Origin of the sequence: Empedobacter sp. 225-1 (genome assembly GCF_030328185.1) — a bacterium.
Lineage (GTDB): Bacteria > Bacteroidota > Bacteroidia > Flavobacteriales > Weeksellaceae > Empedobacter > Empedobacter stercoris.
In genome coordinates this window covers 1-41,766 of sequence record NZ_JACALO010000029.1, presented here as the reverse complement: position 1 = coordinate 41,766, position 41,766 = coordinate 1, and the positions used below count along the sequence as shown (strand labels likewise).

The 41,766-nt window shown below is 31.7% G+C and carries 43 protein-coding genes, 7 tRNA genes and 1 pseudogene; 30 read left to right on the top strand and 21 right to left on the bottom strand.

Features of this window, described 5'->3' with window-relative positions; genetic code table 11:
* Positions 1–344: 344 nt before the first annotated feature.
* The 3 genes from HX088_RS09690 to HX088_RS09680 all read right to left on the bottom strand — a co-directional run bounded on the left by HX088_RS09690 (position 345) and on the right by HX088_RS09680 (position 2,027).
* On the bottom strand, positions 345–770 hold the full coding sequence (locus HX088_RS09690) for a hypothetical protein (protein WP_286484030.1): 426 nt from the start codon (positions 768–770) through the stop codon (positions 345–347).
* An 82-nt stretch (positions 771–852) separates the two neighbouring features.
* The gene (locus tag HX088_RS09685; RefSeq protein WP_284583374.1) at positions 853–1,419 is read right to left on the bottom strand and encodes a DUF4920 domain-containing protein; all 567 of its coding nucleotides are present in this window, start codon (positions 1,417–1,419) and stop codon (positions 853–855) included.
* Positions 1,420–1,430: 11 nt separating this feature from the next.
* Positions 1,431–2,027, bottom strand: coding sequence for an NUDIX hydrolase (locus HX088_RS09680; RefSeq protein WP_171623704.1), 597 nt, complete (start codon positions 2,025–2,027; stop codon positions 1,431–1,433).
* 41 nt (positions 2,028–2,068) lie between these two features.
* On the opposite strand from HX088_RS09680, the gene HX088_RS09675 reads away from it, so the two are divergent.
* Together HX088_RS09675 and HX088_RS09670 are read left to right on the top strand one after the other, a co-directional pair.
* Positions 2,069–2,467 (top strand): hypothetical protein, encoded by a 399-nt coding sequence (locus tag HX088_RS09675; RefSeq protein WP_171623703.1) that lies wholly within the window; start codon positions 2,069–2,071, stop codon positions 2,465–2,467.
* A gap of 20 nt (positions 2,468–2,487) precedes the next feature.
* Complete coding sequence (locus HX088_RS09670; RefSeq protein ID WP_260542416.1) at positions 2,488–2,808, top strand: hypothetical protein; 321 nt, start codon at positions 2,488–2,490, stop codon at positions 2,806–2,808.
* 53 nt (positions 2,809–2,861) lie between these two features.
* Here HX088_RS09670 and typA read toward each other — a convergent pair whose 3' ends face one another.
* From typA to HX088_RS09650, 4 genes are all read right to left on the bottom strand, one after another.
* Complete coding sequence (gene typA / locus HX088_RS09665) at positions 2,862–4,664, bottom strand: translational GTPase TypA (protein WP_171623701.1); 1,803 nt, start codon at positions 4,662–4,664, stop codon at positions 2,862–2,864.
* Positions 4,665–4,944: 280 nt separating this feature from the next.
* Positions 4,945–5,017, bottom strand: a tRNA-Lys gene (locus HX088_RS09660).
* 220 nt (positions 5,018–5,237) lie between these two features.
* Positions 5,238–5,471 (bottom strand): hypothetical protein, encoded by a 234-nt coding sequence (locus HX088_RS09655; protein WP_286484027.1) that lies wholly within the window; start codon positions 5,469–5,471, stop codon positions 5,238–5,240.
* A gap of 8 nt (positions 5,472–5,479) precedes the next feature.
* On the bottom strand, positions 5,480–8,389 hold the full coding sequence (locus HX088_RS09650; RefSeq protein WP_286484026.1) for an AsmA family protein: 2,910 nt from the start codon (positions 8,387–8,389) through the stop codon (positions 5,480–5,482).
* 238 nt (positions 8,390–8,627) lie between these two features.
* Here HX088_RS09650 and HX088_RS09645 point away from each other — a divergent pair, with 238 nt between their 5' ends.
* On the top strand, positions 8,628–9,059 hold the full coding sequence (locus HX088_RS09645; protein ID WP_286484025.1) for a lipocalin family protein: 432 nt from the start codon (positions 8,628–8,630) through the stop codon (positions 9,057–9,059).
* Between the two features lie 450 nt (positions 9,060–9,509).
* Here HX088_RS09645 and HX088_RS09640 read toward each other — a convergent pair.
* From HX088_RS09640 to HX088_RS09620, 5 genes are all read right to left on the bottom strand, one after another.
* Positions 9,510–9,582: transfer RNA gene (locus tag HX088_RS09640), tRNA-Lys, on the bottom strand.
* 50 nt (positions 9,583–9,632) lie between these two features.
* Positions 9,633–9,705 (bottom strand) — tRNA-Lys (locus HX088_RS09635).
* 50 nt (positions 9,706–9,755) lie between these two features.
* Positions 9,756–9,828: transfer RNA gene (locus HX088_RS09630), tRNA-Lys, on the bottom strand.
* Between the two features lie 50 nt (positions 9,829–9,878).
* Positions 9,879–9,951: transfer RNA gene (locus HX088_RS09625), tRNA-Lys, on the bottom strand.
* Positions 9,952–10,051: 100 nt separating this feature from the next.
* Positions 10,052–10,124: transfer RNA gene (locus HX088_RS09620), tRNA-Lys, on the bottom strand.
* A 295-nt stretch (positions 10,125–10,419) separates the two neighbouring features.
* On the opposite strand from HX088_RS09620, the gene HX088_RS09615 reads away from it, so the two are divergent.
* Both HX088_RS09615 and HX088_RS09610 read left to right on the top strand, forming a co-directional pair.
* Positions 10,420–11,025: a hypothetical protein gene (locus HX088_RS09615; protein WP_171622458.1), complete on the top strand. Its 606-nt coding sequence runs from the start codon at positions 10,420–10,422 to the stop codon at positions 11,023–11,025.
* Between the two features lie 12 nt (positions 11,026–11,037).
* Entirely contained in the window at positions 11,038–11,571 is a 534-nt protein-coding gene (locus HX088_RS09610) for a shikimate kinase (protein WP_284583368.1), read from the top strand.
* Here HX088_RS09610 and HX088_RS09605 read toward each other — a convergent pair.
* A complete protein-coding gene (locus HX088_RS09605) occupies positions 11,563–11,967 on the bottom strand; it encodes an RNA-binding S4 domain-containing protein (protein WP_171622456.1) in 405 nt (134 codons plus the stop codon). The genes HX088_RS09610 and HX088_RS09605 overlap by 9 nt on opposite strands.
* Before the next feature lie 67 nt (positions 11,968–12,034).
* Here HX088_RS09605 and HX088_RS09600 point away from each other — a divergent pair, with 67 nt between their 5' ends.
* A complete protein-coding gene (locus HX088_RS09600; protein ID WP_286484023.1) occupies positions 12,035–12,787 on the top strand; it encodes a hypothetical protein in 753 nt (250 codons plus the stop codon).
* Positions 12,788–12,884: 97 nt separating this feature from the next.
* Entirely contained in the window at positions 12,885–14,087 is a 1,203-nt protein-coding gene (gene pncB / locus HX088_RS09595; protein ID WP_286484022.1) for a nicotinate phosphoribosyltransferase, read from the top strand.
* Positions 14,088–14,153: 66 nt separating this feature from the next.
* Here pncB and HX088_RS09590 read toward each other — a convergent pair whose 3' ends face one another.
* On the bottom strand, positions 14,154–15,458 hold the full coding sequence (locus tag HX088_RS09590) for an aminopeptidase P family protein (RefSeq protein ID WP_286484021.1): 1,305 nt from the start codon (positions 15,456–15,458) through the stop codon (positions 14,154–14,156).
* 337 nt (positions 15,459–15,795) lie between these two features.
* On the opposite strand from HX088_RS09590, the gene rpsF reads away from it, so the two are divergent.
* From rpsF to rplI, 3 genes and pseudogenes are all read left to right on the top strand, one after another.
* Positions 15,796–16,143, top strand: a complete 348-nt coding sequence (gene rpsF / locus HX088_RS09585) for a 30S ribosomal protein S6 (RefSeq protein ID WP_171622452.1) — start codon at positions 15,796–15,798, stop codon at positions 16,141–16,143.
* 7 nt (positions 16,144–16,150) lie between these two features.
* On the top strand, positions 16,151–16,453 hold the full coding sequence (gene rpsR / locus HX088_RS09580; protein ID WP_171622451.1) for a 30S ribosomal protein S18: 303 nt from the start codon (positions 16,151–16,153) through the stop codon (positions 16,451–16,453).
* Positions 16,454–16,474: 21 nt separating this feature from the next.
* Positions 16,475–16,972: pseudogene (rplI, locus tag HX088_RS09575) on the top strand (50S ribosomal protein L9); the annotation flags it as partial.
* Between the two features lie 287 nt (positions 16,973–17,259).
* Here rplI and aroC read toward each other — a convergent pair.
* Together aroC and HX088_RS09565 are read right to left on the bottom strand one after the other, a co-directional pair.
* Positions 17,260–18,318: a chorismate synthase gene (aroC, locus tag HX088_RS09570; protein WP_260542402.1), complete on the bottom strand. Its 1,059-nt coding sequence runs from the start codon at positions 18,316–18,318 to the stop codon at positions 17,260–17,262.
* Positions 18,319–18,339: 21 nt separating this feature from the next.
* Complete coding sequence (locus HX088_RS09565; protein ID WP_260542400.1) at positions 18,340–19,413, bottom strand: 3-oxoacyl-ACP synthase III family protein; 1,074 nt, start codon at positions 19,411–19,413, stop codon at positions 18,340–18,342.
* A gap of 123 nt (positions 19,414–19,536) precedes the next feature.
* Here HX088_RS09565 and HX088_RS09560 point away from each other — a divergent pair, with 123 nt between their 5' ends.
* From HX088_RS09560 to HX088_RS09540, 5 genes are all read left to right on the top strand, one after another.
* Positions 19,537–20,100, top strand: a complete 564-nt coding sequence (locus HX088_RS09560) for a hypothetical protein (RefSeq protein WP_171622447.1) — start codon at positions 19,537–19,539, stop codon at positions 20,098–20,100.
* A gap of 25 nt (positions 20,101–20,125) precedes the next feature.
* A complete protein-coding gene (gene ubiE, locus HX088_RS09555; protein ID WP_225540333.1) occupies positions 20,126–20,866 on the top strand; it encodes a bifunctional demethylmenaquinone methyltransferase/2-methoxy-6-polyprenyl-1,4-benzoquinol methylase UbiE in 741 nt (246 codons plus the stop codon).
* 26 nt (positions 20,867–20,892) lie between these two features.
* Positions 20,893–21,687, top strand: a complete 795-nt coding sequence (gene porT / locus HX088_RS09550) for a type IX secretion/gliding motility protein PorT/SprT (RefSeq protein WP_286484020.1) — start codon at positions 20,893–20,895, stop codon at positions 21,685–21,687.
* 38 nt (positions 21,688–21,725) lie between these two features.
* Positions 21,726–22,865, top strand: a complete 1,140-nt coding sequence (locus tag HX088_RS09545) for an acyl-CoA dehydrogenase family protein (RefSeq protein WP_225542750.1) — start codon at positions 21,726–21,728, stop codon at positions 22,863–22,865.
* Positions 22,866–22,987: 122 nt separating this feature from the next.
* Positions 22,988–23,848: a fumarylacetoacetate hydrolase family protein gene (locus tag HX088_RS09540; protein ID WP_171622443.1), complete on the top strand. Its 861-nt coding sequence runs from the start codon at positions 22,988–22,990 to the stop codon at positions 23,846–23,848.
* Positions 23,849–23,906: 58 nt separating this feature from the next.
* Here HX088_RS09540 and HX088_RS09535 read toward each other — a convergent pair whose 3' ends face one another.
* Positions 23,907–24,617, bottom strand: coding sequence for a T9SS type A sorting domain-containing protein (locus HX088_RS09535; RefSeq protein ID WP_225540339.1), 711 nt, complete (start codon positions 24,615–24,617; stop codon positions 23,907–23,909).
* 291 nt (positions 24,618–24,908) lie between these two features.
* Between HX088_RS09535 and rplM the strand changes: the two genes are divergently transcribed.
* The 13 genes from rplM (at position 24,909) to HX088_RS09470 (ending at position 33,097) form a co-directional block, all read left to right on the top strand.
* Positions 24,909–25,364 (top strand): 50S ribosomal protein L13, encoded by a 456-nt coding sequence (gene rplM, locus HX088_RS09530; RefSeq protein WP_171622441.1) that lies wholly within the window; start codon positions 24,909–24,911, stop codon positions 25,362–25,364.
* A 9-nt stretch (positions 25,365–25,373) separates the two neighbouring features.
* Positions 25,374–25,760 carry a 30S ribosomal protein S9 gene (gene rpsI / locus HX088_RS09525; RefSeq protein WP_171622440.1) on the top strand — a complete coding sequence of 129 codons (387 nt, stop codon included), beginning with the start codon at positions 25,374–25,376 and terminating at the stop codon, positions 25,758–25,760.
* Positions 25,761–25,884: 124 nt separating this feature from the next.
* Entirely contained in the window at positions 25,885–26,631 is a 747-nt protein-coding gene (gene rpsB, locus HX088_RS09520; protein WP_171622439.1) for a 30S ribosomal protein S2, read from the top strand.
* 115 nt (positions 26,632–26,746) lie between these two features.
* Entirely contained in the window at positions 26,747–27,571 is an 825-nt protein-coding gene (gene tsf, locus HX088_RS09515; RefSeq protein ID WP_171622438.1) for a translation elongation factor Ts, read from the top strand.
* A gap of 130 nt (positions 27,572–27,701) precedes the next feature.
* Positions 27,702–28,025, top strand: coding sequence for a T9SS type A sorting domain-containing protein (locus HX088_RS09510; protein WP_188319051.1), 324 nt, complete (start codon positions 27,702–27,704; stop codon positions 28,023–28,025).
* A 175-nt stretch (positions 28,026–28,200) separates the two neighbouring features.
* Positions 28,201–28,716: a hypothetical protein gene (locus HX088_RS09505; protein ID WP_260542389.1), complete on the top strand. Its 516-nt coding sequence runs from the start codon at positions 28,201–28,203 to the stop codon at positions 28,714–28,716.
* Positions 28,703–28,927, top strand: a complete 225-nt coding sequence (locus HX088_RS09500) for a helix-turn-helix domain-containing protein (RefSeq protein WP_396127068.1) — start codon at positions 28,703–28,705, stop codon at positions 28,925–28,927. Before HX088_RS09505 ends, HX088_RS09500 begins: the two co-directional genes overlap by 14 nt.
* Positions 28,928–28,975: 48 nt before the next feature.
* The gene (locus HX088_RS09495) at positions 28,976–29,173 is read left to right on the top strand and encodes a hypothetical protein (protein WP_225542754.1); all 198 of its coding nucleotides are present in this window, start codon (positions 28,976–28,978) and stop codon (positions 29,171–29,173) included.
* A 289-nt stretch (positions 29,174–29,462) separates the two neighbouring features.
* Positions 29,463–29,852 (top strand): hypothetical protein, encoded by a 390-nt coding sequence (locus tag HX088_RS09490; protein ID WP_286484018.1) that lies wholly within the window; start codon positions 29,463–29,465, stop codon positions 29,850–29,852.
* A 291-nt stretch (positions 29,853–30,143) separates the two neighbouring features.
* On the top strand, positions 30,144–30,938 hold the full coding sequence (locus HX088_RS09485) for a hypothetical protein (protein WP_286484017.1): 795 nt from the start codon (positions 30,144–30,146) through the stop codon (positions 30,936–30,938).
* Between the two features lie 117 nt (positions 30,939–31,055).
* Positions 31,056–31,238, top strand: coding sequence for a hypothetical protein (locus tag HX088_RS09480; RefSeq protein ID WP_286484016.1), 183 nt, complete (start codon positions 31,056–31,058; stop codon positions 31,236–31,238).
* Complete coding sequence (locus tag HX088_RS09475) at positions 31,207–31,653, top strand: REP-associated tyrosine transposase (protein WP_286484015.1); 447 nt, start codon at positions 31,207–31,209, stop codon at positions 31,651–31,653. The genes HX088_RS09480 and HX088_RS09475 overlap by 32 nt, the downstream gene beginning before the upstream one ends.
* Before the next feature lie 148 nt (positions 31,654–31,801).
* Positions 31,802–33,097, top strand: coding sequence for a DUF3748 domain-containing protein (locus HX088_RS09470; protein WP_286484014.1), 1,296 nt, complete (start codon positions 31,802–31,804; stop codon positions 33,095–33,097).
* Positions 33,098–33,274: 177 nt separating this feature from the next.
* Here HX088_RS09470 and HX088_RS09465 read toward each other — a convergent pair whose 3' ends face one another.
* The gene (locus HX088_RS09465) at positions 33,275–34,783 is read right to left on the bottom strand and encodes a carbon-nitrogen hydrolase family protein (protein WP_171623741.1); all 1,509 of its coding nucleotides are present in this window, start codon (positions 34,781–34,783) and stop codon (positions 33,275–33,277) included.
* A gap of 105 nt (positions 34,784–34,888) precedes the next feature.
* On the opposite strand from HX088_RS09465, the gene HX088_RS09460 reads away from it, so the two are divergent.
* Positions 34,889–35,917, top strand: a complete 1,029-nt coding sequence (locus HX088_RS09460) for a hypothetical protein (RefSeq protein ID WP_286484013.1) — start codon at positions 34,889–34,891, stop codon at positions 35,915–35,917.
* A gap of 48 nt (positions 35,918–35,965) precedes the next feature.
* On the opposite strand, the gene HX088_RS09455 is transcribed toward HX088_RS09460, so the two are convergent.
* The 3 genes from HX088_RS09455 to HX088_RS09445 all read right to left on the bottom strand — a co-directional run bounded on the left by HX088_RS09455 (position 35,966) and on the right by HX088_RS09445 (position 40,855).
* The gene (locus tag HX088_RS09455) at positions 35,966–36,217 is read right to left on the bottom strand and encodes a hypothetical protein (protein ID WP_286484012.1); all 252 of its coding nucleotides are present in this window, start codon (positions 36,215–36,217) and stop codon (positions 35,966–35,968) included.
* A 7-nt stretch (positions 36,218–36,224) separates the two neighbouring features.
* Positions 36,225–39,233, bottom strand: coding sequence for a RemA C-terminal-like gliding motility protein (locus HX088_RS09450; RefSeq protein ID WP_286484011.1), 3,009 nt, complete (start codon positions 39,231–39,233; stop codon positions 36,225–36,227).
* A 182-nt stretch (positions 39,234–39,415) separates the two neighbouring features.
* Positions 39,416–40,855, bottom strand: coding sequence for a glyceraldehyde-3-phosphate dehydrogenase (locus tag HX088_RS09445; protein ID WP_171623745.1), 1,440 nt, complete (start codon positions 40,853–40,855; stop codon positions 39,416–39,418).
* Positions 40,856–41,177: 322 nt separating this feature from the next.
* Between HX088_RS09445 and HX088_RS09440 the strand changes: the two genes are divergently transcribed.
* Positions 41,178–41,262: transfer RNA gene (locus HX088_RS09440), tRNA-Ser, on the top strand.
* Positions 41,263–41,766: the final 504 nt, after the last annotated feature.

Here is a 41,766-nt window from a genome sequence, read left to right as displayed (position 1 = left end):
TACAAATACGAATATATGTACTGTTTAAAATAAAATTTTATTGGTCTAATCCTGTATCATTTTTTCAGGACGTTACAGACTTTATTTATATTTTTTATAGCCATAATTTTTTCTCCTAAATTTTTGATTTTCATGACAATTTCTTGGTTATCATTACTCTTTTGAATCTCTATTTTAAGAAAATTTTTATTCAAAATAATTTCAAAACTACCTCTTCCAGACCAAACAAAATCATTATTTTCAATTGTTGGAGTTAAAATATATTCACTAATATAATCAAAAATAAACTTATAGTCGTTTATTAATTACTTGTTTTTTTTTATAAATCAATTAAAGTGGGTTTGTTAAAATTCATTTAAAACCTCAATTGATAAAAATTCTCCCGTCATCGAGTCAAAGGAAAAGATACAATTTTCTCGTTTATAATCATTTGTCAAACGATTGGGATCATTATTATTAATTCTCTCGTAAAGTTCATTTTTCCGAATTTGTATTTCATCCGTAATACGTTTCAATTCAAAAATATTTTCACCCTCATATACTTTACAAATTGGGTTTGGAGAAAGATAAAATTTAATCGCACTTATTCTACCGTTAACAATTTTAATCGATATTCCTTTCTCTTTATAAAGTAACGTTTTCTCATTCGTCACATGTTGTTCAATAATTTCAGAATCAAGTTCTGCTTGAAATGATCGAAATAAATCGTCATTCTCAGTTTTTCCAATTAAAGAAAAGTAATTATTTGGATTGCCTTGAAATGTATTCATATCTCTATTTTTTTCAAAATTAAAGTTTACAAAAAAACCTTTCCAAAAAAGAAAGGTTTTTATTCATATTTTTAGAAAAATCTTAGTTTTCCTTCAAATAAACACCATCAGCTTCAAAATTATATTGCAACTGAGGTTTTGTTATTTTAGCAATCTCTTCTTTTGTTTTTCCAGCATCTTCTGCATAATGACGTAATTTCTCTACAGAAATCTCGCTAACAAAAGCTTTTCCATGAACTACAACATTGGCTTTCTCACCATCTAAAGGCATAAAAAATCCGTAATCTTTGAAACGAACAAATGATTGTTCTTCTCCTTTTCCAAGATCAACTTTCATCCAACAACCTTTCTTTTTACAAACAGATTCTATTGTTGATACGAACTGAACATTTTCTAAAGCATCTCCGTTTTTCATGTTATCGAATAACTTTGCAAGTTCGTTTTTAGTCAATGTGTTCTTAATTTCGAATGATTCTCCATATACTTGATACGCATATAAATCATCTATTTTAGCTGTTCCATTTTCTAAAATTTTCGCTTGTGACTTTGAAGCTTTTTCTGTTTTAGCTTTACTTTCTTTTTTCGTTTGAGCATTTGTTGCTAATGCAAAACATGTTAAAGCACAAAAAGTTAAAATATATTTTCTCATTCTATCCTAATTTAATTCAAATTTAAATAATTATCCATTAACAACTTTATATTAGGATAAGAATTTTCTAATAACTGAGGAATTTCACTTTCTTTTCTCCATTCTACCGACTCTATTCCTTCTTCAGTTTGTGGCAAAGGTAATTCTACTCCATCGTAAAAAACTTCGAACCAAAATGTTTCTTTTATAATGTATTCTCTCAAAAAATAAATATGAAAAGTTGGCATCAAAAATCGTTTCAATTCCAGATTTGTAAGACTACATTCTTCCTCAATTTCACGAATTGCAGATTCTTCTCTCGACTCTCCTTCTTCCATTTTCCCTTTTGGTAGATCCCATTTTCCGAGTCTGAAAATAAACAAATAATCATCTTTTGGATTGCGAACAATTCCGCCTGCAGCCTGTATATGTTTGTAATATTTTAAGAATTTCGTCCAAACAGTTTCAATATCATCACTAAAAATATTCACTAAATTAGAAGCTTTTGAAGATAATAAATGAACCGATTCATCGAATTGAGCTTCATTTTGAAACAATATATTTTTTGCTTCTGGATTGGATTGGTTGCTGAAAGTTAACAAACTTTCATTAAAAAAAACTTTGTACATTTGAACGATTTGTTACAAATTTATAAAAAACTCACAAGGATATGAAGGTAAATACGAATAAAGTCCGTTTAGCAAAAAATCAGCAAGATGCGTACATTTTTTTGTTGGACATGAAAAATTATGAGCAATTGATGCCAAATGATACAAAATCTTTCGAAATTCACGAATCTGGAAAAGGTTTTACAGTTGGTGTTGGTGCTTTACCAAAGGTTGGTATGCGTTTGAAAGAAACAGTTGAGCCGTCAAAAATTATTTTTGAATCTCCTGCACCTGCTTTTGAATATACATTGACAATTTCGATTGAAGCGGTTGATGATCATTCATCTGATGTTACATTAGACTTTGACGGAAACTTCAATATGATGATCGAAATGATGGCAAAAAAACCATTGACTTCTTTTATTGAAACGATTGCAGAAAATTTAGGTAAAATAGGTTAATCTATTCCTATCAAAATTCTGTGGATAATTGGATAAATTTTCCGAAAAAGGAATTGATGCTCGAAATTTATTTAAGCGAGCAAAATATGGATGATGAAATTCTATTATTTTGGAATCAAATTAAAACATCTCCTGAGATTTGGTTATGCAAAGATGTTATAGAAGATAATTTTTGGGCAGTTGCGCATCATCAAAATTATGTGATTTGGTACAATGATATCGAAGAAGGTTTTAATCTTTCGAGGTTTAAAACGAAAGGTCAAATCTTAGAATATCGTGCTTTTAAAAACGAATTAAATGCTGCAATAATTGCACTCAAAAACAAAATCGAAATTATTTAAACAAAAAAACCAGAAGTAAACTTCTGGTTTTTTTTGTTTTATATTTCAAATGATTAAATCATTGATTTTTCGTAACGTTTACGATCATTTTCTTTTAAGTGAATTTTACGTAAACGGATAAAGTTTGGAGTAACCTCAATACATTCATCAGCTTGGATATATTCCATACATTCTTCTAAAGTCATTTCGATTTTAGGAGCGATAGAAGATGAATCATCTTTACCAGCTGCACGAATATTATTCAATTTTTTAGCTTCAACAACGTTTACAACTAAGTCATTGTTACGAGAATGCTCACCGATAATCATCCCTTCGTAAACCTCTTCACTTGGCTCGATAAAGAATTTTCCACGGTCTTGTAATTTATCGATAGAATAAGGAGTAGAAACACCTTGATCTTTAGAAATGATTACACCTGCAGAACGTCCGGCAATAGCTCCTTTGAAAGGTTTGTATGCTAAGAAATTGTGCGCCATTACAGCTTCACCAGCAGTAGAAGTTAACATCAACGAACGTAAACCGATTAATCCACGAGATGGAATTTCGAATTCTAAATGTTGCATTCCTTCTTTCGCTTCCATTACTAATAAATCTCCTTTACGTTGTGTAACTAAATCGATAGCTTTAGATGAAAAATCGTCTGGAACATCAATTACTAATGTTTCGTAAGGCTCACATTTAACTCCATCAATTTCCTTGAAGATAACTTGTGGTTGACCAACTGTTAACTCATACCCTTCGCGGCGCATAGTTTCGATTAATACAGATAAGTGCATGATACCACGTCCATATACTAATTGTGTATTCGAATCGTCTGTTGGCTCTACACGTAAAGCTAAGTTACGCTCTAATTCGTCTGTTAAACGGTCTACTAAGTGACGAGAAGTAACAAATTTACCATCTTTACCAAAGAATGGAGAGTTGTTAATACCGAATGACATATTCATTGTAGGTTCGTCGATATGCATTACTGGTAATGGCTCTGGATTCTCTGGGTCTGCAATAGTATCTCCAATTTGGAAACCATCGATACCAACCACAGCACAAATATCTCCCGCTTTTACTTCAGTCGCTTTTACTTTACCTAAACCAGAGAATGTGTACAATTCTTTGATTTTATGTTTTTTGAATGATCCGTCAGGTTTTGTTAATGCAATCCAATCACCTTCTTTTATCTCACCACGAGTTACTTTACCTACTGCAATACGTCCTAAGAATTTAGAATAATCTAACGATGTAATTTGCATTTGTAAATCTCCTTCGTGAGCTTCTGGAGCTGGAACGTGCTCTAAAATACCATCCATTAAAGGTGTAATATCTTCTACACGTACATTCTCAGTGTTGAACCATCCTTGTTTAGAAGAACCATAAAATGCAGGGAAGTCTAATTGCTCTTCTGTTGCATCAAGGTTAAAGAATAATTCGAATACTTTATCATAAACTTCGTCAGGACGACAGTTTTCTTTATCTACTTTGTTTATAACAACCAATGGTTTTAAACCTAACTCTAAAGCCTTACTCAAAACGAAACGTGTCTGAGGCATAGGGCCTTCAAAAGCATCGACTAATAAAATTACACCATCAGCCATTTTCAATACACGCTCTACTTCTCCACCGAAATCCGCGTGACCAGGAGTATCAATTACATTAATCTTAACACCTTTATAATCTACCGAAGCATTTTTTGAAAAGATCGTAATCCCTCTCTCGCGCTCGATATCATTGTTATCCATGATTAACTCACCTGACTCTTGGTTTTCTCTGAAAACGTGTCCACTGTGAAGAATTTTGTCAACCAATGTAGTTTTACCGTGGTCAACGTGTGCGATAATCGCAATATTTCTAATGTTTTGCATCCTTGAAAATTATGGGTGCAAATTTACGACAAATTTATTTTTTATTACTATACTTTTTATTTTATTTAATTTTAACTATAATATATTTAGAAAAATTTAATTTTAATAAATACTTTTTACTAAAACATTGATTTATTTGCAAATTGATTAATAAAAAATGGATTTAAAAAAGTTAATAATAAATCATTTTATTGGATATTTCTACTAAAATAGCTTTTTCTCCTAAAAATATAGCTTCTTATGAAAACAAAAAGTCAAGTTATATATAACTTGGCTTTTGTGACTCGTCTGAGGTTCGAACTCAGGACCCCGAAATTAAGAGTTTCGTGCTCTACCAGCTAAGCTAACGAGTCCTTAAAAAACACAACAAAATCGTCTTGATTTGCTTTACAAATTTCATTCAGAAAGATGTTTTAGTAAATATAAAACTATCTTTTTCATCAATTTAACCTATAAAAGAAAATAATAATCGCTGTATCCTATTTTTAGATTGCACTTTATCTAATTCCAGTATAACAAATCATTTCAATTTTAACATAAAAAAAACCTTCAGTAATGCTGAAGGTCTTAAAATTATTTTATTTGTGTTATTGCTTGAGCAGCTTCTTGTTTTGCTTTTTCTTCTTCTAATGCTTTTTGATAATCATCAAATTCATCATCCGACTCATCCAAATTTTCTTTGTGGTATTTTCCAACCTCAACCTCAAATGTATCTGCAGGACCAGTAATCTTGATTGGAATTCCGATAATTCCAAAAGGTGGCAAGCCAAGACGCATCCCAAGGTTCATATAACCATCTAAAGTCACTTGACCTTCTATTCGAGGACGGAAACCTGCAATTTTAAATTTTGTACGATTAATCGTATGACATTATTTTCGATCTTTGTTTTTAAATTAACTTTTTTCAAATTCGCATCATGCAAAGCATCTGTGGAAGTCTTTTCGGCAACCGTATTAAATACTTTAAAACCTAAGAATTTAATATCCTCAAGCATAAAACTACCTTCGCCTTTAATCGTTTTCATTTTCGGAAACATATCTGCTCCCAAATCTCCTTGTAGCTGATAATCCATCGACACTTTTCCATGTGCATTTTCTGCCGCACTTGCCAATTCTCTAAATAACGTAATCTCATGATAAGCACGTTGAATATCAAAATTATTGGCTTTTATATTGAAATCAAATTTGGCTTTTCTTGCATTTGTTGGCACGTAATTACCGTTCATCGTAAATTCTGAACCAATCAAATTAAATTTCGTATTTTGAAGTGATAAATTCCCTTGTTTCAATCTTAAATCTCCACTAAAATCTTGTAGTATTATATCCTTAAACAATACTTCTTTCGCTTTTCCTTTTATCGATAATTCAACATTTTTTGGTAACAACACCACTCCTTCTTCTGCTGTTGCTGAATTAGAAGAAGTTTCACCAGAATTAAACGCCATAAAATCATCAATATTAACTCGATTAGTTTTAAAATTTATCGTTCCTTTTAACGTTTCATTCTCTTTTAATGCGTAATTAATATAGTTAGAAACCTCTCCATCAAACACAAAAGAATTGCGTTTGTAGCGCGCTTTTACATCTTTAAAAGTTAACTGACTACCTTCGAATCGGAAATCTCCTTGCTTAACAATAAATTTACTTGGAAAGAACTTTGTTTTGATTTTGATGTTCTCTATTTTCACATATCCTTTGTTCTGAAAACTTTCTAAAGGCGCTCCATTGTTTCCTTTTATTCCAAAATTTGTTTCAATCAAACCATCTACATCTATGCCATCTACAGGAAATAATTTATATATATTCGCTAAGTTCAATTCACCTTTCGAGTGAATACTATAATCCAAATTATTTAAGTTTTTCAGATTTGCATTGACCTTAAAAGGTTTCCCTGCCAATGTAAAAGAAATCGGTAAAACATCTATTGATAAATCGTTAAACGAACCTCTACCCGATTTTATATGCGTTTCTACTGTAAAATTTTCTAATGGTAAATTTGGATATTCGTTCAGTTTAATAAAACCATTTTTCAATTTTACTACTGTATTGGTAACGGGTACTTTTTTTCGTTTTGGTTCGTATGTTCCATTCGCTTTCATTTTCATATACAAATCACCACGCATCTCAATATTTTTCAACGGATAGATTTTATAGATATCTTCTAAATGAACTTTAGCCGCAAAATCAGCATTAATCGGAAAATTGGTTAGATTCTTTAATTCTAATCGTCCAATCATAAAATTATCCATTGCTTTAGCATCTATTTGATGAATTAAAACAGCCGTATTTTTATAATTTCCGTCCTTATTTTGCATGGACATTTTCATATTAATATGATCCAAAGCAGCAGGCATTTCATTCATTTTGAAATACCCATTTTCTAAGTTTGCTTTTAGATTAAATGTTGGTATTTTCTGTTTTGATTTTTTTACATTCTGAATAATTGAACCTTTCCAGTTTCCTTCTAAATTCAGCACACCTTTTGCATCAAATTGATTAAAACCTGTCGCATTTTTCAACGCTTCTAAATCTACATTTGCCTGAATAACACCTTCTGAAAACATTGTTTTTCCAGACGAATACGTAAAATTTGTTTTCGTTATACCATCCAATAATTTGAAATCAAGATTCTCTACTTTTACACGCATTTTTTCTGGATCTAACGCATATAAATCAATCGTAGAAATAAGATTAATATGTTGAATTGGCGAAGATGATTGTTTATAGTTTAATGAACCCTCATCAATTTTGACTTCAATATGTATATCTGGATTTTCTTTAGTTTCGTTATTCATCGTTCCTTTCATGGTAAAAAGAATCGATGATTCTCCATCCATTTGGATATCTTTCGCCCATTCTTGGTACATCTCCGGAACAATTGCTGGAATATGTTTCATTTCATTTTTATCCGAAGAAATCGTCAAATCAAAAATAATTTTTTCAGCTGGCATCAACAAAGAACCTTTTAACGAAAACGGAAATTGACCTAATTGAAGTTTATTATCAATAAAATAAAAAGATAAATTATTCAGATCTATTTTCGAATTAATTGTTCCTTTCAAAGGCAAGTTTTTTACATACTTTTGCTCATCAAAACTAAAATTGACCTTATCAATTGCTGCATCAGCATTTAATGTTAATTCGTTTTGAGTTAGGTCAATTAAACCATCGTAATTCAATTGATCTAATTTTAGGTATGTTTTCGATGATTGATCATCAAACAAAAAGTTTGAATCAGAAATTTTGAAATTATTTAATGCTAAGCCAACACTTGTTTCATCTACTTTTTCAACCTCATCTGAAGAAACAGTTATAGCATAATTATGACGCCCTAAACTATCTATTTTCAAATTAATTGTTGCTTGATGAATAAACAATTCATTGAAAATAATTTTATCCTCGAACAATGTTTTGATATCAACACCAAGCGCAATTTCTTTTGCTGAAATTAAATTTTCTGTCTGATATGGCGCCGAACCTTTGATTGAAGAATCGGTAAGTGTTACGGTAAGTTTTGGAAAATGACGAAAAAAAGACACATCTAAATCCTTAAAATCAACCGCTGTGTTGATGTAATTTTTAGCAACCTCTTTTATTCCATTATTAATTTGTTCCTTAAAAAAATAAGGCGACACATATAAAACCAATGCAATTCCTCCCAAAGAAATTCCTGTAATTTTCATTACTTTCATGACTTTTGAAAGAATCGTTTTTTTCTTCTTCATACTTCTAAAAATCGGTGGAACAAAGTAACTGAGAATCGAGTTGATTAGAAAATAATAAGAAACTTAATTACAGCGACTTTTATCATATAAATCTTAGAGTATTTTACTCTTCAATTCTTATTTTAAAACGAACAAAAGTAAATAGAATCTATTCAAATTATGTCTTTTATTATATAAAGAAATTAATAAAGTGTCTTTGGTTTTGTTTTTGCATATTGTTAAAACTAAATTTTATACAATGAATATTAAATATTCTTTAATGCCATTAATTGGAAGTGCTCTATTACTTCTTTCTTGTCAAAATGCGAAAACTGATTCTAATCAAGAAACAACAGATCTTGAAACTGTAAATAAAGATAGTGTCCAACATTATGATTTACTTATTGGTTCTTGGGAGGATTTATCAAGTAGTGCTTTACATTTTTCTATGTTTGAAGATGGTAGTGCACAATCTGATAAAATGGCAACTTTGCTTTATAAATCTTGGCATGTAGAGAATAATGTACTCTCTTTAGTTGCTGAAAGTATTGGAAACAAACAGTCGTCTATAGATACAATATCCTATTCAATAGTTGAATTGAATAAAGATGCCATGAAATTAAAACAAGGAAATACGGTTTTAACTTTTAAGAAAGTTGCTGATAAAACACGTATTGACACTTCTAAATGAACTACACAAACTATAGAAGGTGCTTTAACTTTTGGACATGAAACAAGAACTTTTAAACCTTGTGGTAGCAGTAACGTATATTGGGTTTCTGACGCTACAGGAAAATTAAAAGATATATACGCTCAACTTACAAAAGGAAAAGAGCCATATACGGCTGTATCAGCTCAACTTATTATCAAAGACAAAGGAAAGAGTACCGAAGGTTTTGCGGCTTCTTATCAAAGCGTATATGAAGTCATCGATATTGTAAGTATAACAGAAACCTCTTCTAAAGATTGTCGTAATTAATCTCACAATTAAGAAAATAAAAAAAACTGCATTGGGTAATATAAAAATATCACTAAATGCAGTTTTTATCTATTAGACTTCCATTAATTGTAGAAACTTCTAACAGTTAAATTATAGAATAAAAAAAGGGACAATTCTTAAAAGAAAGATTGTCCCTGTTTGTGACCTGGCTGGGGCTCGAACCCAGGACCCCAACATTAAAAGTGTTGTGCTCTACCAACTGAGCTACCAGGTCTCCATTTTGGAGTGTTATTGTTTTTAGACTTCTCAATAACGCGAAGTTTGTGACCTGGCTGGGGCTCGAACCCAGGACCCCAACATTAAAAGTGTTGTGCTCTACCAACTGAGCTACCAGGTCTCCGTTTTGGAGTGTTATTGTTTTTAGACTTCTCAATAACGCGAAGTTTGTGACCTGGCTGGGGCTCGAACCCAGGACCCCAACATTAAAAGTGTTGTGCTCTACCAACTGAGCTACCAGGTCTCCATTTTGGAGTGTTATTGTTTTTAGACTTCTCAATAACGCGAAGTTTGTGACCTGGCTGGGGCTCGAACCCAGGACCCCAACATTAAAAGTGTTGTGCTCTACCAACTGAGCTACCAGGTCTCCGTTTTTTCGGACTGCAAATATACGACTATATCTGAGTTTACAAAACGAAATGTATTTTTTATTTATTTCAGTAAAAAAAAAGAACATTTTGACTAAGTGACCTGGCTGGGGCTCGAACCCAGGACCCCAACATTAAAAGTGTTGTGCTCTACCAACTGAGCTACCAGGTCGGTCTCTTAAATCGAGTGCAAATATAGGACGATTAATACTAATTTAACAAACGTTTTATAAAGTTTTTTACAATTTATTAATTAAACATTTCGATTTTAAGAACTTAAAATTTAATATTATTTTAGATTTTTTAAAAAAATGAAATTTCCATCATAGAAAAAGTAAAAAATATGAGATAGAAACATCATTTTTCATCTTGATAAATGATTTAATATTATATTTGTCCACCAACAAATCAAGATCTATGTTAACTGAATTGTATTCGGAAAAGCAATTAAAGATTGAAATTTTAGAATGAAAAAAAATATTATCTACATTATTTTTGCTTTGTTTTCAGTAATCTCGTGCAAAAAATCTGATAATCCAGAAGCAGATGTACCCGATTCTGAATATGCAAACAATTGTAATCAAGAAACAAAAGATGCACATTTAAGTAATTTTTCTTTAAAAGACTTAAAAAATTTAATAAAAGAACAACCACAAATCATCCATCAAAAATTAAACGATCGTTGTTTTAAGGTTTCTAAACTTGGAAAAAATTTATACATCCAAAATGTAGAACGATTGGATTCTTTGAAAATTAAAAATAATCCACAAGGAACAATGTTTTTGAATAAAATCACGGCTATTCAAATTTCGCAAGAAATAGTTTATAAATTAACCTATTCTTTTCCGATCAAATTTTTGAATCAATATCGTGCAGAAATCAAAAAGGATGCTCCAAAATCAAAATATCATCATTCTAATTCGATTGTTACAAATGAAGATTACGAGGTTACGTATAACGTAGAGCGCTATGATGCAAGAAAATTAAAGAACACCTATTCTTATCAAATTGATACTTTTGATGGTTTTGCAAGATTAACCATCTATTATTCGGAAGATTTACCTGTAGATTAAAAAATATAACAAATGATTATTTCATTAATTGGCTATATGGGGAGCGGAAAATCGACTACCGGAAAAGATTTAGCCAAAGCACTTGGTTTCGAATTCATCGATTTGGATGATTTTATCGAACAAAAATATCAAACAAAAATAAGTGATATTTTTAAAAAAGAAGGCGAATTAGGTTTTCGTAAAAAAGAACGAGAAGCTTTGAAGGAAATTTTAACAACCACTAACATTGTACTTTCTTTAGGCGGTGGAACTCCTGTTTATTATGATAATATGGAGGAGATTGTTAAAAATTCGATTTCGATATTTATGCGCGTTCAGTTGCCTCAATTGGTGAAACGACTTGAAAACAGAAAAGAAACTCGTCCATTAATTGCTCATCTTTCAAATGAAGAAATGACAGAATTTATTGCCAAACATTTATTTGAACGCAATCAATATTACGAAAAAGCAAAATATACGATTAGCATTACGACCCAAAGTACATTAGAAATTTTGGACGAAATTATGAGTCAACTTAAAAAAGGAGAAGATTTAGAATTAATCTAAATCTTCTCCTTTTATGATGAATTCCTCTGCTCCTTCTTCTAAATAATCGTCCAAATCGCGGCGATCTTTTTTCGTTGGTCTACCTTCTCCTTTTTCGCGATAATAATCTTGCGAAAGTTTACGAAGTTCTAACACTTCATACTCTTCTTTTGGTGTTGTATCAACAATATGTAACGTCAGCAATTTTGCTCCAATTCTATTTTTTGGGACTTGTAAAACTTTAAATGACAAATTTATTTGGTCTTTTCTAACCTCTATTGCATCTCCTGCGACAATCTCTCTTGACGCTTTTGCTACAACTCCATTTACTTTCACACGATTCTTTTTTACTGCATCAGCGGCTAAAGATCTTGTTTTATAATACCTAACACTCCAAAGAAATTTATCTAATCTCATTTAAAACTTAATATTTAATAGGATAAACTAATATTTTTTCTAAATTCGCAATATAAATCGAAATAACATGATAAAGAAATTCTTCGTTACTTTAATTGCTTGTTCTACTGTTTTAGTAGGATGTAATAATGATGATGATAGTGGTGTAGATAAAGAAACAAAAATTCCTGTTGAAGAACGTAATGCTTTAGATGATGAAGCTATTCAACAATATTTAGAAGATTTTTACTTCAGCCCTAAGACTGGTAAACTTACAAAATTTGATACAATAAAAGGTAATGATGACGATGCATATCCAGCTTTAAAAACACTTGCAAAACAAGATAACTTAGGTATTTGGTATGCCGAAAACCCAAATTATAAAGGAACTGGAGAAACTATAATTTCTAATGACAGTACTTCTATTTATATTTCCTACGAAATAGGTACTTTTTTAGCAACTAACAGCACTGATTATAAAAGAAAATATGGTTCTGTTTCTACCTCTGGAACGCCTAATTCAGGAGACGGTTCTGCAATACAAGACCCTACTTTTTATTATTTCACACCAACTGAAATAGAAACTGAAAACGGAGTGAAAAGAGAACATTTAGAATTGAAAAATTTTGTAGAAGGTTTAAAACATTTCAAAACAACAGAACGTTCTGTGAACGATTTATATAACTTTCAAGGTGTAATTATTTTACCTTCAAGATTAGCGTATGCTCGAAACAAGTATTACATTTCAGGAACAGGATTATCTGAGTATTCTGGGAACAGAGATCGCTCTTTTATCTTCAATTTTGAATTACCAAAAATCGAAAAAAGAACAAAAAAATAATCTTCTATTAATAAGATATTCTTTCAAAAACCATCCTCATTGATGGTTTTTTTTTATCTTTAATTTTAAAAAAATTGTTAGAATTTAAACCTAAGAAATGAGTATAATAAAATCCATTATAGACAATGACTTCTATAAATTCACCATGCAATTTGGGGTTACAAAATTGTATCCAGATGTAATGGCTCGTTATAAATTTATCAACCGAGGTGAACATGAATTTCCAAATGGTTTTGCAGAAGAATTACAAAATGAAATCAATGCAATGGCTTCGTTAGCACTTACAAAAGATGAAAAAGAATTCTTTTCTACAAATTGTCCCTATCTAAGCCCTGCTTATTTAGACTTTTTACAAGGATATCGTTATGATCCTGCAGAAGTTAAAATCTCTCAAAACGGATCAGATGTTGAAGTTCTTGTTGAAGGATATTGGTACCGAACAATTTTATGGGAAGTTCCTATTCTTTGTCTAATTAGTGAAATTTTTTACAAATTAACCAACGCTCAACGCATCTCAAACGGAGAAATAACAAAACGAACAAGCGATAAAGTCGATTTATACAATCGTCTTGGTGTGACAGTTGCAGAGTTCGGAACACGTCGTCGTCACAGTTACGAAGTACACGATATTGTCATGAAAGAGCTTACTAATCACAAAGGAAAAAGTTTTGTGGGAACATCTAACGTTCACTTTGCACACAAATATGGCGTAAAACCAATTGGAACACATGCGCACGAATGGTTTATGTTTCATGGTGCTCGATACGGGTTCAAAATTGCCAATTCGATTAGTTTAGACCGCTGGGTGAAAGTATATTATGGTGATTTAGGAATTGCTTTAACTGACACCTATACTTCAGATATTTTCTTTGGACAATTTGACAAAAAATTATCGAAATTATTTGATGGTGTTCGTCACGACTCTGGAGATCCAATAGAATTTGGCGAAAAAACAATTGCTCACTATGAAAAAATGGGAATTAATCCATTATTCAAAACTATAATTTTCTCAGATGGATTAAATTCTGAAAAAGTAGAAGTAATTACAAAAGCATTTAAAGATCGTATTGGGTTATCGTTTGGTATTGGTACAAATTTAACAAATGACACCAATCTTCGTCCAATGAATATCGTAATGAAATTAACAGAAATTTCTTCGATTGATATTAAATGGACTGGTGTTGTTAAACTTTCTGACGAAAAAAATAAACATACAGGAACACCTCGAATGATCGCTTTGGCCAAAGAAATGTTGGATTTAGATGACATCCCCTCACATGAGGCACCAGAAAATGATTAAAAATTAATATTACAATAAAAAAAGGAACTCAATTGAGTTCCTTTTTTTTATCTATTGAATCAAATATTATTTATTCATTAAATCTTCGATTTCTTCTGCTTCTAATGGAATATTCTGCATCAAATTGAACGGATTTCCTTCTTTTTGAATAACGTAATCATCTTCTAAACGAATTCCAAAACCTTCGGCAGGAATATAGAATCCTGGTTCGTTTGTAAATACCATTCCAGCAACAAAATCATCAGTCAACAAACCATAATCATGCGTATCCAATCCCATGTGATGAGATGTACCGTGCATCATATATTTTTTGTAAGCTGGCCAATTTGGATCTTCGTTCTGAACATCAGCTTTATCTAATAAACCTAATCCTAACAATTCAGATGTATAAACTTTACCTAACTCTTCGTGATATTTGTACCAATTATTTCCTGCAACCAATAAGTTTTCTGCTTCTTTTTTACAACGTAAAACGGCATCATATACTTCTCTTTGGCGTTTTGTATATTTTCCATTAACTGGGATTGTACGCGACATATCAGATGAGTAATTTGCATATTCTGCTGCAACGTCAAACAAAATCAAATCACCATCTTTACATTCTTGATTATTTTGAATATAATGCAAAACATTCGCATTATTACCAGACGCAATAATTGGTGTGTAAGCAAAACCTTTTGAACGATTACGAATAAATTCATGTACAAACTCTGCTTCTATTTCATATTCCCAAACACCTGGTTTTACAAAATTTAATACTCGACGAAATCCTTTTTCTGTAATATCACATGCATGTTGAATCAATTGAATTTCTTCTTGTTCTTTAACCGAACGCAAACGTTGCAAAATAGGATTAGAGCGCAAATAAGTGTGCCCAGGATAGTCTGCTTGTAATTGCTTCACAAAACGATCTTCACGAGTTTCTACTTGCGGAGCTTCTGTCACACGGTAATGTTCATTTTTATTAACATAAACATTCTCTGCTTCAACCATTAATTTGCGTAAAACATTTGGTAAATCTTGTAGCCAAAGTACTGTTTTCACACCAGATACTTCTGTAGCTTGAGCTTTTGATAATTTTTCTCCTTCCCAAACAGCAATATGGTCATTTGTTTCACGAACAAATAATATTTCTCTATATTTTGGATCATAAGCATCAGGAAAAATCAATAAAACAGATTCTTCTTGATCTACGCCCGACAAATAAAATATATCACGGTGCTGTGCAAATGGTAAAGTAGAATCGGATGAGATGGGATAAATATCATTTGAATTGAAAATAGCAAGAGAATGAGGTTTCATTGCTTTTACAAATTTCGCTCTATTCTTTATGAATAATTCATTTGGAATGGGATTGTATTTTGTTGTCATAAAATTTTACATTAAATATTATGACCAAATTTAAGAAGATGTTTTCAGAAAAAAAAGGAAAACCCTCGTAGAAACGAGGGTTTTAACCTTAACCAACCTAAACCTATGAAAAAGCCATTAGCCTTTTATGTTGACAAATGTAAGTCACTTTTTTTAATCTGCAAATTTTTTTTATTAAAAGTCAACATTTTTTTAACGCAAACATGATAATTGAATAATAATCAACAAATAAGAGGTTAATAAAAATTCGATAAATATTCATTAGTGATAATTAGAATATTATTTATATATTTGCACCTCGAATTTTAGTATAATAATAACTTAAAAGAAGTTAAAAATGACACATTACGAAACTGTTTTCATTTTGACTCCCGTTCTATCTGATTCTCAGGTAGAGGAAGCAGTTAATAAATTCAATGACTTTGTTACTGCTAACGGAGGAGAAATCGTAGCAAAAGAGAACTGGGGATTGAAAAAATTAGCATACCCAATTCAGAACAAAAGAAATGGATTCTACCACTTAGTAGAGTTTAAAACAGACAACAACGAATTAGTTTCTCAATTAGAAGTAGCTTACAAACGTGACGAACGTGTAATCCGTTTCTTAACTGTGAAATTAGACAAACACGGTGTTGAATGGGCTGAAAAACGTAGAACAAAATTAAAGTCTAACTCTAACAAGTAATTAAGCCATGGCAATTGACGATTTAGCAAAAAAAGCTGCAGGAGGTAACGAATCAGAAATCCGTTATTTATCTCCTTTAGATATCGAAACACAATCAAACAAGAAATATTGTCGTTTCAAAAAATTTGGAATCAAATACGTTGACTATAAAGACGCTGATTTCTTAATTCAATTCGTGAATGAGCAAGGTAAAATTTTACCTCGTCGTTACACAGGAACATCTTTAAAATACCAAAGAAAAGTTTCTAAAGCGATCAAAAGAGCTCGTCACTTAGCATTAATGCCATTCATTGGTGATCAATTAAAATAATAACCTAAATATTAAAATATCATGAACGTAATTTTAAGACAAGATGTAGAAGGTTTAGGTTTTGAATTTGAAGTTGTTTCAGTAAAACCTGGATACGCACGTAACTTCTTAATCCCTCGTGGATTAGCATCAGTTGCAACTCCAAAAAATGTACAAGCATTAAACGAAACTTTAGAAGCGCGTAAAGCAGAAGAAGCTTCATTAATTGCTTCAGCTAAAGAAAAAGCAGCTAAATTAGAAGGTTTAGTTGTTAAAATCGACGCTAAAGTTGGTTCTGGAGATAAATTATTTGGATCTATCAACAATGCTGACTTAGCAGAAGCTTTAGTAAAAGCTGGTGTTGAAATTGAAAAGAAAAATATCAAAATCCCAGGAAATACTATCAAACGTTTAGGAAAATACGAAGCAAAAGTTCGTTTCCATAGAGAGGTTGAAGTAGACTTTGGATTTGAAATTGTACCAGATGCTGCATCTATCAAAGCTGCTGAAGAAGCTGCTAAAACTAGAGCAGAATTAGCTAAATTAGATGCTCAAAAAGCAGCTAACGCTAATAAAGAAGAAGGTTCTTTCTTTAACTTCGATAACCCAATTTACGCTAACGATAAGAAAGCGAAAAAAGAGGAAGTGTCTGAAGAAGTTGCTACAGAAGAAGCTCCATCTACAGAAGAATAATTATTATTCAACTATACAAATAAGAAACCTCGCAAATTGCGAGGTTTTTTTATTTTTAAAATCATCAATTATAGACTTTCTTTTTGATTGGAATAAAAAAAATCCGTTCTTCTTAGAACGGATTTTATAGTATTCTATATATTTCTTGTTCGTTGAAGCAACGTCATATCAGCCAAAACCATTGCTGTTAAACTTTCTACAATTGGTACAGCTCTTGGTACTACACATGGATCGTGACGACCTTTCCCGTGCATTTCGACCATTTCTCCATCTACATTTAGCGTAGTTTGTTCTTGCATTAATGTGGCAACAGGTTTGAAAGCAACTTTAAAATAAATATCCATTCCATTCGAAACTCCACCTTGTATTCCTCCAGAATAGTTCGTTTTAGTTGTACCGTCTTGGTTAAATTGATCATTCATATCAGAACCTTTCATTGAAGTTGAAGAAAAACCTTCTCCGTATTCAAAACCTTTTACAGCATTAATTGACATCATTGCTTGTCCTAATCGAGCATGTAATTTATCAAAAATTGGTTCTCCTAAACCAACTGGTACATTTTGAATCACACAAGTTACTTCTCCTCCAATAGTATCTCCTTCTTTGCGAATTTCTTTAATACGATCAATCATTTTTTCAGCCATTTCTAAATCAGGACAACGAACAGCTGTTTTCTCAATATTCGAAAAATCTAAAACGGAATAATCATTATCTAATTTCAATTCACCAACTCCACTTACATACGCCGTAATATTAATTGCAGGAATAATGTGTTTTGCAACAGCACCACCTACAACCCAATTTGCCGTTTCACGTGCAGAGGTTCTTCCTCCTCCTCTATGATCACGAACACCATATTTGGTTTCGTAGGTATAATCGGCATGAGATGGTCTAAAAACTCCTTTGATATGATCGTAATCGTGAGATTTCTGGTTATCATTCGGAATAATAAAACCAATTGAAGCTCCGGTTGTTTTTCCTTCAAATATTCCTGAAAGAAATTGAACTGTATCAGGTTCTTTTCGTTGCGTTACAATAGCAGATTGTCCTGGTTTACGACGATCTAATTGCGCTTGAATCCAATCAAAATCTAATTCGATTCCACTCGGTACGCCATCAATAACACCTCCAATTGCTACACCATGACTTTCGCCAAAAGTTGATATTTTAAATAATCTTCCGAATGTATTCACGATAGTTACAGTATTTTTATATTAATTTTCGAATTGATAAATCAATGCATTAATATTCATCGTAGCACCAACTGAGGCTAAAATAATTTTATCATTTGCATGAAATTGATGTGGAGCTAAATCACCTTTTTTGATTAAATCAAACATTGTTGGAACTGTTGCTACAGATGTGTTTCCTAAAAACTGAACCGTCATAGGATCTATATTTTCAGGAGCTGTTTTTCCAAAACTTTTATATAAACGTTCAATCATCGCATGATCCATTTTTGCATTTGCTTGGTGCAATAATATTTTATTGATATCATCAATATCAAGATTGGTATCAGCTAATAATTCTTTGATTGCTGGTGGAACATTTTTCAACACAAACTCATAAACTTTACGACCTTTCATGTTTATATTTTTTACAGAACCTTTAAAGTTTGGATTTACCGAAACACTATTAGTAAGAAAAGCTAATTCGTCACCTGTATAACTTAATGTTTCGTGATTAAGAATTCCATATTTATGATCAGCTTCTTTTGCTTCTAAAACCACTGCTCCTGCACCATCTGCAAAAATCATTGCCGAACGATCATGTGGATCCACCGCACGAGATAAAGTATCAGAACCAATCACCAATACTTTTTTCGCAATATTTGCTTGTATAAATTGATGACCTAAAATCAATGATTCTATCCAACCTGGGCAACCAAATGTCATGTCATAAGGCTTACACTTTAAATTATTAATCCCTAAGTTATGTTTTACTTTTGCCGAAATAGATGGCATTATATCGATTTGATGTCCTACAGGATCTATATCTCCAAAATTATGTCCAACGATAATATAGTCTAATTCTTCTGGATTAATCCCAGCATCTTCTATTGCTTGTTTAGCAGCAAATGTTGCGATATCAGAATTTAACAAATCGTCTTCAACATATCTTCTTTCTCTAATTTCTGTAATTTCCTCAAATTTACGTGTAATTTCTTCTCCCGTTTTATCTAAACGATTACCATTATCATCAAAAAATTCGTAATTAATAAAATGTTCGTTTGTAACAATTCTGTTTGGTAGGTAATGTCCAGAACCTGTAATTACAGAGTTTATCATATTAATATTGTTCAATTAAAATAAAAAAATAATACCGGCAAAGTTACACATTTCATTAAAATAGTAGATAAAAATATGTAATAACTCATAGCTAATTTAATAAAGTATAATTAATTTAGCAGCATGAAAAAAAATCCATCATTAGTTGGTCTATTAATAGTCTGTGCATTAGCAGGTTTGATTGTGATTGTCTACAATCTCTTTTTGAATAAAAAAGATGGTTATGTAATTGATAATCCATCGAACAAAACATTGACAATTAAAATTAACGATAAAGATTTCACTATTGCTCCACAACAAAATGCGCGTGTAGAACTAAAAAAAGGAAAAGCCCATATCGTTTATACTTTTGACAATAAGAACGTAGACACAGTTGTTGATATTACACGTGCAAATGGATTTATAAATCCTGCGCGTCAAGATTATTATACATTTACACGCCCTTATGGTGTTCGAAAAAATAAAGATTCAATCTTTTTATCAAACAATATTGCGATAGACGATAAAGTTTATCACGGAATTATCGAAAAATCTTCTCAATTATACATCGAAAACTTTTATTACAACATTGATCAAGATTATCCTAAAATGTTCATTAAAAGTGCGAGTAGCGAAAAAGCAACCGATTTATCGAAAATATTTAACAAAGAAGATTTTAAACAATTTTATTTCGAGAATTACGAATAAAATTTAGATTTTATAACTTTACACAATGGCAAATCATCAACACGATAGCGTAACTCCTTACGATTCATCAGATTTAAATAAAAAGAAACAAGTCGAACAAATGTTCGATAACATTTCTCCTAAATATGACTTATTAAACCGCGTTTTATCAATGGGAATTGATATTCAGTGGAGAAAAGATGTCATCAAAATGGTAAAAGCTTCTCAACCACAAACGATTTTAGATATCGCAACAGGAACTGGAGATTTAGCGATAATGATGGGTAAAAATACCAACGCTAAAATTACGGGGTTAGACCTATCTAACGGAATGTTGGAAGTTGGTCGCAAAAAAGTAAAAGAAGCAGGTTTGGAAGAACGTATCGATATGGTACAAGGAGATTCTGAAAATTTACCTTTCTCTGACAATACTTTTGATTGTGTAACGGTTTCTTTTGGCGTACGTAACTTCGAGAATTTAGAAAAAGGTTTAGCCGAAATTAATCGTGTATTAAAACCAGGTGGAACATTTATTATTTTAGAATTTTCTTACCCTACAGCTTTCCCAATGAAACAATTGTATACATTTTATTCTAAAAATATTTTACCTGCTATTGGAAAAATGGTTTCTAAAGATCAAAGCGCATATACCTATTTACCAGATTCTGTTCGTGCTTTTCCTCATGGAGAAGAAATGAAAAATATTTTGAAAAGTGTAAAATTCACACAACCTATTGATAAAAAACTTACATTTGGTATTGCAAGCATTTATAAAAGTATAAAATAAAATTGCTTGTTATTCGTTGAAAGTCTATGAGAAAAAATCTAATCATCGCATTATCGTTAACTGCTGCAAGTATTGCAAATGCGCAGTTTCGCCCAAACAATGACAGAAGTGAAAACCGAACTGAAACTGATCAAAAAAAATTTAGTTTCGGATATTTTTTGGGTACAAATATGATGAATTACAAGATTGTTCCAAAAGCACAAAAGAATCCTTTACCAGGAACTCCTCAGATCCCAGAAGATGACGGAGTAAACGAACACGGCTTAGTGTATTTGGACCAAGAAAGTAAAGCAGGTTTTTCTGTTGGATTAATCGCAAAAATGCGTATAAATGATTACATAGACGTAAAATCTGAACCTGGGTTGCATTTTGCCCAAAGAACATTGTATTTTACAAATTATATTTTATCTGATCCTATTAATGGCTTCTACGACCCAGAAGATACAAACATAAAACGTGAAGTTAAATCTACTTATGTCGAAATACCTTTATTACTTAATTTTCATGGAGATCGTTGGTACAACACACGTCCTTATATACAAGGAGGTTTGGGATATTTAATGAATCTGCAATCCAACGAAAAGAAAGAAGATGATAATGCTACTGGAGTTTTCAGAACAACAACGAATAACTTTAATTGGCAAGCTGAAATTGGAGTTGAAATCTATTTCAAACGTTTTAAACTTACACCAGCTCTAAAAGGTATGTTCTTCTTTAACAATGAAATTGTTCCAGACAAACCTGATACGAAACCTTATTGGACAGGAAGTTTAAACTCAATCTCAACAAGAGCCTTCGTTTTTTCTCTAAAATTTGAATAAAAAATTATAAATAATAAAAACCATAAATAAATAATCACATGAATTTTCAATTATCGGAAGAACAATTAATGATTCAACAAGCTGCTCGCGATTTTGCAAAAGCTGAATTATTACCCGGAGTAATCGAACGCGACGAAACATCTACTTTTCCAACCGATGCTGTAAAAACAATGGGAGAACTTGGATTCTTAGGAATGATGGTTGACCCAAAATACGGAGGATCAGGTTTAGATAGCGTTTCTTACGTAATTGCAATGGAAGAAATCGCAAAAGTTGACGCTTCTGCAGCTGTTGTAATGTCAGTTAACAACTCGTTGGTTTGTGCTGGAATGGAGAAATATTGCTCTGAAGAACAAAAACAAAAATATTTAGTTCCATTAGCTTCTGGTCAAGTAATCGGAGCATTTTGTTTATCTGAGCCAGACGCTGGCTCTGATGCTACTTCTCAAAAAACTACTGCAGTAGATATGGGAGATTACTACTTGTTAAATGGAACAAAAAACTGGATTACAAATGGAGGAACTGCTTCTACATATTTAGTAATTGCTCAAACTGATCCAGAAAAAGGTCATAAAGGAATCAATGCTTTCATTGTAGAAAAAGGATGGGAAGGTTTCGAAATTGGACCAAAAGAACAAAAAATGGGTATCCGAGGATCTGATACACATTCATTATTCTTTAATGATGTAAAAGTTCCGAAAGAAAACAGAATTGGTGAAGATGGATTTGGTTTTGCATTCGCAATGAATGTATTGAATGGTGGTCGTATTGGTATCGCTTCTCAAGCATTAGGAATTGCACAAGGTGCTTACGAATTAGCATTAGATTATGCCAAAATCCGTAAAGCATTTAAAACAGAAATCATTAATCATCAAGCTGTAGCGTTCAAATTAGCTGATATGGCAACTAATATTACGGCTGCTCGTATGTTATGTTACAAAGCTGCTGCTGAAAAAGATGCCGGTCAAGATATATCAATTTCTGGTGCAATGGCAAAATTATTTGCTTCAAAAACGGCAAACGAAGTTGCTTCGGAAGCGGTACAAATTCACGGAGGAAATGGATATGTTCGCGAATACCATGTAGAACGCATGATGCGTGATGCGAAAATTACGCAGATTTACGAAGGAACATCAGAAATTCAAAAAATTGTAATTTCAAGAGGTATCGCTAAATAATTTAGACAAATAGACGTACTTTTATCCATACAAGACATCTGTTACTGACAGATGTCTTTTTTTAATTTAATCGAGCAAAATCTAATCGTTGTATCTTTGCAGCGGAAAAAATAGTAACAATAATGAAAATTTTTAGATTTGGACCAAAAGGTCAAGAAAAATCAGGTATTATCATCGATGATAAAAAGTTTGATGTTTCAGCATCTGGAATCATCTATGATGAAGACTTTTTTGGAAATATAGATAAACAAAAAACGTTAGAAAAATATATCGAGCTTAACATTAATAGCTTACCACTTGTTGAAGACGATGTTCGCATTGGTACTCCTTTGACTCGTCCTGGTAAAATTGTTTGTGTTGGACTTAATTTTGAAGATCACGTGAAAGAAACTGGTTTGCAACAACAAGCAGAACCGATTATGTTTATCAAAGCAAATCAATCTTTTAACGGACCAGAAGACGGAATTATGCAACCTAATGGTTCTACTAAAATGGACTGGGAAACGGAATTATGTCTAATTATTGGTAAAAAAGCTAACAATGTTTCGGAAGAAGAAGCTATGGATTATGTTTATGGCTATGCTTTGATCAACGATATTTCTGAACGCGCTTTCCAAACCGAACGTGGTGGAACTTGGGACAAAGGAAAAGGATGTGATACATTTGCGCCAGTTGGACCTTTTATTGCGACTAAAGATGAGATTGAAGATGTAAATAATTTACGTGTTTGGTTAAAATTGAATGGTGAAATCATGCAAGATGGAAATACAAGCGATTTTATTTACCGCATTCCCAAATTAATTTCTTACTTATCTCAATTCATGTCATTTATGCCTGGAGATATTATTTCTACTGGATCTCCTGCAGGATCTGGAATGGGAAAAACACCACAAATTTGGTTAAAACCAGGTGATGTCATCGAATATGGGATAGATGGTTTAGGCTCTACAACACAAAGTATTTTACCTTTTTCGAGAGATTAAAACGATTTAAACTAATCATATAAAACGTCTAAAACAAATTTGTTTTGGACGTTTTTATTTAATTCTTAATAATCTTAGTTTGTGAAATAATGTTGTCAACATCTTTAATATTTACCACATAATTTCCTTTTAATAAATCAGAAACATCAACTTCCTTTTTACTATTTAAATTTTCTTGTTTCACTAACCTTCCTTGCATATCATAAATTTCAATTGATAATTTTTTATAAGCTGTTGCATTCTTTACATAAAAAAAACGCTTAACAGGATTAGGCGACACCGTCACTGTATTTGCTTTCATCTCCTTTATATTCAATTTCTCAGAAAAATAAATCGCTTTATCACCTTTAGAATTTATAATTGTTAATTTATAACCATTATTGTTCTCGTAAATTTGATAAGTATATGAAACGGTATTGGAATTAAAGTTTTCGCTAAAAAATCCAAAAAAATAATGATTTTCAAACTTATTATAGTGATTTTCCGTAATAGGATTACATTGAATCAAAGTTACAGAACCTTCATTAAAAAGAATCGTATCTTCGTCTTTAAAACTAATCTGAGAAACATACGTATTACAAATTTTACTATTAAATTCAGATTTAGAAAAAGAAGTCTCTCCTGTTTTAAAAGAATCTGTAGGTAATAAGTATTCTTCATTGTTAAGAACTACTTTCTCTAAAACCCAATTATATTCTAAAATTTCTGCTTTCTGTGCCTTTACATGAAAAGCAACAAATAGAAAAATAAATATGGCTATTCTTTTCATTTCATATTATTGTTAATTGAATTAAATTTATAAATAATTTTCAGTAATTCAAGCATTTACTTTATAAAAAAAATGGATTAATTGCAAAATTATTGTATCATTTAAAATAAAAAATATTGAAAATCCAATTAATTAACGTAATTTTGCAAACGTTTTGACAACCGTCTTAATGGTACAAATCAATCAAAGTGATGAATAAATCCTGATTTTTTTTGGGAAAACAGAATCATTTTGTACATTTGCACCCCGATCGGATTGTCGGTAATTTATAAAATATTAAAAATCAAGATAGTGGACACGTTAAGTTACAAAACTTCATCAGCCAACAAAGAAACTGCTCAAAAGGAATGGGTAGTTGTGGACGCTACTGACTTATCATTAGGTCGTTTAGCGTCAGGTGTTGCGAAGCTTATCAGAGGTAAGCACAAAACAAACTTCACTCCTCATGCAGATTGTGGAGATTATGTTATTGTTTTAAACGCTGACAAAATTCAATTAACAGGTAACAAATGGGATGAGAAATTATACATCCGTCACACAGGTTACCCAGGTGGACAAAGATCTTTAACTGCAAAAGAAGTATTTGCAAAAGATCCTGTACGCTTAATCGAAAAGTCAGTAAAAGGTATGTTACCTAAAAACAAATTAGGTAGTAAATTATTGACTAATTTACATGTATTTGTTGGTACAGAGCACAATCACGAAGCTCAACAACCAAAACAAATCGATATTAACGAATATTTATAATCTAATTCAATGGCAATAGTTCATAAAATCGGACGTAGAAAAACATCTGTTGCTCGTGTATATTTACAAGAAGGAAATGGAGAGATCTTCATTAACGGACGCGAGTTAGCAAACTACTTCCCTACAGCAGTATTACAATACAAAGTAGAGCAACCATTTTTAATCACTGGTACAACTGATAAATACAATGTAGATATCAAAGTTTTTGGTGGTGGAATCACTGGTCAAGCTGAATCAATTCGTTTAGCAATCTCTAGAGCTTTATGTGAAATTGACGCAGATTTTCGTTTACAATTAAAACCAGAAGGGTTATTAACACGTGACCCACGTATGGTTGAACGTAAAAAATTCGGTCAAAAGAAAGCGCGTAAGAAATTCCAATTCTCTAAACGTTAATTTATTCAATTCATTAAAAAATCCATTTTCCGTTGGTTTAGCATCTAAACAAATAAGGCGAGAAATTTTCGACCACTTATTTGTTGCTTGTTGAGATAACGGAACGTAAACTAAAAAAAAGAAAATGGCAAAAGTAAATGTAAAGGACTTATTAGGTGCTGGTGTGCACTTTGGTCACTTAACAAGAAAATGGAATCCGGCTATGGCTCCTTATATTTTTATGGAGAAAAACGGAATCCACATCATCGACCTTCACAAAACTGCAGTGAAATTAGATGAAGCATCTGAAGCGTTAGGAAAAATTGCAGCATCTGGACGTAAAGTTCTTTTTGTTGCAACTAAAAAACAAGCAAAAGATGTTGTAGCTAAGCATGCTGAAGAAATCAACATGCCTTATATTACAGAACGTTGGCCTGGTGGGATGTTAACTAACTTTGTTACTATCCGTAAAGCAGTTAAAAAAATGAATTCAATCGATCGTATGAAAAAAGACGGTACGTTTGAAACACTATCTAAAAAAGAAAGATTACAAGTTGATCGTCAAAGAGCATCTTTAGAAAAGAACTTAGGTTCTATTGCTGATATGACACGTTTACCATCTGCAGTTTTTGTTGTAGATATCGTACGTGAGCACATCGCAATCGCTGAAGCTCAAAAATTAGGTATTCCAATCTTTGCAATGGTTGATACAAATACTGACCCTCGTCAAGTAGATTTCCCAATCCCTGCAAATGATGATGCTTCTAAATCTATCGATATCATCTTAACTACAGTAGCTGATTCTATCAAAGCTGGTTTATCAACACGTAAAGCAGAAAAAGAAAAAGCAAAAGAAGGTAAAGAAGAAGGAGCTGAAACTAAAGAAGCTTAACATTAACTTGATGATCATTTCATCGATATAATATACCTTGTAGCTCCTATACCACTTTGTGGTGTATGAGCTACTTTTATTTAAAATATTAAGAAAACAAAATAAAAATATTACTATGAGCTACAAAGCAACAGCCGCAGAGGTAAGTAAATTAAGAAACGCAACTGGTGCGGGAATGATGGACTCTAAAAAAGCTTTAGAAGAAGCTGGTGGAGATTTTGATAAAGCTGTAGAAGTTTTACGTAAACAAGGACAAAAAGTAGCTGCTAAAAGAGCTGACCGCGATTCTTCAGAAGGTGCAGTTATTGCTAAAATTAACGCTGACCAAACTAAAGGTATTGTTATCGCATTAAACTGTGAGACTGACTTCGTTGCTAAAAATGATGCTTTCGTTGCTATGGCTAACGAAATCGCTGATTTAGCTTTAACAGTTAACTCTAAAGAAGAATTATTAGCTTTACCATACGCTGGAATTACAGTTGCTGAAAAATTAACTGAGCAAACAGGTGTTATTGGAGAGAAAATCGAAATCGGTACTTTCCAAGCAATCGAAGGTGCTATCGTTAATTCTTACATCCACGCTGGTAACAAAATTGGTGCTGTAGTTTCTTTATCTGCTAACGTAGATGGAGCTTCTGACGTTGCACGTGACGTTGCTATGCAAGTTGCAGCAATGAACCCAGTTGCTTTAGATGAAACACAAGTTGCTCAATCTGTAATCGATACTGAATTAGCTATCGCTAAAGAAACTTTGATTGCTGAAGGTAAACCAGAAAACATGATTGAAAATATTGCTCAAGGTAAATTACAAAAATTCTTCAAAGAGAATACTTTAGTTCACCAACCATCAATCAAAGACGGAAAAACTTCTGTTAAAGATGTTGTTAAAGCGGTTAACCCAGAATTAAAAGTAACAGGATACATCCGTTACAGCTTATAATAAATTTATAATTTTTTATTATATCTCTTAAAGTGATGCTAAATTTAGCATCACTTTTTTTATTTGGTATAAGTTTTGAAATGTTTGTTTTATAATAATTTATTTTTATATTTGTTAGGATTACAAGCATATGAAACACTTTATACTATTTATATCAATTTTATTATTCACTTTAGGAACAGCAACTGCGCAGTCTAAACTTGATCAAGATAAAAGCTCGATTAGCATTTATCCTAATCCTGCTATTTCTACTGTAACAATAAAATTTGATCATCCGTCAAAGGCAAGCTCAGTGTCTATTTATTCAATCATTGGAAATGAAGTGATGAGTAAAAAATTAGATGGTAGCCAAAAAACAAACTTTAATGTACAAGGTTTGAAAAAAGGGAAATACATTGTTCGTGTTTTTAATCAAGATGGTTCAACAGAAACACAATCTTTAATTAAGAACTAATTCAATCAATTAAGAAAAAATCATCAAATATAATACTCCAAAAGCTATAGGCTTCTTGGAGTATTTTTTTAACAAAAAGATTTAAAAAAAAGTAAATTTAAATAAGGTAAATGAGAGAAATTATCAAGCTTATTTTCATACGAATAAAAGTTAATCAAACTTAAATTTAAAAACAATGAAAAATATACTTTTTATACTTGCTTTAATAGTTGGAATTACTACACAAGCACAAGTTTCGACAACGAGAATCAATGATATTAAACTTGGAATGAAATTGTCTGAATTAGAGAAATTAACTGGACAAAAATTTAAGCTAAAATTAAATGAATATGGTTATCCTGATGGTGATTTAACAATTGTCTCTAAAGGGATAACGTACAAAGTTGGTTTAACTCAAAACGGTGAAAGCAATAGAGCTGATAATTTGACAATTTATATGATTAAATCATCTGATTCAAGCTTAAAAACCTTATCAGGAATAAAGATTGGTTCTACTTTGGATGAATTACTTTCCAAATATAAAAACCTAAACATCGAAATTTTTGATGGATACGATGAAAAAACAGAAAAAAGAACAAAGGCTTTTCGTTATTTTAATATAGAAGATTATGATAATGCCTCAATTTTACAATTCTATTTAGTGAATGATAAAGTTGTTTCTTTTGATGTAATGTACAATGAAGGTTGCTAAGATAATTTTCAAAAAAATAATCGTTATTATGGAAGAAAGAAACAACTATGTCAAACGCACTCAGCGCGATTACAGTATGTCTTTTAAGTTGAACGTTGTAAAAGAAATCGAGTCTGGAGAACTCTCTACCACTGTTGCTTGTCGTAAATATGGCATCCAAGCCCGAAGCACAGTTGTAAGTTGGCTCAGAAAATTTGGTACCTTTGACTAGGAGAACCAATCCCCATCGAATATGCCAAAGCCACCACAACAAAAGATTATGGAGCTTGAAGCTCAAGTAAAACTTTTGCAAAAACAGAAGACCTTTCTTGAAAAACAGGCTTATGTAGCGGATAAAAAAGCTATTATTTTTGACATGATGATTAACCTTGCCGAAGAGGAATATCAAATTGATATACGAAAAAACTCACCCCCCGAACTATCCACTCTTTACGAAAGGAACAAAAAGAAACCATAAGATTCTCCTATGAATTGTTCGGGGTGGACCGACAGGTTTATTATCGTCATTTAAAGCGAAGAGCAAAGCGGAAACCAAAGTGCAGAATTAGAAAAATGGATTGGTAATAAGCTGAAAATTTTTGCAAAGGAAAGCGGAAAGATAGTTGAAGTAAAAAAAGCTTTAACTAACAATCAAATTGATAGCGGAGATTGGACAGATACGAAAATAGATACCAAAATCCGATATACATATGATAATGGTCGCATCCAAGTAAAAGCATTTGGAATAAGAAATAATATACAAGTAGTTGATAATAAAGCAACCAAAACAGCAATTACAACAGTTATCACAACATCTAAAGGCACAAACCAATAAGTTTTTAGCAGAAAATAGTGTAAATAGATATGATCTAAAAGGAAACTTTAGTAGCGATGAACCCTTTGCCGATGGAAAAAAGATAGAGATAAAAGGCAAATACATAAAAATTATATCTGAAGGAATAGGTCTTACAACTTATCTATTAAAAACAGGAGAGATAGAAAAACCTACTTATTCAGATTCCTCTAATGCTACTATTAAGGCACCCGGACTTGTTACAGGAAGTTTTGAGGTTATTGCACAAAAAGTAACCGATAGTAGCAGTGCCTATTTTATAACCTATTTTATAACCATAACAACAGTAGAATTGTATAGATAAAGTCACGGATTGCAAATCCGCGACATCGGGGTGTAAATAGATATGATCTAAAAGGAAACTTTAGTAGCGATGAACCCTTTGCCTATGGAAAAAAGATAGAGATAAAAGGCAAATACATAAAAATTATATCTGAAGGAATAGGTCTTACAACTTATCTATTAAAAACAGGAGAGATAGAAAAACCTACTTATTCAGATTCCTCTAATGCTACTATTAAGGCACCAGGACTTGTTACAGGAAGTTTTGAGGTTATTGCACAAAAAGTAACCGATATTACCAGCTTGGGGGGTATTGGTGTACGACGTTGCTGTAGATGAAGAAGTACGTAGTGGTATAAAAACACAGTTTAAAGAAATTAGACCCCAAGTTGGTGAAAACCCGAAAGAATTTTTTCCAATATTAGGTGATGTAATCCTAACGGTAACCACAGGCAATACACCAGAAGATTGGAACAAATCTTTAAACAGTAAAGACAATGGCGAACGCAGCCACTTAGCCACACGTGGTGTAGGCAACTCGGTTATTACACTAATGTCAGGAGCGGCAATAGTAAAAGATTTACCAGAGATTGCAGATAAACTAGGCGATGCGTTTAAGAAAGTTAAGAAGATTTCGAAAACGCTTGACGACTTTCTCGTTAAAACATTACCGGAAAAATTAGAAGATATTACCAATATATGGAAAACGAAATATCCAATTCCCGACATGTTGGGTGGACGGACATTGTTTGAAGACATTATGGGGCACTATCACTATAAAAAAATGGATGGTTGGAATCACTCGAGGGATATATCCTTTAATGTAAAAGGAGTTGATTTTTATAAAGGAACTCGTCAAGGGAATGATATATTTGTTAATACAGCAGTTTCTATGAAAACAACAATCAAGACCGATGTGAATGAATGGTTAAAATACAAGTCTATTCAAGATAATATTAAGTTTTTAAGAGAAGGAAAAAGCAGTAAAGGTATGATTGATCCTAATAATAATTTAACAATGTTCATTGATAATGCTGAACTTCATATTTTCATGCAAAAAACTAATATAACAACAGAATTGAAAAAGATTTTTGAAAAAGATTTTTGAAAAAAATTTTGGTAGCGCATCTCCAGATGTATTAAAAGCATTGGATAATCAGAACGCATTCGATGCATGGAAAAATCTGAGAGAAAAGAACCCTAAACTAATTTTATGCAACTAATTATGAAAAAGGTATTATTAATAGTTTTTGTATTTCTAGGAATTATCCTAAATGCACAATCACAATGTTGGGCAAATGATTTATTTATTGATATAGCTAATTCTAAAAATGATGCTTTTAAAGCATTTTACAAGAATGCACCAGTAGAAAATTATGATGCCTATAAGATATTGTCAAAAGCATAAAGGTTTAGAAATCTATGCTTATGTTTTAATGCACAGTCATTTGCATTTGCTTTGTAAAAGTGTAGAATCGTTAACATTAGCAGAAATAATGCGAAATTTTAAAAAGTACACAAGTAAAAAAATAATAGAAACCATAATAAATGAACCTGAAAGCAGACGAGAATGGATGTTAAAATATTTTACCGAAGCTTGTGCACATTTAAAACGCCAGCAACAATATAAGGTTTGGCAAGATGGTTACCATGCAGAATCTGTTTATTCTAATTCATTTATAAAGGAGAAGATAAATTACATTCATCAAAATCCTGTAAAAGAGAAAGTGGTTGTAAATGCAGAAGATTATTATTTCAGTTCGGCACGTAATTATGCAGGTTTGGATAATGATTTGGAAGTTAAGGTAGTGTTTATGGGGTAGATATAGATGTATAGATAAGGTCACGGATTGCAAATCCGCGACATCGGGGATTTTTCTAATTAAACTATCGAAGGAAATAAATAAATTGACGTTTTTCTTTTGATTGAAGGTTGGAATAAAACCAAAAATCAATTTTAAATTTGCCATTATGACAACTCTAATACATACAAATTCGCCAACTCAACTAACCTTTGATAATTTTGGACACACTTTGCATCATTTCCAAATCGAATCATTCGATGGTAAATATTTGGTTTATGATACTCGTAATGATGACACAAAAATTGGAGAAACTTCTTCTATTTTTTTATTCAATACCAAAACGTTAGAAAATCAGTTAATTTATAAAACCCAAAATCAAACACAGTTTGGACCTGGAGTTGGAGCGGTGTCATTTTCTCAAATCAAAAATAAAGTCATTTTCATCCATGGAATTCGCAATGCGAATCAAACAAATCCATATTCAGCTACAAGAAGAACTGCGGTAGCAATTGATTTAGAATATCCGAATCAACCCATTTTTATGGATGCTCGCAACATTCAGCCCCCATTTACCAACGGAGCTTTGAGAGGTGGAACACATTCGCATTCGTGGAAAAAAGAAACGAATTGGATAAGTTTCACGTACAACGATTTTATTTTAGAACAAGAGTCAAAGCACAATCCTACCGTTAAAGATCAGCGCGTAGTTGGAATGATGTTTCCCCAAAAAGTAGAAGTTAATTTTGATGAAAATTTAGAGAATAATTCGGGCGAAATGTTTTCAATCATCGTTTCTAAAGTTGTTCCGTTTCCTACAAATGGAAGTGATGAAATTGAAAAAGCTTTTGATGAATGTTGGATAAATTCTTCTCATAACATTGCTTTTCAAGGATATGTAAGAGATAAAAATGGTGATTTGAAAACTGAAATTTTTGTCGCAACTATTCCTGATAAAATTATTATTGACGAAACCGATAATTTATTAGGAACGACAACAACATTACCAGATGTTCCGAAGTGTATTTCGCAGAAAAGAATCACATTTACCAAAAAAGGAATTAGTAACTTTCGTCATTGGTTACGCTCTTCTCAAGACGGAAAAGTCATCTACTTTTTAATGGAAGATGAACATCAAACTACACAATTATTTGGCGTAAACTTGATTTCTAACGAGATTATTCAATATTCATTTTTAGAACAATCAATTGATTCTCCTTTCAATCTATCTGTTGATGGAAAATTAGCTGTTTTTTTTAGTGATCAAAAAATTATCATTTTAGATCTAACCGAAAAAAGATCGAGCGTACTTTATCAAAACAACACATTCAATCATCAGTTAACAGGAATCCCTCATTTTTCAAATAACCGAAAAAAAATCTATTTTAATCAATTTGTACCGAATAAATTCAAAAAAAAATATATTCAAATCTTCGAAATAGAATTAAATTATGATTATGATTAATGTTAAAATTCGAATTGTGATATTAAATGTTTTGTTTCTATAAAAATTTAGTTCTACATTTAGAATAGATTTTCAACCGAACCTAAAATCTATATCGTTAATTATTGTTCTTATTCAAGAGATAGTCACAAGAATAAGAACTAAAACAAAACCTCCATTTTGGAGGTTTTTTTTAGGTTATTTTATCAATTGCACTTGGTACAAATCTTTTCGTCTATCCTTCATTGTTTTTACTGTTCCATATTCATGCAACTCTTTCAAAAGGTACAAATCGACGTCAGCAACAAGAACCATTTCGGCATTTGGTGTCGCTTCTGCCTTCACTCCATTATTTGGAAATGAGAAATCTGAAGGCGTAAAAACAGCCGATTGAGAATACTGAATATCCATATTGTTAACGCGTGGTAAATTCCCTACAGAACCTGCAATTGCAACATAACATTCATTTTCTATGGCACGAGCTTGCGCACAACTACGGACACGAGTATATCCATTTTGCGTATCTGTCATGAAAGGAACAAATAAAATTTCCATTCCTTGATCTGCCAAAATTCTGCTTAATTCAGGAAACTCGACATCGTAACAAATTAGTAATCCAACTTTACCACAATCCGTATCAAAAACTTTGATTTCATCACCACCATTTAACGCATAATACTTGAATTCGTTTGGTGTAATATGAATTTTACTGTACGAATCTAATTTACCCGAACGATGACAAAGAAAAGACGTATTGTATAGTTTACCATCTTTTAGATGTGGCATCGAACCAGAAATAATATTGACATTATAGGTGATGGCAAATTCTTGAATTTTCTTTACAATATCATCTGTCATCGTTGCCAATTGATGCATCGCTTCAATTTCCTTCAAGTGATTGTAAGGACTCATCAACGGTGTATTGAAAAACTCTGGAAACATGATAAAATCCGAACCATAATCACTAACTGCATTTACAAAGAATTCGATTTGATCATAAAAATCCTGTAACCCATTAAACAAACGCATTTGCCATTGCACCAATCCAAGACGAATATTACGTTTGGTAGGTGAATTAGATGTTAATTCTGATTCATAATAGATATTATTCCATTCTAATAGCGTCGCATATTCTAACGATTCTTTATCGTCTTTCAGATAATTTTTCAAGATTTTTTTGACATTAAAATCATTGGAAATTTGGAAAGCCAACGTAGAATCATATATTTCTTTGCTTTTTACTTTCTCAATATATTGACGAGGTGTTAATTCTTTCGAATATTTATAATAATTTGGAATACGACCACCTGCGACAATCGACTTCAGGTTCATCTCTTCACACAATGCTTTTCGCTCATCATATAAGCGTCTACCTAAGCGAAGTTGACGATAATTTGGATGCACAAAAACCTCTATTCCATACAAAATATCACCTTCAGAATCGTGTTTCAAGAATTTCCCATTAGAAGTAATCGTATCGTAATCTGACTCAAGATTTGTTTTCTTAGAATTTACAATAATACTTAATGCAGAAGCTACAACTTTACCATCAACTTCAACACACAATTGTCCTTGTGGAAAAATAGCTAACAATTCTTTTATTTCTTCAACTGTCCATGTTCCAAGTTGATTGTGATAAGCTTCTTTTGTTGAAATAGTCAAATCACTATAATCTTCAAGTGTCAAATTTCTGACTTGAATATTCATTTTATTAAGATTTTTATTTGGTCTTAAATTAACAAATAATAATCCAATTTACAATTATAAAAAAATAAATTTACGCTTACCTTCGTAAGGTAGATGAATTAGAAAATGAAAGATGTAAAAATAGCATTTAAAAAGCCCATTTATCCTATTTGCGAAGAGTTGAATCATTATTTAGAAAAATATCATCGCACAACTAAAGCGAGTATAGAATATGATGATTTGATGCGTTTTTCGGGCTGTGTTGCTTTGGAAGATAAAGAAGGAAATGACACCCATTGGTTGGGTGTTTATTATACCGATTCGGAGCATCAAGAAATACAAGATAGTTTGAATAGAATTTACACCTACTTGCACTCGGATGGTGATGAAGAGTCGTTACCTTATCTCGTTGTTGATTCTATTGATTATTGTACATTCGGAAATTCGAAACCCTTCCGAATTCGTGTGAGAAATATTCTGAATGATAATTATACCAATTTCTATATTAAACAAGCAGATGCTTCGCGTATTTATGGTTTAGAATTAGAAGATATTTTGTCTCCGCACCGAATTAATTTTTTGGTGTATAAGAACACGCTTATTGAGGAACATATTTTAGGAATACCAGGCGATGTTTTCATTAAAAATGATTTGGATAAATGTAACGATTTAGAAAAAAATCAGATTGCGAAGGAATTTGTAAAATTTAATGAACGTTGTTTTATTGGTCTTTTGGGCGATATGCGTTCGTATAACTATGTGGTAATTCCGATCCATGATTTTGATCAAGTGATTTACAGAATTCGACCAATCGATTTTGATCAACAATGTTATGAAGGAAATCTAAAAATATATCGTCCACAATATTTTAAAGAGAATCGAATAATGGTTGATTTAGTCAATGATCGTTTAAAACCTAATTCTATCGATCAATATCGAAAAGAAGTAAAATCATTGATCACGAAAAGAATTTCAAACAGCTCAAAGCGTTTTCGAGATTTAATGAAAATCATAAAAAAAGACACGATTTCTAAAGATGAAAATATAGAACAATTACGAAAAGGTTTCGCGAAGTTTTACAAAGACCAATCGTATGAAGATTGTAAGACTATGGGCGAAATTTTGTATAAAGCTATCATTAACAGTTTGGAATAAAAACAATAAAAGCTTCTCAAAATTGAGAAGCTTTCTTTTTTATAGAAATTAGTTTTTTAATAACTGCTTTCTGAAACGTAAAGCAACCAATCCTGCCCCTATTACCAATAATGGTAAATAATCGTCGATTGGAGCGGCTGGGTCTTCATCTGTAACAAAACCACCTGGATCATCTGTATCATCAGCTTTTTGAGTAGTGTTATTACTTTCAAAAAAACGAATTCCACCTTTTTCAGTATTTGCAAAAGTCACAGTAGACATCAAACAAAATAATAAGGTTATTTTTTTTATATTTTTCATACGTTAATTATTTTAAAATTACTTTTCTAGATTCAGTTGTACCATTTGTATTCTCTACAACAACTACAACAACTTGAGGATTTACATTCAAATTGATTACATAATTTTTTGTATTTATGTTTTGAATATTTTGTAATTGTCTTCCTGAAATATCAACTAATTTTATTGATTTTATTGATTCTTTAGATGAAATTGTAATCTGTTTATTTTGAGCATAAACTACCAATCCTTTTTTAGACAAATCATTTGTTGATAATGTTTTATTTTGATAATTTATAGAGAAACGATCATTAATTTCTCCTGCTTTTGTATCAAAAGAATAAGATTTTAATTCGCTTAAATTAAATACTTTATCTAATTTTTTGTCTACCAAATAGATATTTTGATTTTCGAAAACACCTTCAAACTTTTCTAAATTGATTTGGTAAGTTCCTGCTTTTTTAACATTGAAAGTTAAATCAAAAGAATCTTCGTTATTAAAATCTCCACGTCCTTGAATTACAAATAAATCATTGTTCAAAACAGAATATAATCCTTCATTATTATTGTCAAATGGTTGAGCATCAAAATTTTGATCAAATTTATTTGTCGATCCATTTACATACCCTATTAAAGAAGAATTTATTTTACCTTGATTATTTGATAAACTTAACCAATATCTATCTTTTTGTTCTTTGTAATAAACTGGACCATTAGCTGAGGTACGCATCGCATTATTAAGCACTAAATTACCAGCGTTTGCTACTTTTACTATAAATCCTTGTGCAATGTCAATATTAGGTGAAGTCATAGCTGGATCATTCCATCCTATTCCATTGTAAATAGCCCAGTTAGAACCTTGATATGCTCCATTTACAATTGGTTTAGAATGCGTCCAAACATAAACAGAGTTTACTCCTACTGATGTATTAGCAGCAATTAAAGCATCTAAACTAAGTGGTGACGCGTAAGGATTTCCTACTGCATTATTTCCTTTAGATGTTTTAGTTACAGGAATCGTTACTTCTCCATTAAATAATTGACCTCTGAATGAACTTTCAAATACCTGAGCATCGCCTTCTCCGTAGTTGTTATAATTATTAGGGGCTCTAAAAGAAATTAATTCTCCTGCTTTAAAATTATCTGTAGCAGTTACATTCTCTGTCCAATCATTAGTTGATTCTAAAAATCTTGCAAAACGATTTGTTAAAGTATTTGGAGAAATTTCGAAAATATTTTGATTAATAACTGGTGAAGACCACATTAAATTTTCTAAACGGTAAATAGGTGTTGATGATCTATCAAACATTGCAGGACCAACATTTACAGCGCTATTATTATTTTGAATCAAATAAGCTCCATGCTCAAAACGTAAAGTTGCATTATTAACAACTTCATTTTCTACTGTAATTGTAATTCCTGCAGGAATTGTTATCTCATTTTCTACTGTTAATTTTTTCGCACAAAAACCTGCAGTTGGAACAGCTTTTAAAACAGCTTCTTTTGTTAAATCTGGTTCTCCGTTCGACCAAGCCCCATTTTCCCAAGTTGTAGAACTATTTGTAGCTGAACATTGGATTTTAACATTATCAATAAATGCTCTTTTTGCAGATGTTTCTAATTTCAAGGTAGATCCTGCTGCAACATTGTCAAAACTTACAGTTACATTTTCAAAGGCGTTAGCTATTGTTGCAATGTATGTTACATTTTTAGTTTCTGTACCTAATGTAACATTCATGCTACCTTCTACCGAAGTCCATCCTTTTACATCAAAACTTACAGTAACATTACCTGAAATTTCATCAAGTGTTTTAGAAGTGATAGCTCCCGTCTTACTACTAGTTCCTAATCTTACAGCCTCTCCTGCTTGATAAGCACTAGATGTTGTTGGAAAATTGCTATTTCCATTCCAAGCCGTATTAGATCCATTTCCACTTGTATTATTACCTTTTAAACCATCAAATGTTTCCTCAAAACAATATGTTGCATTTGGATCATTAGCTCTTACATCAAAAGTTGTTGTATATTCATTAAAGTTATCTGTACTTAATGCTGTTGCAGTAATAGTTGTAGAACCAATCCCTTCAAATGATAAGATATTTCCGTTTGTAGAAACAATAGAGTTATCTGCAGATGTATATACAATATTTATCCCTTGTTCTGTTTGGGTTGGTAACCCAGCAAAAGTAGTTCCCTGGTCTTGAGTTAAATTCTCAAATGTATAATTTACAGTTTGATTAGCTTTAGCTATTTCAAAAGTTACATTAGCCGGATCAGAAGTCCCGTGACCATTTGTAGCAGTTACCTGAGTTGTAAATGTTCCTGCTTGTTCAGGTGTACCTGAGAAAACGCCATTATCAAATGTAATTCCTAAAGGTAATGTCCCCGTTTGCGTCCAAGATGTAGGATTGCCTGTTGCCGTTACAGTTCCGTCAGATAATAAGACACCGTAAGTTCCTGTAATTGTTTTTGAAGAAACTATTGGAGGGAAGTTTGTAGGAACTTCTGTAGTAATTGAAATATCTGTTAATCTTACACGTGGATTCGAAGTACCTGTTACAATAAAAGCATATCTTGTTCCTAAAGATTTAGTTGACGAAGCAGTATATGTCCATTTAGCATTTGATATATGATCTTGTGATGCTACTTCTTGCCATGAATTTCCTTGATCAACAGATTCAAAAATATACCATTTTTGAATTGTTCCATAAGTTGTTGATGTTGTTAAAGAGATTGTCTTAACGTTTTCTATATCCCATAGCATTTCTATTGATGCTCCTTGTGGTGCAGCTTGAATAAATTTAGTTGGAACTTTAGCTGACGCATTATTTCCTAATCTAAAATCTGATACACTATGATATCTGTAACTTGCAAACCACTGTTTAGATTGTAAATTTAAGGTAATGTCAGCTGTATATGATGATTGTAGTGTAGCGTTTCCAAAATTTCCTTCATAAGCAACTGTCTGGCCAAAAGCAGTAAAGGATACTAATCCTATCAGGAGAAATATCCTATTAAATAAGTAAATTTTCTTCATAAATAAAATATTTGTTTAGTTAAACAGAAGTAATGTTAATTTTTATATTTAGCATTAATATAACATTAACAAAAATAATACATAAAATTTACTTAAGTGTTTTTAAATGAATATCCTACAAAAAAAATCCGCTAACAAATAAATGTTAACGGATTAATTTTAAATAAAGGGAAAAAATACTATTAATAGTATGTATATCTTCTAACACCTGCAATGTGTTTTGCTAAACGCATTACTTGGTGACTGTATCCATATTCGTTATCGTACCAAACGTACATCACAACGTTTTTCCCATCGGCAGAAACAATTGTCGCATTACTATCGAAAATCGACGGAGCAGAAGTTCCTACGATATCAGAAGAAACCAATTCATTATTCAACGAATATTTAATTTGTTCTACTAATTCTCCGTTCAACGCAGCGTCTTTCATCAAATTGTTTACCGCTTCTACAGAAGTATCTTTACTAACTTCTAAATTCAATACGACCAAAGATCCATTTGGAACTGGAACTCGAATAGCATTTGAAGTTAATTTACCTGCTAAACTTGGTAATGCTTTAGCTACAGCGCTTCCTGCACCAGTTTCTGTAATAACCATGTTTAAAGCAGCTGCACGTCCACGACGGTATTTTTTATGCATATTATCAACCAAATTTTGGTCGTTTGTATAAGCATGAATTGTTTCTAAATGCCCTTTTACAACTCCTAAGTTATCTTCAACAACTTTTAAAATTGGTGTAATCGCATTTGTTGTACAAGAAGCCGCAGAGAAAATGTTTACATTTTCTGGATTATGTTCTTCATGGTTTACACCATAAACAATATTAGGAACACCTTTACCAGGTGCTGTTAATAAAACTTTGTCTGCACCAACAGATTTCAAATGACGAGATAAAGCCTCTTCATCTTTAAAAACACCTGTGTTATCGATAATTAAAGCTTCATTAATTCCATAAGCTGTATAATCGATATCTTCTGGTTGAGCTGCAGAAATCATGTGCACAGTAACACCATTCACAATCAATGCATTGTTTTCGTGGTCTGCTACTACATTTCCATCAAAATCACCATGAACAGAATCATGACGCAATAAAGATGCTCTTTTTTCTAATAAAACCGGATCGTGCTTATCGCGTGTCACAACAGCACGTAATCTCAACTGTTGACCTTTTCCCATTTGAGAAGCCAATTCACGCGCTAATAAACGTCCAATTCTACCAAAACCATAAAGCACAACATCTTTTGGCTCTACACTTTTTACATTTCTACTATCACCTAATTTTTCTTCAACAAAAGCTTCTGCTGAAGTATAATTTCCTGAAGTATATTCTTTTGCTAATTTTCCAACATCAAGTCGAGAAGCTGGTAAATTTGCTTGAAAAATTGCTTTTGCAATCGCTAAAGTATCATCAATAGCAATTTTGTTTTCAACAAATTCTTCTGCATATTGGTGTAAATTTACGATATCACTAACGTTTTTATCAACTAATTGATTACGGAAGATTACCAATTCAACAGATTGATCGTACCATAAATCTGAAACAATTTTAATGAATTCTACAACCTTTTTGCTCATTTCATTGAAAGATGCAAGTTGCTGATCATAAGAAGAGTGGTTCATTTTAGAAAATGTTTAAATGTGTTTATTTACTTAATTATTGGCAAAAGTAATCAATTATAACGATTTCGTATATTTTTTTTACAAAAACTAATGATTGTCATTAAAAACAGATCATTTCCAGCAAAATTTTAATGAAGAATAAATTTTTACACTAAAAAATAACATTCTCAAAATAGGATTAAAAGCATATTAATAAACAAGTTAAAGCAATAGCTATATTTCACGAAAACGTTTTCGTGAAATTAAAGTTTGAAATTTTAATTTGGTAATTCGAAAAAGCATTCTATATTTGCACTCGCAATACGCAATAAACAGCGTTTTTGGAGAGTTGGCAGAGTGGTCGAATGCGGCAGTCTTGAAAACTGTTGAGGGTCACACCTCCGGGGGTTCGAATCCCTCACTCTCCGCTGATAAAGCCCAATAGAGTAATCTGTTGGGTTTTTTGTTTTCATCAACTCCTAAAAACAAAAAATTATAGTTGCGAAGCATGTAAGTTTTTCTTAGAATCTATTTTCCTTTTCTTAGGAATATGAAACACCTTCACTCTCTGCACATCGAGTTAAAATCACAAATTGCAAATCTGCGACATCGGGCTATAATATACTGGTTGTAATTCTTGTGGTTACAAATAGTGTTGTAGTTTTAGAAGTAAATAATAATAAAATATGAATGTTTAGTTTATTATTTCAAAGAAACTTAAATGATGAATGAAAATGAACATTAAAATTTCTTAAAGAATCTTTCTGTCACTTTTTTATTCATTGAATATATATAATACCCGTTGTGCATTATGAATTAAAAAGATAAAAGTTGTTCATTTGATTGAAAATCAGCAACTTGAATTAGTTGCAAAACATTTACAATGAACAACTTGAATGCAAATTACGAAAGAATTTTGGAAGTTTTGCGAA

Coding starts and splice junctions, on each gene's coding strand:
- rpsI (WP_171622440.1), top strand. CDS start 25,374: ATGGCAATAGTTCATAAAATCGGACGTAGAAAAACATCTGTTGCTCGT.
- HX088_RS09475 (WP_286484015.1), top strand. CDS start 31,207: ATGATGCCTATAAGATATTGTCAAAAGCATAAAGGTTTAGAAATCTAT.
- HX088_RS09680 (WP_171623704.1), bottom strand. CDS start 2,027: ATGTACAAAGTTTTTTTTAATGAAAGTTTGTTAACTTTCAGCAACCAA.
- HX088_RS09610 (WP_284583368.1), top strand. CDS start 11,038: ATGATTATTTCATTAATTGGCTATATGGGGAGCGGAAAATCGACTACC.
- HX088_RS09455 (WP_286484012.1), bottom strand. CDS start 36,217: ATGAAAAATATAAAAAAAATAACCTTATTATTTTGTTTGATGTCTACT.
- rpsB (WP_171622439.1), top strand. CDS start 25,885: ATGGCAAAAGTAAATGTAAAGGACTTATTAGGTGCTGGTGTGCACTTT.
- HX088_RS09535 (WP_225540339.1), bottom strand. CDS start 24,617: ATGAAAAGAATAGCCATATTTATTTTTCTATTTGTTGCTTTTCATGTA.
- HX088_RS09495 (WP_225542754.1), top strand. CDS start 28,976: ATGGAGCTTGAAGCTCAAGTAAAACTTTTGCAAAAACAGAAGACCTTT.
- HX088_RS09445 (WP_171623745.1), bottom strand. CDS start 40,855: ATGAACCACTCTTCTTATGATCAGCAACTTGCATCTTTCAATGAAATG.
- HX088_RS09615 (WP_171622458.1), top strand. CDS start 10,420: ATGAAAAAAAATATTATCTACATTATTTTTGCTTTGTTTTCAGTAATC.
- HX088_RS09480 (WP_286484016.1), top strand. CDS start 31,056: ATGAAAAAGGTATTATTAATAGTTTTTGTATTTCTAGGAATTATCCTA.
- HX088_RS09685 (WP_284583374.1), bottom strand. CDS start 1,419: ATGAGAAAATATATTTTAACTTTTTGTGCTTTAACATGTTTTGCATTA.
- HX088_RS09510 (WP_188319051.1), top strand. CDS start 27,702: ATGAAACACTTTATACTATTTATATCAATTTTATTATTCACTTTAGGA.
- HX088_RS09460 (WP_286484013.1), top strand. CDS start 34,889: ATGAAAGATGTAAAAATAGCATTTAAAAAGCCCATTTATCCTATTTGC.
- HX088_RS09605 (WP_171622456.1), bottom strand. CDS start 11,967: ATGAGATTAGATAAATTTCTTTGGAGTGTTAGGTATTATAAAACAAGA.
- HX088_RS09540 (WP_171622443.1), top strand. CDS start 22,988: ATGAAAATTTTTAGATTTGGACCAAAAGGTCAAGAAAAATCAGGTATT.
- HX088_RS09465 (WP_171623741.1), bottom strand. CDS start 34,783: ATGAATATTCAAGTCAGAAATTTGACACTTGAAGATTATAGTGATTTG.
- pncB (WP_286484022.1), top strand. CDS start 12,885: ATGAGTATAATAAAATCCATTATAGACAATGACTTCTATAAATTCACC.
- tsf (WP_171622438.1), top strand. CDS start 26,747: ATGAGCTACAAAGCAACAGCCGCAGAGGTAAGTAAATTAAGAAACGCA.
- HX088_RS09470 (WP_286484014.1), top strand. CDS start 31,802: ATGACAACTCTAATACATACAAATTCGCCAACTCAACTAACCTTTGAT.
- rpsR (WP_171622451.1), top strand. CDS start 16,151: ATGGCAATTGACGATTTAGCAAAAAAAGCTGCAGGAGGTAACGAATCA.
- HX088_RS09690 (WP_286484030.1), bottom strand. CDS start 770: ATGAATACATTTCAAGGCAATCCAAATAATTACTTTTCTTTAATTGGA.
- HX088_RS09565 (WP_260542400.1), bottom strand. CDS start 19,413: ATGATAAACTCTGTAATTACAGGTTCTGGACATTACCTACCAAACAGA.
- HX088_RS09600 (WP_286484023.1), top strand. CDS start 12,035: ATGATAAAGAAATTCTTCGTTACTTTAATTGCTTGTTCTACTGTTTTA.
- porT (WP_286484020.1), top strand. CDS start 20,893: ATGAGAAAAAATCTAATCATCGCATTATCGTTAACTGCTGCAAGTATT.
- HX088_RS09505 (WP_260542389.1), top strand. CDS start 28,201: ATGAAAAATATACTTTTTATACTTGCTTTAATAGTTGGAATTACTACA.
- HX088_RS09450 (WP_286484011.1), bottom strand. CDS start 39,233: ATGAAGAAAATTTACTTATTTAATAGGATATTTCTCCTGATAGGATTA.
- typA (WP_171623701.1), bottom strand. CDS start 4,664: ATGCAAAACATTAGAAATATTGCGATTATCGCACACGTTGACCACGGT.
- ubiE (WP_225540333.1), top strand. CDS start 20,126: ATGGCAAATCATCAACACGATAGCGTAACTCCTTACGATTCATCAGAT.
- HX088_RS09645 (WP_286484025.1), top strand. CDS start 8,628: ATGAATATTAAATATTCTTTAATGCCATTAATTGGAAGTGCTCTATTA.
- HX088_RS09500 (WP_396127068.1), top strand. CDS start 28,703: ATGAAGGTTGCTAAGATAATTTTCAAAAAAATAATCGTTATTATGGAA.
- HX088_RS09650 (WP_286484026.1), bottom strand. CDS start 8,389: ATGAAGAAGAAAAAAACGATTCTTTCAAAAGTCATGAAAGTAATGAAA.
- HX088_RS09590 (WP_286484021.1), bottom strand. CDS start 15,458: ATGACAACAAAATACAATCCCATTCCAAATGAATTATTCATAAAGAAT.
- rpsF (WP_171622452.1), top strand. CDS start 15,796: ATGACACATTACGAAACTGTTTTCATTTTGACTCCCGTTCTATCTGAT.
- HX088_RS09545 (WP_225542750.1), top strand. CDS start 21,726: ATGAATTTTCAATTATCGGAAGAACAATTAATGATTCAACAAGCTGCT.
- HX088_RS09560 (WP_171622447.1), top strand. CDS start 19,537: ATGAAAAAAAATCCATCATTAGTTGGTCTATTAATAGTCTGTGCATTA.
- HX088_RS09675 (WP_171623703.1), top strand. CDS start 2,069: ATGAAGGTAAATACGAATAAAGTCCGTTTAGCAAAAAATCAGCAAGAT.